Source organism: Ventosimonas gracilis, from assembly GCF_001580025.1.
Taxonomy (GTDB): domain Bacteria; phylum Pseudomonadota; class Gammaproteobacteria; order Pseudomonadales; family Pseudomonadaceae; genus Ventosimonas; species Ventosimonas gracilis.
Genome location: NZ_LSZO01000034.1, coordinates 1 through 41,920, shown reverse-complemented (window position 1 = coordinate 41,920; position 41,920 = coordinate 1). Strand labels below are relative to the sequence as shown.

General features: G+C 53.4%; 41 protein-coding genes. 24 read left to right on the top strand and 17 right to left on the bottom strand.

The annotated features are described in order from the left end of the window. Positions 1-114 precede the first annotated feature (114 nt). The 4 genes from aceK to pyrF all read left to right on the top strand — a co-directional run bounded on the left by aceK (position 115) and on the right by pyrF (position 5,730). Entirely contained in the window at positions 115-1,824 is a 1,710-nt protein-coding gene (gene aceK / locus AXE65_RS01835; RefSeq protein WP_068387212.1) for a bifunctional isocitrate dehydrogenase kinase/phosphatase, read from the top strand. A 19-nt stretch (positions 1,825-1,843) separates the two neighbouring features. Beyond that, positions 1,844-2,800: a GlxA family transcriptional regulator gene (locus tag AXE65_RS01830; protein ID WP_068387209.1), complete on the top strand. Its 957-nt coding sequence runs from the start codon at positions 1,844-1,846 to the stop codon at positions 2,798-2,800. Positions 2,801-2,891: 91 nt separating this feature from the next. Next, complete coding sequence (locus tag AXE65_RS01825; RefSeq protein ID WP_068387206.1) at positions 2,892-4,991, top strand: carboxy terminal-processing peptidase; 2,100 nt, start codon at positions 2,892-2,894, stop codon at positions 4,989-4,991. Position 4,992: 1 nt separating this feature from the next. Then, complete coding sequence (gene pyrF, locus AXE65_RS01820; RefSeq protein ID WP_068387203.1) at positions 4,993-5,730, top strand: orotidine-5'-phosphate decarboxylase; 738 nt, start codon at positions 4,993-4,995, stop codon at positions 5,728-5,730. 353 nt (positions 5,731-6,083) lie between these two features. Here the strand turns inward: pyrF and AXE65_RS01815 are convergent, their stop codons facing one another. Next, complete coding sequence (locus AXE65_RS01815) at positions 6,084-6,971, bottom strand: sugar nucleotide-binding protein (RefSeq protein ID WP_068387226.1); 888 nt, start codon at positions 6,969-6,971, stop codon at positions 6,084-6,086. 248 nt (positions 6,972-7,219) lie between these two features. On the opposite strand from AXE65_RS01815, the gene AXE65_RS01810 reads away from it, so the two are divergent. Further along, positions 7,220-8,869 (top strand): electron transfer flavoprotein-ubiquinone oxidoreductase, encoded by a 1,650-nt coding sequence (locus AXE65_RS01810; protein WP_068387197.1) that lies wholly within the window; start codon positions 7,220-7,222, stop codon positions 8,867-8,869. Positions 8,870-8,875: 6 nt separating this feature from the next. Here AXE65_RS01810 and AXE65_RS01805 read toward each other — a convergent pair whose 3' ends face one another. Genes AXE65_RS01805 through AXE65_RS01795 form a run of 3 tightly spaced genes read right to left on the bottom strand, consistent with a single transcriptional unit; the run spans position 8,876 to position 11,089 of the window. Then, entirely contained in the window at positions 8,876-9,430 is a 555-nt protein-coding gene (locus AXE65_RS01805) for a DUF1285 domain-containing protein (RefSeq protein WP_068387191.1), read from the bottom strand. 11 nt (positions 9,431-9,441) lie between these two features. Then, the gene (locus AXE65_RS01800; protein ID WP_068387188.1) at positions 9,442-9,786 is read right to left on the bottom strand and encodes a cupin domain-containing protein; all 345 of its coding nucleotides are present in this window, start codon (positions 9,784-9,786) and stop codon (positions 9,442-9,444) included. Next, positions 9,767-11,089: a nucleotide disphospho-sugar-binding domain-containing protein gene (locus tag AXE65_RS01795; RefSeq protein WP_068387183.1), complete on the bottom strand. Its 1,323-nt coding sequence runs from the start codon at positions 11,087-11,089 to the stop codon at positions 9,767-9,769. The genes AXE65_RS01800 and AXE65_RS01795 overlap by 20 nt, the downstream gene beginning before the upstream one ends. Before the next feature lie 179 nt (positions 11,090-11,268). Here AXE65_RS01795 and acs point away from each other — a divergent pair, with 179 nt between their 5' ends. Further along, on the top strand, positions 11,269-13,206 hold the full coding sequence (acs, locus tag AXE65_RS01790) for an acetate--CoA ligase (protein ID WP_068387178.1): 1,938 nt from the start codon (positions 11,269-11,271) through the stop codon (positions 13,204-13,206). 38 nt (positions 13,207-13,244) lie between these two features. Here acs and AXE65_RS01785 read toward each other — a convergent pair whose 3' ends face one another. Further along, positions 13,245-14,075, bottom strand: a complete 831-nt coding sequence (locus AXE65_RS01785) for a MurR/RpiR family transcriptional regulator (RefSeq protein WP_153015362.1) — start codon at positions 14,073-14,075, stop codon at positions 13,245-13,247. Between the two features lie 146 nt (positions 14,076-14,221). On the opposite strand from AXE65_RS01785, the gene AXE65_RS01780 reads away from it, so the two are divergent. The 7 genes from AXE65_RS01780 to AXE65_RS01750 all read left to right on the top strand — a co-directional run bounded on the left by AXE65_RS01780 (position 14,222) and on the right by AXE65_RS01750 (position 21,783). Beyond that, positions 14,222-15,247, top strand: coding sequence for a polyamine ABC transporter substrate-binding protein (locus AXE65_RS01780; protein ID WP_068387171.1), 1,026 nt, complete (start codon positions 14,222-14,224; stop codon positions 15,245-15,247). 45 nt (positions 15,248-15,292) lie between these two features. After that, positions 15,293-16,324, top strand: coding sequence for a polyamine ABC transporter substrate-binding protein (locus AXE65_RS01775; RefSeq protein WP_068387168.1), 1,032 nt, complete (start codon positions 15,293-15,295; stop codon positions 16,322-16,324). A 9-nt stretch (positions 16,325-16,333) separates the two neighbouring features. Further along, on the top strand, positions 16,334-17,443 hold the full coding sequence (locus AXE65_RS01770) for an ABC transporter ATP-binding protein (RefSeq protein ID WP_079213997.1): 1,110 nt from the start codon (positions 16,334-16,336) through the stop codon (positions 17,441-17,443). Continuing rightward, positions 17,436-18,317 (top strand): ABC transporter permease, encoded by an 882-nt coding sequence (locus AXE65_RS01765; RefSeq protein WP_068387162.1) that lies wholly within the window; start codon positions 17,436-17,438, stop codon positions 18,315-18,317. The genes AXE65_RS01770 and AXE65_RS01765 overlap by 8 nt, the downstream gene beginning before the upstream one ends. Then, positions 18,314-19,135: an ABC transporter permease gene (locus AXE65_RS01760; RefSeq protein WP_068387159.1), complete on the top strand. Its 822-nt coding sequence runs from the start codon at positions 18,314-18,316 to the stop codon at positions 19,133-19,135. The genes AXE65_RS01765 and AXE65_RS01760 overlap by 4 nt, the downstream gene beginning before the upstream one ends. Positions 19,136-19,149: 14 nt before the next feature. Then, positions 19,150-20,247 carry a DmpA family aminopeptidase gene (locus AXE65_RS01755; protein ID WP_068387156.1) on the top strand — a complete coding sequence of 366 codons (1,098 nt, stop codon included), beginning with the start codon at positions 19,150-19,152 and terminating at the stop codon, positions 20,245-20,247. Between the two features lie 99 nt (positions 20,248-20,346). Next, positions 20,347-21,783, top strand: coding sequence for an aminotransferase-like domain-containing protein (locus AXE65_RS01750; RefSeq protein ID WP_068387153.1), 1,437 nt, complete (start codon positions 20,347-20,349; stop codon positions 21,781-21,783). A gap of 2 nt (positions 21,784-21,785) precedes the next feature. Here AXE65_RS01750 and AXE65_RS13180 read toward each other — a convergent pair whose 3' ends face one another. From AXE65_RS13180 to prfB, 9 genes are all read right to left on the bottom strand, one after another. After that, positions 21,786-21,950 (bottom strand): DUF2897 family protein, encoded by a 165-nt coding sequence (locus AXE65_RS13180; RefSeq protein WP_079213996.1) that lies wholly within the window; start codon positions 21,948-21,950, stop codon positions 21,786-21,788. Between the two features lie 31 nt (positions 21,951-21,981). Further along, a complete protein-coding gene (locus AXE65_RS01745) occupies positions 21,982-22,710 on the bottom strand; it encodes an arginyltransferase (RefSeq protein ID WP_068387150.1) in 729 nt (242 codons plus the stop codon). Positions 22,711-22,751: 41 nt separating this feature from the next. Further along, on the bottom strand, positions 22,752-23,447 hold the full coding sequence (gene tsaB, locus AXE65_RS01740; RefSeq protein ID WP_068387147.1) for a tRNA (adenosine(37)-N6)-threonylcarbamoyltransferase complex dimerization subunit type 1 TsaB: 696 nt from the start codon (positions 23,445-23,447) through the stop codon (positions 22,752-22,754). 54 nt (positions 23,448-23,501) lie between these two features. Further along, the gene (locus AXE65_RS01735) at positions 23,502-25,421 is read right to left on the bottom strand and encodes a tetratricopeptide repeat protein (RefSeq protein ID WP_160330579.1); all 1,920 of its coding nucleotides are present in this window, start codon (positions 25,419-25,421) and stop codon (positions 23,502-23,504) included. Positions 25,422-25,435: 14 nt separating this feature from the next. Beyond that, a complete protein-coding gene (locus AXE65_RS01730) occupies positions 25,436-26,419 on the bottom strand; it encodes a tetratricopeptide repeat protein (RefSeq protein WP_068387141.1) in 984 nt (327 codons plus the stop codon). A 77-nt stretch (positions 26,420-26,496) separates the two neighbouring features. Next, on the bottom strand, positions 26,497-27,144 hold the full coding sequence (gene adk, locus AXE65_RS01725; protein WP_068387138.1) for an adenylate kinase: 648 nt from the start codon (positions 27,142-27,144) through the stop codon (positions 26,497-26,499). 35 nt (positions 27,145-27,179) lie between these two features. Continuing rightward, positions 27,180-27,500 carry a PA3694 family proteiin gene (locus AXE65_RS01720; protein WP_068387135.1) on the bottom strand — a complete coding sequence of 107 codons (321 nt, stop codon included), beginning with the start codon at positions 27,498-27,500 and terminating at the stop codon, positions 27,180-27,182. Positions 27,501-27,509: 9 nt separating this feature from the next. Then, positions 27,510-28,991 carry a lysine--tRNA ligase gene (gene lysS / locus AXE65_RS01715; RefSeq protein ID WP_068387221.1) on the bottom strand — a complete coding sequence of 494 codons (1,482 nt, stop codon included), beginning with the start codon at positions 28,989-28,991 and terminating at the stop codon, positions 27,510-27,512. Between the two features lie 14 nt (positions 28,992-29,005). Then, a protein-coding gene (prfB, locus tag AXE65_RS01710; RefSeq protein ID WP_153015363.1) for a peptide chain release factor 2 occupies positions 29,006-30,101 on the bottom strand; the annotation gives its coding sequence in 2 pieces (ribosomal slippage) (positions 29,006-30,028 and positions 30,030-30,101; 1,095 coding nt in all). A gap of 443 nt (positions 30,102-30,544) precedes the next feature. On the opposite strand from prfB, the gene argF reads away from it, so the two are divergent. After that, positions 30,545-31,456 carry an ornithine carbamoyltransferase gene (gene argF, locus AXE65_RS01700; protein ID WP_068387129.1) on the top strand — a complete coding sequence of 304 codons (912 nt, stop codon included), beginning with the start codon at positions 30,545-30,547 and terminating at the stop codon, positions 31,454-31,456. Further along, positions 31,449-32,498, top strand: coding sequence for an ABC transporter ATP-binding protein (locus tag AXE65_RS01695; RefSeq protein WP_068387126.1), 1,050 nt, complete (start codon positions 31,449-31,451; stop codon positions 32,496-32,498). The genes argF and AXE65_RS01695 overlap by 8 nt, the downstream gene beginning before the upstream one ends. Here AXE65_RS01695 and AXE65_RS01690 read toward each other — a convergent pair. Next, positions 32,482-33,264 (bottom strand): sulfite exporter TauE/SafE family protein, encoded by a 783-nt coding sequence (locus AXE65_RS01690; RefSeq protein ID WP_068387123.1) that lies wholly within the window; start codon positions 33,262-33,264, stop codon positions 32,482-32,484. The genes AXE65_RS01695 and AXE65_RS01690 overlap by 17 nt on opposite strands. Before the next feature lie 66 nt (positions 33,265-33,330). Between AXE65_RS01690 and AXE65_RS01685 the strand changes: the two genes are divergently transcribed. Genes AXE65_RS01685 through lpxH form a run of 4 tightly spaced genes read left to right on the top strand, consistent with a single transcriptional unit; the run spans position 33,331 to position 36,189 of the window. Continuing rightward, positions 33,331-34,089, top strand: coding sequence for an NRDE family protein (locus AXE65_RS01685; RefSeq protein ID WP_068387218.1), 759 nt, complete (start codon positions 33,331-33,333; stop codon positions 34,087-34,089). A gap of 31 nt (positions 34,090-34,120) precedes the next feature. After that, positions 34,121-34,912 carry a 2-(1,2-epoxy-1,2-dihydrophenyl)acetyl-CoA isomerase PaaG gene (paaG, locus tag AXE65_RS01680; RefSeq protein ID WP_068387120.1) on the top strand — a complete coding sequence of 264 codons (792 nt, stop codon included), beginning with the start codon at positions 34,121-34,123 and terminating at the stop codon, positions 34,910-34,912. A gap of 57 nt (positions 34,913-34,969) precedes the next feature. Then, the gene (locus tag AXE65_RS01675) at positions 34,970-35,464 is read left to right on the top strand and encodes a peptidylprolyl isomerase (RefSeq protein WP_068387117.1); all 495 of its coding nucleotides are present in this window, start codon (positions 34,970-34,972) and stop codon (positions 35,462-35,464) included. Continuing rightward, entirely contained in the window at positions 35,461-36,189 is a 729-nt protein-coding gene (lpxH, locus tag AXE65_RS01670; protein ID WP_068387114.1) for a UDP-2,3-diacylglucosamine diphosphatase, read from the top strand. The genes AXE65_RS01675 and lpxH overlap by 4 nt, the downstream gene beginning before the upstream one ends. Here the strand turns inward: lpxH and AXE65_RS01665 are convergent. Next, positions 36,186-36,782, bottom strand: coding sequence for a MiaE family protein (locus AXE65_RS01665; RefSeq protein WP_068387111.1), 597 nt, complete (start codon positions 36,780-36,782; stop codon positions 36,186-36,188). The genes lpxH and AXE65_RS01665 overlap by 4 nt on opposite strands. 106 nt (positions 36,783-36,888) lie before the next feature. Between AXE65_RS01665 and AXE65_RS01660 the strand changes: the two genes are divergently transcribed. The 3 genes from AXE65_RS01660 (at position 36,889) to AXE65_RS01650 (ending at position 39,702) form a co-directional block, all read left to right on the top strand. After that, positions 36,889-37,113 carry a DUF2970 domain-containing protein gene (locus AXE65_RS01660; protein WP_068387215.1) on the top strand — a complete coding sequence of 75 codons (225 nt, stop codon included), beginning with the start codon at positions 36,889-36,891 and terminating at the stop codon, positions 37,111-37,113. 434 nt (positions 37,114-37,547) lie between these two features. Beyond that, positions 37,548-39,206, top strand: a complete 1,659-nt coding sequence (locus tag AXE65_RS01655; RefSeq protein ID WP_068387108.1) for a nitrite/sulfite reductase — start codon at positions 37,548-37,550, stop codon at positions 39,204-39,206. After that, positions 39,190-39,702 carry a DUF934 domain-containing protein gene (locus AXE65_RS01650; protein WP_068387105.1) on the top strand — a complete coding sequence of 171 codons (513 nt, stop codon included), beginning with the start codon at positions 39,190-39,192 and terminating at the stop codon, positions 39,700-39,702. The genes AXE65_RS01655 and AXE65_RS01650 overlap by 17 nt, the downstream gene beginning before the upstream one ends. Here the strand turns inward: AXE65_RS01650 and lnt are convergent. Then, positions 39,685-41,196 (bottom strand): apolipoprotein N-acyltransferase, encoded by a 1,512-nt coding sequence (lnt, locus tag AXE65_RS01645; protein WP_068387102.1) that lies wholly within the window; start codon positions 41,194-41,196, stop codon positions 39,685-39,687. The two genes, AXE65_RS01650 and lnt, sit on opposite strands and share 18 nt — an antisense overlap. Positions 41,197-41,328: 132 nt before the next feature. Here lnt and AXE65_RS01640 point away from each other — a divergent pair, with 132 nt between their 5' ends. Beyond that, positions 41,329-41,709, top strand: coding sequence for a RidA family protein (locus AXE65_RS01640; RefSeq protein WP_068387099.1), 381 nt, complete (start codon positions 41,329-41,331; stop codon positions 41,707-41,709). 20 nt (positions 41,710-41,729) lie between these two features. Then, the coding region (locus tag AXE65_RS14000) for a hypothetical protein (RefSeq protein WP_204376497.1) at positions 41,730-41,920 on the top strand (191 nt) is incomplete at its 3' end.

The window sequence follows — 41,920 nt, the reverse complement described above, 5'->3', positions numbered from 1 at the left end:
CTGATTTTCGAACGTTTGAAGTACCTATTTTTACCAGTCATATCAGGAAGTTATCATGCCATAAAAACATGTTTGCTTCCTAAGACCCTCGCTTTTATTGCTCAAGAGATCAACATGCCCAAACAATGGCCTGCCGATACGATTGCCCGCCTGATTCTGGCGGGCTTTGACGACTACCGCGAGCAGTTCCAAATCATCACCCGCGGTGCGCGCGAACGTTTTGAGCGTGGCCAGTGGCCTGCCACGCAGCAGGCGGCCAGCGAGCGCATTGCCCTGTACGAACTCAAAGTCAAGGCCACGCGCGATACTCTGTGCCGTGCTTATAGCGATACGTTGCTGCTCGATGTCGCCTATTGGCCGGATGTAAAAGCCGCGTATATCCAGCTGATTGACCCGCGTTTTGACGATGAGCTGGCCGAGACCTGGTACAACTCGATTTTTTGCAGCCTGTTCAGCCATGACCTTATCAGCGACCGCTGCATGTTTATCCACAGCACGCGCCCGCTGCGCCGCGAGCAAGCGCGCACTACGCAAACCCGTGATTACCCTCCGAAAGGCGATATGGCCGGTTGTTTAGCGCAGATTTTGCGCGATTACCGTTTTGATCTGCCTTTTGCCGACCTTAACGCCGACAGCCAGCGTCTCGCGCAGCAATTAGCAGACAGTTTGCCGGTGGACGCTTGGCAAATGATTGAATTGTTTTCCGGCGTGCTTTATCGCAATAAAGGCGCTTATTTAGTGGGGCGCATTTATGGGCAGAACAGGCAATGGCCGTTAATGATTGCGTTAATCCACGATGAAGAGCGCGGCATTGTCGCCGATGCGTTGATTACCGATGAAGACGAAGTATCGATTATTTTTTCTTTTACCCGTTCGTATTTTATGGTCGATGTGCCGGTTCCGGCGGATTTTGTCGGTTTTCTTAAAAGTATATTGCCGGGTAAACATATTGCCGAGCTTTATACCTCGATTGGTTTTTACAAGCAGGGCAAAAGCGAGTTTTATCGGGCACTGATTGCCCATTTGGCGAGCAGTGATGAGCAGTTTGTCATGGCGCCCGGCGTGCGTGGCATGGTTATGAGTGTATTTACCTTGCCGGGCTTTAATACGGTTTTTAAAGTCATTAAAGACCGTTTTTCGCCGACTAAAACCATTGAACGGCATACCGTTATTGAAAAATACCGGTTGGTTAAAAATATCGATAGGGTAGGGCGCATGGCCGATACCCAGGAGTTTTCTGATTTTCGCTTTCCTAAAGAACGCTTTGCTCCCGAATGTTTGGCTGAATTATTGGAGGTAGCTCCTTCCACCGTGGTTTTGGAAGCAAGCGGGCAAGTGTTGATTCGCCATTGCTGGACGGAGCGACGAATGATTCCGCTTAATCTCTATCTGGAACAGGCAAGCGCTTTGCAACAAAAAGAGGTATTGGACGATTATGGCCTTGCCATTAAACAACTGGCGGCGGCCAATATTTTCCCCGGCGATATGCTGTTAAAAAACTTTGGTGTCACCCGGCATGGGCGTGTGGTGTTTTACGATTACGATGAAATTTGTTTCTTGCATGAAGTGAACTTTCGCCGTATTCCGCCGCCGCGTTATCCAGAAGACGAAATGGCTGCCGAACCTTGGTATTCCATTGCCCCCCAAGATGTGTTTCCAGAAGAGTTCCCGACTTTTTTATTTGCCGATAGCGCAAAGCGGCGCTTGTTCAATCAACTGCACGGGGAATTGTTTGACGCAGACTTTTGGCAAAGTCTGCAACAGGCGATAGCCGCAGGGAAAATTATCGATGTATTCCCTTACCGCAGGCCGCGCGATGCGTGAAAGCAGGTAAACTCGTCGCATGTTTTTTCGCCCAATAACCCTGTTGCTGTTTCCCTGTGCCGACGCCCTTTCTGTGGCGCTGACCCAGCAGTTGCTCAGCCGTGCGCGAGCGCTTGAGCCTGCTGTAGGTTCGCTGCAGATTCTGCACAGCGAGCCTCCGAAGAAAAACGCGGCGGGCTGGCAGTTGCCAGGCGAGCCGTGGAGCGAGTCACATTTGGCGCAGACGCAGTGTCTGTTGCTGCTTGCAGGCGAACCTTCAGTCGCGCTTGCACCTGAATTAAGCGCCGCGCTCAAGCAAGCGGCGCAGCGCGGCTGTGTGCTGGGTGGTTTAGGCGCGGGGATTTATCCACTGGCGCAGGCCGGGCTGCTCGATGGCTATCGCACTGCAGTGCACTGGCTTTTTCGCGAAGACTTTGCCGAACGCTTTGCGGCCGTTTTGGCCAGCAATCACCTGTTTGATATTGACCAAGGCCGCATCAGTGCTTGTGGAGGCTTTGCCATTGTCGATTTGCTGCTGGCGCTGCTGGTTCGTGATTTTGGCGCGGAACTGGCCGGACGTTTGGCCGAAGAGTGGGTGATTGAGCGGCGGCGCGGCGGCGATGAACTTCAGCGCATTCCACTGCAAAATCGCTTAGGCACCGGCCATCCCAAATTGACCCAAGCGGTTATTTTGATGGAGGCCAATATCGAAGAGCCGCTTTCCACCGATGATATTGCCCGTTTGGTCTGCGTATCACGCCGTCAGTTGGAGCGCATCTTTAAACAATATTTAGGCAAAGTGCCGAGCCAATATTATCTGGAGCTGCGTCTTGCCAAAGCGCGGCAACTACTATTGCAAACCAGTAAATCCATTATCCAAATTGGCCTATCGTGCGGTTTTTCCTCCGGGCCGCATTTTTCCAGCAGCTACCGCAACTTCTTTAAAACCACCCCGCGCGAGGACAGAAGCAAGCGGACGGGCGCCGCTTGCACTTAAAACGTGATAAAAAGCACGATAAAGGTACAACGCTAAGCGAGCCGACTTTTGAGCTACCATCTGCCGCTACCCGAGATTATGTGAACCGCCTATGAAAACGCCCCTTGCCCGAGCCACTTTGCTCGTTGTCTTTTTATCAGCGTTGCTTGCTTCGTTTGCGCACAGTGCAGGCAATCCTTGGGACGAACTCGAACCCAGCCGCAAGCAAGTGATTGCCAGCTTAAATACCGTTGAGCTGCTGCGCCGTTATCACTACAGCAAGTTGCTGCTGGATGATGCCCGCTCGCGGCTGATTTATCAGGGCTATCTGAAGATGCTCGACCCGTCGCGCAGCTACTTTATCGAGAGCGACATCAAAGAGTTTGACCGCTGGCAGACGCGTTTCGACGACCTGCTGAAAAAAGGCGATTTAGAACCGGCCTTTACTCTCTACAAGCGTTATCTCGACCGCGCCAGCGAGCAGCTTGATTTTATCTTGGCCGAGCTTGGCAAAGGCATCGGGGCGATGGATTTTTCCCGTGATGAAACACTGCAAACCGAACGCAAAGATGCGCCTTGGCTTAAAACCCGTGCTGAACGGGATGATCTCTGGCGCAGACGGCTGAAAGACGAAGTGCTGCGCCTGCGCATTACCGGTAAAGATGATCAGGCGATTGAGGAACAACTGACCAAGCGCTATCGCAATCAACTCACCCGCCTTGCACAAACGCGCGCCGAGGATATTTTCCAGACTTACATAAACGCCTTTACCGGCTCTTACGACCCGCATACCAACTACCTGTCGCCGGATAACGCCGAAACCTTTGACATCAATATGAGCCTGTCGCTGGAAGGCATCGGCGCGGTGCTGCAAAGCGATAATGACTTCGTCAAAATCGTTCGTCTGGTACCGGCAGGTCCCGCCGACAAGAGCAAGCAACTGGCGCCGGCCGACCGCATTATTGGCGTGGCGCAAGGTAATGGCGAAATGGTCGATGTGGTCGGCTGGCGACTGGATGAAGTGGTCAAGCTGATACGTGGTCGCAAAGGCTCCAAAGTGCGCCTTGAGGTCATCCCGGCCAGCAATGCACCGAATGACAAAACCAGCAAAGTGGTGGTGATTATCCGCGAGGCGGTCAAGCTCGAAGAACAAGCGGCGAAAAAATCCCTGTTGCACTTAACCCGCCAAGGTCGCCCCTATACCTTGGGGGTTATTGATATTCCGGCCTTTTATCTCGACTTTAAAGCGCTGCGCGCGGGACGCGAGGATTACCGCAGCACCACGCGCGATGTCAAACGCCTGCTTGATGAGCTTAAGCAGGACAAGATAGACGGCGTGGTGATTGACCTTCGCAACAACGGCGGTGGCTCGCTGCAAGAAGCGACCGAGCTTTCCGGCCTTTTTATCCGCCAGGGCGCGGTGGTATTAGTCAGTAACAGTAATGGGCAAATTGACCCGCTGTTTGCCGAAAGCGACGGCGAACAAGCCTATTACAGCGGCCCGCTTACGGTACTGGTCAACCGTCTTTCCGCCTCAGCCTCGGAAATTTTTGCCGCCGCCATGCAAGATTATCACCGCGCTTTGGTGCTCGGCGGGCAGACCTTCGGCAAAGGCACGGTACAAAGCATTCAGCCGCTTAATCACGGCGAACTCAAATTAACCCTCGCCAAGTTCTACCGCGTTTCCGGGCAAAGCACCCAACTGCGCGGTGTGATACCCGACATCAGCTACCCCACGCTGATCGATACCAAAGAAATTGGCGAAAGCAGCCTGCCGCAAGCCATGCCCTGGGACAGTCTTAACTACCCATCGAAAAACAGCTCCATTCCCGCCAATCCCTTTACGCCATACCTTTATGAGCTACAAAAGCGTCATGACCAGCGCGTGGCCGCTAATGCTGATTTTGTCTTTACCCGCGAGCGTCTGGCGCTGAACCAGCGGCTGATGCAGCAAACCGAAGTCAGTCTGAACGAAACGCGCCGCCGCGCCTTTCAGCAAAGCATCGAAGCCGAGCAACTGGCGCTGGAAAATACCCGCCGCAAGGCTAAGGGTGAGGAACCCTTGCAAAGTCTGTCTGAGGAAGAAGGCGATAACGGCTTGCAGGTCGAGGCCGAAAAACCCAAACCCGAAAAAGACGCCTGGTTGGTCGAAAGCGGACAAATCCTGCTCGACTGGCTGGATTTAAGCCACTCGGCACTGGCGAGTCACTGATATGCCGGTCTGCCAAACCCCGTTTATCCTCGCGCTGGATTTTCCTACGGCGGATAAGGCCATTGCACTGGCCGAACAGTTGCAGCCATCGCAGTGTCGCCTGAAAGTGGGCAAGGAATTATTTACCAGGGCAGGTCCTTTCGTGGTTGAAGCCTTGCAGAACAAAGGCTTTGAAGTCTTTTTGGATCTTAAATTTCACGACATCCCCAATACCGCCGCAATGGCGGTAAAAGCCGCTGCCGAACTTGGCGTATGGATGGTCAATGTGCATTGCGGTGGAGGCCTTCGCATGCTGCAAGCCTGCCGCGAAGTGCTTGAACAATGCGCAGGGGGCAAGCCGCTGCTGATTGGCGTAACCGTATTGACCAGCATGGAACGCAGTGATTTGGCGGGGATTGGCCTTGACTGCGAACCCGAACAACAGGTACTGCGCCTCGCTGGATTGGCAAGTGAGGCTGGATTAGACGGTTTGGTCTGCTCCGCCCGCGAAGCCCGCGCCCTGAAAGCCGCGTATCCGGACTTGGCGCTGGTCACGCCCGGCATCCGCGCGGCAGCCTGCGCGGCTGATGACCAAAGGCGTACCTTAAACCCGAATGAAGCCTTGGCCGAGGGCGCGGATTATTTGGTCGTGGGCAGGCCGATTACCGCTGCTGAAAATCCGGCAAAAGCACTGGAGCAATGGATAACCCAGTTAAACTTCACCGATAAAACAAAAGCAAAGGGAGTGCTTGCACGATGAGGATAGACTGGCAATTGGGTGAATCTTTTTGGTTTTATCAAAAAGAGGCGAGATTTGAACAAACAGCCGCTTCTGCATCCGCTACGGTGATTGATTTAATAAGAAAGCGCAGCCGTAGCAAGAACAGCCAAGACACAGATGCCTTATTCAACCACTGGCAGTAACCCGCCTGCTGATCGGCGTGGCGAAATCGTTGCAGTCTTGTATAAGCCGGATAAATCTGATGATGGGCAGCGTGATATTGGCGAGATTATTTCAACTGTCTTTGGATTGATTTTTCTGTAGTCGGGTGATTGGTTTTTTATTTGCAATTCATCAGCGGCTAAAAATCCCGGGCGAGCGCATTACGAAGATTAAGCGGTTTGACCCCGCTGAAAATACCGCTTGAGTACATCGGCCAAACCCACCCGCCAGGCACGCGGTTTAATGCCAAAAGTTTCGAGGATTTTTTTACAGGAAAGCACCGCGTGCTGCGGCTCGGTTTGGTGGTCTTTGCATAGTTCGTGTGGCGTTGGCAAAAGTCTTGCGGCAAGGGCAGGGTGAAACTGCGCCGCTTCATCCAAAATCGCTTGATACAGCGCCAGCGCCGTGCTCGCTTCATGTCCGCCATAATGGTAGGTGCCCCAAAGCGCTGCCCCGCAATCAAGTTGTTTCAGCACGGCCAGCAGCACCCGCGCGGCATCGTCTACGGTGCAGGGGCTGCCACGGCGGTCATCGGCGGCGGGTACTTCGCCAGCTTGGCTCGCTTGCTGTAAAAAACGCTCTAAATGCCCGCCGCGGCTTTCATCCAATAACCAGCCAAAGCGCAGCAATACATGCTTTTGGCAGCGCGAACGCAGGTGCTCTTCCATACGCTGCAAGGCTGTGCCGATGGCACCTAGCGGGGCCAGCGGTTCTTGTTCGTCATAAGCCATCGCGCGTGTGCCGTCGAATACCAGGTAACTGGATGGTTGCAGCAAAATAATGCCGCGCTTTGCGCAATAATTGGCCAGATAACGACTTAAGCGCTCCCCGGCAGACAGTGACTGTAGGTTTGTTGACTGAAATCCATTCCAATCATGCGCAAGATTAAGTAAAGCGTCCGGGCGCTCTTTATCCAGATGCGTCTTGGCGGCTTGCCAGGTGAAACCTTCGGCGGGCGTAGGCAGACAGACAAAATCAATACCCAGGCCGCCTGCTTGACGCAGCAACGCTTGCCCCAAGGTGGTATCACTGCCCAGCACTAACAGACGCATTTGTATCAACGGCAAAGGGATGCTCTCAAAAGCGGGTAAAAATCAAGGGAAATAGCGTAAAAACCTTGGCATTGTGCGGATTTTTAGTGCGCAGGTCACGTTTTTATGATAGTGGACGGCGCTGGCAGGCATTCTGCAAACTGTCCGCGCAGATACAGTCAGTCGGAAGTCCAGCTCGCTATAATGCCGCCGCGCCCGGTACGCGCGGCCTTTGGTAAAACAACCAGCCTGAATAAACAAATGGGAGATTGTCCGTGGAACGCGAGTTTATGGAATTTGATGTGGTCATCGTCGGCGGGGGACCTGCGGGGCTTGCAGCGGCTTGCCGGTTAAAGCAAAAGGCCGCTGAAACGGGGCAGGAAATCAGTGTTTGTTTGGTGGAAAAAGGCTCGGAAGTCGGTGCTCATATTCTCTCCGGAGCCGTGTTTGAACCGCGTGCGTTAAATGAGTTATTCCCCGATTGGCAAGAAAAAGGCGCGCCACTTAACACCAAGGTTTTGCGTGATGATATTTATTTACTGAGAAGCGCTGAAAAAGCCAGCAAACTGCCTAACCTCTTTGTGCCAAAAACCATGCACAACGAGGGCAATTACATTATCTCGCTCGGCAACCTGTGCCGCTGGCTGGCTGAACAGGCCGAAGCATTGGGCGTAGAAATCTACCCCGGCTTTGCCGCACAAGAAGCTTTGCTCGATGAGAACGGTATTGTGCGCGGCATTATCACGGGCGACCTTGGCGTAGGCCGAGATGGACAGCCGAAAGACGGCTATACCCCGGGTATGGAACTTCGTGGTAAGTACACGCTATTTGCCGAAGGTTGCCGTGGTCATATCGGCAAGCAGCTTATTAAAAAATATCAACTAGACAGCGAAGCCGACGCCCAGCATTACGGTATCGGTATTAAAGAGCTTTGGGATATTGACCCGGCTAAACATGAAGCGGGATTAGTGGTGCATACCGCGGGTTGGCCGCTCAATAATGAAAACCCCGGTGGCTCTTTTCTTTATCACTTGGAAAATAACCAGGTAGTGGTTGGCTTGATTGTCGATTTATCCTATTCCAATCCGTTTTTATCGCCCTTTGACGAGTTTCAGCGCTATAAACATCATCCGCGGATTGCGCAGTATCTCGAAGGCGGCAGGCGGGTAGCCTATGGCGCACGGGCGATTTGTAAAGGCGGTTTTAATTCATTACCGAAGATGGTTTTCCCGGGCGGTGCATTAATTGGCTGCGATTTAGGCACACTTAACTTTGCCAAAATCAAAGGCAGTCATACGGCGATGAAATCCGGCATGCTCGCCGCTGAAGCCATTGCAAAAGCGCTTTTGACGCAGCGTGAAGGCGACGAACTGACGGATTATGTTGAAGCCTTTAAAGCCAGTTGGCTGTATGACGAGTTGTTCCGTAGCCGCAACTTCGGCGCGGCGCTGCACAAGTTTGGAACCTTGCTTGGCGGTGCCTTTAACTTTATCGACCAAAACCTGTTTGGCGGTAAAATCCCGCTAACGCTGCACGATAACAAGCCCGATTACGCCTGCTTAAAAGAAGCGAGCCAGTCGGCAGCTATTGAGTATCCCAAGCCGGATGGCAAACTGAGTTTTGACAAGTTGTCTTCGGTATTTTTATCCAATACCAATCATGAAGAAGACCAGCCCATTCATTTACGACTAACCGACCCTTTAATTCCGATTGGGCAGAACTTGCCAAAATATGATGAGCCGGCGCAGCGTTATTGTCCGGCCGGGGTTTATGAAGTGGTTAAAGATGACAGCGGGCAGAGCCAGTTTCAAATCAATGCGCAAAACTGTGTGCACTGCAAAACCTGTGATATTAAAGACCCGGCGCAAAACATCACTTGGGTTACGCCGGAAGGCAGCGGCGGGCCGAATTACCCGAATATGTAATGCGCTTTAGCTTGGCAGCGGACCGATAGGGAAACATTGTCCGCTGCTAAAAACGACCAACCATTGTTCGCCGTTAATGGATTGCTCTTCGGCCATTGCTACCAAGCGGTAAAACAAATTGCGGTGAATTAACGCCTCTAAATTATCGCGCACGAGAATATAAGGTGCAGGTTCGCCGCTTTTTTGATCAATTACCACGCGAATGGGGTGTTCGGCGTTTGCCGTGACCTCGTCGCCCACATGGGTTACAAAACGCAGCACTTGCGTTTTTCCTTCGCCCTCAGCTTGCATATCCACTGCAACAAAGGGTGCGTCATCGACGCGGATACCGACTTTTTCCACCGGCGTGACCAGAAAATACTGCTCGCCGTCACGGCGGATAATCCGCGAAAAAAGTTGCACCATCGAATGACGGCCAATAGGCGTACCCAAGTAATACCAAGTACCGTCACGGGCAATACGCATATCCATATCGCCACAAAAAGGCGGGTTCCACAAATGTACCGGTGCAGGACCTCGTTGATTCGCCCTGGCCGCTTGCAGCAGATTATCCACACTCATCGTTTTACCTTTTAAGCAATCATATAAACCTTACAAATTTCTTGAGTAACGTGACAAACGCCTTTCCAGCCTTTGCGGAAAAAGACAATACAGTCGCCGTCTATCTCAATCACTTCACCGTTTTCGTGAATGTAAGTGCAGCGGCCTTCAAGGAAGTGGCAGAACTCGTCGCGCTCAACCTCGCAGCGCCATTTGCCTGGGGTGCAGCGCCAAATGCCGCATTCGGATTGACCGTTTGCGCCTTTATGCAGCAACCGGCCGCTGGTTTGCGAGCGGCCTTGCAGGCCATTGTCGATAGCACCCCAATCGGTAAGTGCGGTGACGGCAGCGGGTTTTTTAATAACGGGCGTTTTCATGGTTTTCCTTTTCAGTGTTTTGCAGGATTTTATCGAGAATGTGCGCCGCTTCGAGCGGGCCGGGGCGTGCTTGCATGTGGTGGCTGGTCTGTTGCAGGCGTTGCCTTATTTTTGCATCGGTGCAGCAGTGAGCGATATTCGCGGCAAGCTGGCTTGCTGTCCAGTCATAACGATCAAGACGCAGGCCGTGGCCGGTTTCCTGCACGCGCATGGCATTATCGTGGCCGTCCCAAGCGTAGGGCATGATAATGGCCGGTTTGCCGAAATAAAGGCATTCGGTAAAACTGTTATTGCCGCCGTGATGAATCACCAAATCCGCTTGCGCAATCACCGAAGGCTGCGGAAACCATTGGTCAATCAATACATTATTGGGTAGCTGTGAATAAGCATCGAGATAATCGCCGACATTGACCAATACGCGATAGGGCAGAGAGCTAAGTACTTGGATAAGCCGCTTAATTAAATCGGTATCGCCGCAGCCCAAGCTGCCGAAGCTCACATAAATTAATGGCTTGTCGTGATTAACTGGAAACTTTGGTATGGCGTAAGGCGCTTCTTTACGTACGCAGCCTTGCAAATAATGAAAACGCCCGCTATCGAGGGGATGACGGCGGTTAAAGCGCACCGGATCGGGATAGAGCAATAAATTCATCCAGGGTGAGTCTTCAAAAAAAGTACCCAGCGGATAAGGTCGTTCGCCGCAACGGATAAGAAAATCATTAAAGCCCGCGTGGACTTCTTTGATCGCCTGATGAAACGCGGCGCGAAACCGTGCGTGGCCGTCTTTGTCATCTTGCGCCATGCCGGATAGGTGCGGCGGAATATCGGGGTCTTCGATTTCGTTTTCCGAACAGGAAATAATCCTTACCCAAGGTTTACCCTGTGCTTTGCTGTATTGCTTAATGGCCGGAAATAAAATGACGTTATCCACGCAAATTAAATCCGGCTTGAGTTGTTTGAGTAATGCAGGCAGCTCTTTTTGCGCCCATTGGCTGGTTTCGACTATGGCTGCCCAGCATTCCTTAATATAATTATCCAGTTGCTCGATGGGCGATTTACGAAAGTTAGGCAAATGACTATTGATAAAATCTGACCAATAACGCGCCATTTCATCGGCAGGCATAGGCGCGGACATATTGACTGGATATTCTTCAAAACCGTAACCGCTATACAGACCGCTCATGCCCGGGTCGGTTAAAAAGACGCACCGGTATCCCAATGTCTGGCAGGCTTGGGCGATACCCACGGAATTAAGCGCAGGGCCATAGGCGGCTTCCGGGAAAAAGGCAATGGTTTTAGACATAACAACGCTCCGATTTATTCTTGTGTCTTTTGTGGGTATAGCGGCAAAGCCAAGGTTTTACCACAGAATGCCCTCTGGCAATTCTTTGGTTGTAGTGTTTTGCGACTTTGGCTTGCTTGAAAGCCACAGCACTGTGCGCCAGACTTGCGATCTTTAAAAAGCACAACAAGGAACTTGTCATGTATGAGATTACCCGTCATCCCGTCTCCGAAGCCGTGCGCCAGCGTGCCCATCTCACCGATGAGGACTATCTGCGCCTGTACCGCCAGTCGATTGAACAGCCACAGCAGTTTTGGGGCGAGCAGGCGAGCGCCTTTCTCGACTGGTTCAAACCTTGGGATAGCGTCTGCCAAGGTGTGATGCAGCAAGGCACGGCGACTTGGTTTGCCGGTGGCAAGCTTAATGTTGCGTATAACTGCATCGACCGTCATCTGAGCGCACGTGCCGAACAAGTGGCCTTTATTTGGGAAGGCGACGAGCCGAATGAGTCGAAAAAAATTACCTACCGCGAATTGCACGATAAGGTCTGCCGTCTTGCCAATCTGCTGAAAAGCCGGGGCATTAACAAGGGCGACCGGGTCTGCATCTATATGCCGATGATTCCTGAAGCGGCCTTTGCCATGCTGGCTTGCGCCCGTATTGGCGCGGTGCATTCGGTCGTCTTCGGCGGTTTTTCGCCGGATTCGCTGCGCGACCGTATTTTGGATTCGGACTGCCGCGCGGTGATTACCGCTGATGAAGGCGTGCGCGGCGGCAAACGTATCCCGTTAAAAAACAATGTGGATAAAGCGCTCAGCGAATGCCCGAAGGTCACGACCGTAGTGATGGTTGAACGCACCGGCGCGGCGGTAGGGTTTTGTGAAGGACGCGATTTGCGTTATGCCTCTGCGCTGCAAACGGTACCCGCCGATTGCCCGCCAGAGTGGATGGATGCCGAAGACCCGCTGTTTATCCTCTATACCTCAGGCTCGACCGGCAAGCCCAAAGGCGTACTGCACACTACCGGCGGCTACCTGCTGCAAGTGGCGATGACCCACAAATACATCTTCGACTACCACGAAGGCGATATTTTTTGGTGCACCGCCGATGTCGGATGGGTCACCGGGCATAGTTACATCGTCTACGGACCGCTGGCCAACGGTGCCATCAGCCTGATATTTGAAGGCGTACCCAACTACCCCGACTGCTCGCGTTTTTGGCAGGTGGTCGATAAACATCAGGTCAATATCTTTTACACCGCGCCCACCGCATTGCGAGCATTGATGCGCGAAGGCGATCAGCCGGTGAAAAAAACCTCACGGCAAAGCTTGCGTCTGCTCGGCACCGTGGGCGAACCCATCAATCCAGAGGCTTGGGAATGGTATTTTAATGTCGTCGGGCAAAGGCGCTGCCCGATTGTCGATACCTGGTGGCAGACCGAAACCGGCGCCATCATGATTGCCCCGCTACCCGGTGCAACTGAACTTAAACCCGGTTCAGCGACGCGCCCATTCTTTGGCGTGCAACCGCTGCTACTCGACGAACAAGGCAAGGAAATTGAAGGAGAAGGCAGCGGCGTGCTCGCCATCAGAGCCAGTTGGCCAAGCCAAATCCGCAGCGTGTTTGGCAGCCCGCAGCGCATGCTGGAAACCTATTTCAGCGCCTACCCCGGCTACTACTTCACCGGCGACGGCGCACGCCGTGACGAAGACGGCTACTGGTGGATTACCGGCCGCATCGACGATGTGATTAACGTCTCCGGTCACCGCATTGGTACCGCCGAAGTAGAAAGCGCGCTGGTGCTGCACGAAGCCGTGGCCGAAGCAGGCGTAGTCGGCTACCCACATGACATCAAAGGCCAGGGCATCTATGCCTTTGTCACGCTAATGGCCACAGTGCAGCCGAGCGATGCGCTGAAAAAAGAGCTGACCGCGCTGGTCGGTAAAGAAATCGGCAACTTCTCCAAACCCGATTTAATCCAGTGGGCATCGGCTTTACCGAAAACCCGCTCGGGCAAAATCATGCGCCGCATCCTGCGCAAAATCGCCTGCAACGAGCTGGAAACCTTAGGCGATACCTCAACACTGGCCGACCCCAGTGTGGTGGATGGCTTAATTGAAAAGCGGCTAAACCGTTAGCGTTTACTCCTCCCTCTCCCGCATGCAGGGGAGGGAGGCTATGTACGATATAACCGCAACCGCTGCACCCGTTCCCGATAAGCCGCGAGGCGGTTTTTTAGATGACTTTTATGGGCGCTGGCAACGCAATGCAGCAGCACATTGAGCGCACAGGTCAGCCCGCCGGTGGATTCGAGAATGAGGCCCGTTTTGGTCTTCATACAGAGGATATGCGGCGTGTGAATATGGCGGGCAATGCCGTATTCGTCGGTAAAAACCACTAAATCGGTATCCTGTTGCAGGCAATGATTGGCAAAAGCGATACCGGCATCGGCGTAGGGCGCAATATCAATCAAAATCACACAGCAGCGCTGTTTGTGGCTGTCCAGCCACTGCCCCAGCACACCGCTGTAAAGGTCAAGAAACTCCACACCTTCGCGTACCAAGGCAAGGCGATTGGCAAAGTCTTCGGCGAGGCCTCGTATGGTCTGGAAACCGCAGACAAATACCCGTTCAGCACGGCTGACGCGGCTTACGATGTCCTGCCAATGGGCGCTGCCAAGACACTCGGCAAATTCGCGCAGCGCCTCGATTTCTTCATTGAGGTGGGCAATTAAGTCATCCGGTTGCTCAAGGCGCTCAATCAGTGTGCCATTGAGCAAAGACTGCACGCGCACGGCATCACGCAGTTCTTCTTTCAGGCTTTTCAAACCCTTGTAGCCGAGCCTGCGCAGGAAACGGCTGACGGTATTCGGGCTAACTCCGCTTTTTTGCGCGAGTGTTGCGCCGTTCTCAAAGGCCAGCGTTTCCAGATTGGCTTGCAGATAAACCCAGAGTTTACGTTCGGATGGGGTCAGCTTGCCGAGCTGTTCCAGATGGGTGCTGAGCATGGGGAGCATCCTGCGCAGTGGAGGAATGACATTTTTATATCACAGAGTTGGATTTTGGAATAAATATAGTCTACCCTTGTCGCAAAGTCCGCGAATCGATGCAAGAGTATCTTTCGCGCTTCACAACAAAAAACGTGGAGAACCCCATGACAAGGTATCCGCTTATCGCAGTACTGGCTGCTTGGCTCGTCAGCAACGCCGCCGCCGAAGAGTTGCACCTGTACAACTGGGGCGACTACATCAATCCGCAAATTCTTGGTCGTTTTACTGAGGAAAGCGGCATTAAAGTGTCCCTGGATGTTTACGGCAGCAATGAAGAAATGCTCGCCAAGTTACAAGCCGGTGCAACGGGTTACGATTTGGTATTTCCTTCAGTGCATATGCACGACAGCATGGCGGCGCTGGGGCTTTTGGAAAAAACCCATATTAACCAGAGTGAGGGTTTTAAGAATATTGATACGGCTTTCTTGCGCGCTAAATCCGACCCAAAAGGCGAATATTGTTTGCCCTATGCTTGGGGCACGGTGGGAATTTTTTACAATAAATCGCAAGTCTCCAAACCGATAGAAAGTTGGGCAGATTTTTTTGCTGAGGCCCAATTGGGCAAAAAAGTCACCATGCTTGATGATGTACGGGAAACCTTGGGCGTGGGTTTGATTGTTAATGGCAAGTCGGTCAATAGCCATAATGCGGAAGATTTAAAACAGGCGACCGATTGGTTGTTGCAACGCAAACCGTTAATCAGTGCCTTTACTTACGATGTGCAGGCGTTAGTGGCTTCCGGCGATGTGGCGGCGGCGCATTTTTTTGTCGGTACTTCACTCATCTATGCCAAGAGCGACCCGGATAATTTGTTTGTGGTCATTCCGGAAGAAGGCGCAACGCTCTATCAAGAAGATATGTGCATGCTAAAAAGTGCGCCAAATAAAGAAAATGCCAAGCGCTTTATGGAATTCTTTTTAAGGCCGGAAATTGCTGCGATGAACGCCGCGCAACAAATGAACGGCACCATCAACCGTGCTGCTATCGCTTTATTGCCGGCTGAACTGCGCGATAATCCACAAATCAACCCGCCAGAAAAAGTGCGAGCCAAGTTGCAAATCTTTGAAGATTTAGGCCGCGATTTACGTCAGTATGACCGCGCTTGGACGCGTGTACGTACGGCGGACTGAGCCAAACCACCATAGCACAATAAATCACAATAAGGGAGAGAACCCATGTTACTGAATAATCTTCGTGCGGTCTTTGTTGCCGTATGGTTTGTCGCCAGCGCTGCGCAGGCGAACGGGGAATTGCATTTGTACAACTGGGGCAACTATATCAATCCGCAAATTCTTGGTCGTTTTACTGAGGAAAGCGGCATTAAAGTGTCCTTGGATGTGTACGGCAGCAATGAAGAAATGCTCGCGAAGTTACAAGCCGGTGCAACGGGTTACGATTTGGTATTTCCTTCAGTGCATATGCACGACAGCATGGCGGCGCTGGGGCTTTTGGAAAAAACCCATATTAACCAGAGTGAGGGTTTTAAGAATATTGATACGGCTTTCTTGCGAGCTAAATCTGACCCAAAAGGCGAATATTGTTTGCCCTATGCTTGGGGTACGGTGGGAATTTTTTACAATAAATCGCAAGTCTCCAAGCCGATAGAAAGTTGGGCAGATTTTTTTGCCGAAGCCAGGTCTGGTAAAAAAGTCATTCTGCTGGATGATATGCGCGAGACTTTAGGACTTGCTCTAATCGTTAATGGTAAATCGGTCAACAGTGAAAACCCCGATGATTTAAAACAGGCGACCGATTGGTTACTGGCGCGTAAATCCTTGGTGTCGGCATTCAGTTATGACAGTCAAACGCTGGTGATGTCCGGCGATGTAGCGGCGGCACATTTTTTTGTTGGCGCGTTAATGTACGCCAAGAGCGACCCTGATAATCTGTTTTATGTGATTCCCAAAGAAGGTGCCACGCTTTATCAGGAAGATATGTGCATGCTGAAAAGTGCGCCAAATAAAGAAAATGCCAAACGCTTTATGGAGTTCTTTTTAAGGCCGGAAATTGCCGCCATGAATGTCGTACAGCAAATGAACGGTACGCCCAATCGTGAAGCGGTAAAACTATTGCCGCCAGAGCTGCGTGATAACCCGCAAATCAATCCGCCGCCCGAAGTCATGGCACGTTTGCAGATTTTTGAGGATTTAGGCCGCGCGTTACGCCAGTACGACCGTGCCTGGACGCGCTTTCGCAGCGCAGATTGAGCCGCAGGTATGAGTGGCGTAATGGCGGATGTCGTTGAAGTCTGTGATGCGGTCAAGTGCTTTCGCACGCCGGAAGGCGGCTTGGTGCAAGCGTTGGACGGGGTAAACCTGATCGTTGCTGAGGGTGAGTTTGTCACCCTGCTGGGGCCTTCCGGTTGCGGCAAGACCACATTGCTGCGAGCCATCAGCGGATTTGAGCCGCTCGATAGCGGTGAACTGCGTATTCAGGGACGCTCCATGCAAGGCGTACCGCCGCACTTGCGGCCGGTACACACGGTATTTCAGAGCTACGCACTGTTTCCGCACATGAACCTTGAGGCCAATGTTGGCTATGCGCTGGATGTGCGCGGCGTAGCCAAGGCGCAGCGCAACCGACGGGTGGGCGAGGTTCTGGAATTGGTCGGGCTTGCCGGTATGCAAAGGCGTAAACCGGCGCAGCTTTCTGGTGGCCAGCAGCAGCGTGTAGCACTGGCGCGGGCGCTGGTAGACCGCCCGGCGCTGCTTTTGCTGGATGAGCCGCTGTCCGCGCTCGACCGCAAACTGCGCCAAACCATGCAGCGCGAGTTAAAGCATTTGCAGCATGAGCTCGGGATTGCCTTTGTCTTCGTCACCCACGACCAAGAAGAAGCGTTGACCATGAGCGACCGTATCGTTGTGTTAAACGGCGGGCGCATCCAGCAAAGTGGCGCGCCCGCGCAGATTTACGACCGTCCGGCCAATGCCTTTGTCGCCGGATTTATCGGCGACAGTAACCTGTATCCGCTACAGGTGCAGAACATCACCGCACAGGGTGCTGAGCTTGTGCATCAAAGCGGCGAGCGTTTTTGGCTGGGCAAGCAGAGCGGTTTAACGATTGGGCGGCAAGGGCAACTATTGTTGCGACCGGAACAGTTTTATTTGACCTGCCCGGGAGAAGGCTACGCCCAGTTGCGTGGGCAGGTGGAGCAATGGATGTTTCTTGGCAAGGATTTTGAATTGCTGGTACGCAGCGAACATGGCCTTGCGGTTAAGGCCACCGTCAGTGATACGGCGCGGCAAATCGCCCTGCAAGTTGGGCAAGCGATCAGACTGTGGTACGCGCCGCAGTCGGCGCATTGGTTGGAGGCATCCAGTGCATAAGCGAGCGGCGTTGGCGCTGCGGCTGCTGCCGGTCAGCTTGGTCGTTGGCCTGTTCTTCCTGCTGCCGCTTGGCATTATGGCGCTATACAGTTTTTTGGAGCCGGGCGTTTATGGCGGTGTGGAGTGGCAGTTCTATCCCGATAACTTTGGTCGCGTGCTGGGCTTTGCCGATGGCACTTATGAGGATTTTGACCCGGTTTACCTCGCCATTATTGTGCGCTCGCTCAAACTTGCGCTGATGACTGTGGTTTGTTGTTTGCTGCTGTGCTATCCGATGGCTTTTTGGGTGGCTCGCCAGCCGCAACGCATGCGCAACTTCTGTTTGTTTTTAATTACTTTGCCGTTTTTTACCAGTTTGATTGTACGCCTTTACGCTTGGCTTTTAATTTTGCGCCCGAGCGGTTTTATCAACAGCCTTTGGCTTGCCACAGGTGGCACAGAGCCGTTTGACTTAATGTACCGTGAAGGTTCGGTACTGATTGGCCTGTGTTACATCCTCGTGCCTTTTATGTTTATGCCACTGTATGCCAGCGTCGAAAAACTCAACCCGAGCCTGCTGGAAGCCTCATCCGATTTGGGCGCAAGCCGCCTGCAGAGCTTTTGGCGGATAACCTTGCCGTTAACTTTACCGGGTATTGCCGCAGGCTCTTTGTTGGTCTTTATCCCCAGCCTTGGCAACTTTATCGTGCCTTCATTATTAGGCGGCGCACGGGTTTTAATGATTGGTTCATTGGTCGAGCAGCAGTTTCTTTCCGCTCGTAATTGGCCGTTTGGCGCAGCACTCGCCATGCTGCTGATGGCGGCGGTATTGCTCTGTTTAACACTTTACGTATTGCTGCAAAGCCGTCATGAACAAGGCGAGGTTAGCAGATGAATGGGTTGCGGCGGATACTCGGCAGCTTTGCTCTACTGTTTTTTATCTTTTTGTATTTGCCGATTGCGCTGATTGTATTTTATTCATTTAACGCCAATCCCATCAATATGATGGTGTGGAGCGGCGCTAGCCTGGACTGGTATCGCTCCATCTTTGGTCTATCCAATAACCTAAGTGAAAATGCGCTGTATCTGGAATCAACAAGCCAATTGCTCGCGTCACTGCGCAGCAGTTTAACCGTGGCGTTTTTTACTACGCTGATTTCAACGGCTGTCGGCACATTAACCGCATTAACCCTGGCGCGTTTTCGTTTTCGCCTTAAATCGCTGTACCGCCTATTGTTGTTTATGCCAATGTTGATGCCGGATATTGTGCTGGGTATTGCCTTGCTGATTTTCTTTATCAGTGTGGGGCTGCCGCTGGGCAAAGTCTCCATTATTATTGGCCACTGCACATTTTTAATCAGTTATGTCTTTATTGTCGTCAGCGCCCGTTTGGCGGGGATGAATACGCAGCTTGAAGAGGCCTCTGCTGATTTGGGTGCATCCCCCTGGATAACCTTTCGGCGCATTACCTTGCCGCAAATTTTGCCCGGGGTAATTGGCGGGGCGTTACTGGCATTTATTATTTCAATGGATGATTTGGTCATTACCTATTTTATTGCCGGTGTGGATTCAACTACTTTGCCGGTTTTTATTTACGGCATGATTAGGCGCGGTATAAAGCCGGAAATCAACGCCATTGCGACGTTATTGTTGCTTGCTTCATTATTGATTGCAGCGCTTGGCTTGTATTTTCGCAGCAGGCAAAGTCGTTAAAAGGAAATAACTATATGATTATCAACAAAAAACCGCGCGCCCGTGAACTGGGTTTGCCATTGCTTGGTACGCCCGCACCACTTAATGCCATTACCGATGTGGCGGGCGTTTTGGTGGGTTATCGCACACTGGACGATATCGCTGAAAGCGGCAAGCGGATAAAAACCGGTGTAACCGCTATTTTGCCACGCGGTTATCAGCGCTCGCCGCAGCCGGTTTTTGCCGGAATTCATGTCCTTAACGGTAATGGCGAGATGACCGGCAGCCACTGGATAAAACACGGCGGCTATTTTCTAGGACCGGTCTGTATCAGCAATACCCATGCGGTCGGTACGCTGCATCAGGCGGCGGTGCGCTGGATGCTGCGGCAGTACCAAGATGAATTTATCGAACATCATCTGTGGGCGATGCCGGTGGTGGCAGAAACCTACGACGGTGTGATTAACGACATCAACGGCCTATACGTTACTGAAAACGACGCACTGTCCGCGCTCGACAGTGCACAGGGCGGCGCTGTCGCCGAGGGTAATGTCGGCGGTGGTAACGGCATGATTTGCTACGGTTTTAAGGGAGGTACCGGTACCTCCTCACGGCTTATCGAGATTGATCGGCAGCGATACTGTTTAGGCGCACTGGTGCAGGCCAATCATGGGCGACGTGAATGGTTTCGTGTGCTTGGCGTGCCGGTTGGCGAGCGTTGGAGCGAACCGCCGCCGAGCGGGTTGGAAGATGAACGTGGCTCCATCATCGTTATTCTGGCAACCGATGCGCCGCTGTTGCCGCATCAACTGGAACGGCTGGCACAGCGTGCCGGACTTGGGCTTGCATTGGGCGGAACGCCCGGCGGCAATAATTCCGGTGACATCTTTTTGGCCTTCAGTACCGCCAATGCTCGCCGGCTACCGCCGCTTTCACCGGCGCGGGTTAGTTTCGATTGTTTGAACGATGAGTATATCGACCCGCTCTATCTCGCCGCCGTGCAGGCGACCGAAGAGGCCATCCTCAATGCCATGCTGGCCGCTATCGACACGCCCATGCAAAAGCCCATCGGGCTGTGCCGCGCCCTGTGCGGGCAGCGACTTAAGCAATTGATTGGGCAGTCATTTAGCTGACTTCCCGCTGCTGCTTGTGAGAAACAGAGCAGCAAACTGTACCGGTACAGTTTGTGGCAGAATGCGGGCTTGCCCGTTGCAGCGTTTGATAGATAGCCCATGACTGCCCTGCTGTACCAGAAAATCGCCCGACAATTGGAAGCTGACATTCAGCGTGGCGTGTATCGGCCGGGGGAAAAAGTGCCTTCGGTGCGCAAGTTAAGCCAGCAGCTTAATGTCAGTCACGCCACGGTATTACAGGCTTATGCACGGCTCGAAGACCAAGGACTGATTCGCGCCCGTCCGCAGTCGGGCTATTACGTGCGCGAGCAGGTGGGCGAAAGCCAAGCCTTGACCGCACCCGCGCCGAACATGGCTAAAGTTGAGCCGCCTTCGCTGGTCACTCGCGCCAGCATTATTGCCAAGGTGCTCGCCGAATCACGTCGCGCCGGTGCTTTCCCGCTCGGCACGGCGGTGCCGCACGGCGACTATCTGCCGCTTAGGGCGCTGCATCAGCAGCTTTACAAGGTCACGCGCTTTCATGGCGGGCAGGCTTTTGGCTATATGTTCAGCCCCGGCTTTGAGCCGCTGCGTCGGCAAATCGTCATCCGCATGCGTGATGCGGGCGTTGTGGTAGACCCGGGCGAGGTTATCGTCACTCACGGCTGTGTAGAGGCGCTGCAAATGTCGCTGCGCGTGTTGACCAGCCCCGGCGATTTAATTGCAACCGAGTCGCCCGCCTATTACGGCCTGTTGCAACTGGCTGATTTGCTTGGGCTTAAGGTGATTGAAATCCCCTGTGACCCGCAAAGCGGATTAAGTCTGGAGGCGCTGCGCCTGGCCGCGACGCAGTGGCCGATCAAAGCGCTGGTGCTGGCCTCAAGGCTGTCCAACCCGTTGGGTGCGAGCATGCCGCCCGAACGCCAGCAGCAGCTTTTGCGTCTGTGCCAAGAGTTTGATTTGCCGCTGGTCGAGGACGATATTTTCGGCGAGCTCATGTTTGAGCCAGGCAAAAGCCGCGTCCTTAAAGCGCAAGATAGCGATAGTCGCGTGCTGTATTGCTCATCCTTTACCAAGACACTGGCACCGGGGCTGCGCATCGGCTGGTTGATTGCGGGCAAATGGCAGGGACAAATCCAGCGGCTGCAAACCTTCAGTACCCATTCGGCATGCAGCGTCACGCAAATGGGCGTGGCGGCTTATCTGGAAAACGGCGGCTTTGAGCGCCATTTGCGGCAAATCCGGCAGGAATACCGCAAAAACCTGACGCAATTCCAACTGGCAGTGCAGGAGTATTTTCCAGACGGCACACAAATCAGCCGCCCCGAAGGCGGCTTTATTCTTTGGGTGAGCCTGCCGCGCGGTATCGAAACCAAAGCGCTGCATCTGCGTGCGCTTGACCAAGGTATCAGCATTGCGCCAGGGATGATTTTCAGCAATACCGAACAGTTCAACCATTGCCTTAGGATTAACTGCGCCGTGCCCTGGGAGCGCGAGGCGCAGTGGGCGCTGATGACGCTAGGCCGATTGGCCGCGCAGCTTGGACAGGGAGGTTAGGGCTAGCGCTCTTTATCCAAAGCGTCCTGTTCTCGATTACGTTGTTTAATACGCTCTAATTGTTCTTTAGATAAGGGTAATTTCTTTGCGCTATCGCGCAATAACAATAGGGAAGACAGCGGCAAACCCAGTGCCAAAATTATGATTAACCAAGCGTACCAAGGCATGTTGTTTCCCTTGTTTGTATTTAATTTGCATTTAATCGGCGAGTGCTTTTTCGCTATAGCGATACCAATGATGGCTGTGCATCATCATTTGGATGGGGCGGTATTCGGTTTTGTAATTCATTTTGCGGCATTGGCGGATGAAATAACCCAAATACAGCGCATGCAATCCTAAGCGTTTGCATTGATTGATTTGGCTCAAAATCGCAAAGCGACCCAGACTGCGCTGTTCTTCATTCGGCTCGTAAAAGGTATAAACGGCGGTTAATCCGCGCGGCAGCTCATCGGTCACCGCGACCGCCAATAAGCGCTCTTCTTTACGAAACTCATAAAAGCGGGAAAACGGCAATGGGTTTAATAAAAATCTGGAAAACTGCTCAGGGCTTGCCGGGTACATATCGCCATCGGCGTGTTTACCCTCGATATAACGCGCGTAGAGATCGTAATATTCATCCGTAAAACGTGGTTTTGTAATATGCAGGGTTAAATCGGCATTACGCTTTAGATTGCGTTTTTGCTGTCGATTAGGCACAAACTCATTGGCCACTACCCGCAGCGGCATGCAGGCATTGCAACTTTGGCAACGCGGGCGATAAAACTGTTCACCGCTGCGGCGAAAGCCACATTCACAAAGCTGCATAAACCGTTCAGCATCCACCGTCTCGCGCGGGTCAAACAATAAATTGCTGGCCTGTTGCCCCGGCAAATAACCGCAAGGCGAAGGCTTGCTAATAAAAAAACGGCATTGAGTTAAATCGGTCATGGCAAACCTTGGCAGGGTATGCGTCTTATTGTAAGTCTATTTTAAGGCGCAGGTTTGCTGGTGACTTTATCGCGCAGATAAACCGGCTGCGCCTGTTCAGCGGGGATTTGTTCGCCTCTAGCCAAGGCGCGTTGCGCCAGATGCAAAATATCTTCGGCATGTGGCAACAGTGATGCGTCTTTATGCGTGATTAACGCCAGTTGTTGATGGCCGCCTGCTACCGACCAGCCACTGCCCGCACCGAACCAGTCACCGTTTGCCGTGCGCGGCAGCCTGGCCTGCGCCGGTGGCAGTACCGCTTCCATACCTTGCAGGCGCATTTCGCCCTGCTCAAAGCGATAGCAGCCAAAGTAAAGCTCGCCGATGCGCGCATCAATGGCGGCGGCGACTTGTTCTGCACCGTGCTCGCGCAGGGCGCGCTGGGCGAGGGCGGCGAGGTTGGAGATAGGCAGCAGCGGGCAGTTCAAGGCAAACGCCAGGCCCTGCGCGACTGAGGCGGCAATGCGCACACCGGTAAACGCACCAGGGCCGCGGCCAAAGGCGATGCTGTCCACGGCATTTAAGGCAATACCGGCTTCACTTAACAGGGTTTGCAGCATTGGCAGCAGGCGCCCCGCGTGCAGACGCGGAATCACTTCATAGTGGGTAAGGATTTGCCCTTGGTGAAGTAAAGCGACCGAACAGGCTTCGGTGGCGGTATCAAGGGCGAGCAGGGTGGGGAGAGGGTGTCGTTTCATAAGGGATGATAGGGCTTGCTGGAAAATGGCGTTTTTGCAATATCCATCCATCTGTCAGTGCCCCAGAAAGGTTTTTGAAAACCATTTTCTAAGGGGGCCTTGGTGGATTCGCTTCAGTGCGCGGCTTGCTTCCGGATGCCCGCGTTTAGCGGCTAATTGATACCAGCGAATGGCCTCGCCCAGGTTTTTGTCTGTGCCAAGACCTTTTTCATACAGGGTGCCAATAAGGTACTGCGCATCCAGCGAACGAGAATCGCCTGGCTCTTGCACTACAGCCCGTTGAAAAAAGTAGAGTGCTTTTTGGTAATTCTGTTCTACGTGCTTGCCCTGCAGATAAAACTGGGCAAGATGGAGTTGTGAGAGCCAGTGGCCTTGTTCTGCCGCTGAGGTCAGCCAGTTTATCGCCTCACTACATTCTTTGTGGATGATTTTATTACGGTAGATGTGAAGGCATGCCGAACTATGGTGCCACTGCACCATTTTATCCCCCTGTCTTGCCAGCGGCAGGTTTTTTTCAAAGTGGCGGTATCTTCGCCGGATGTCATACAGTGCGTTTTTTGCGAAGGCATAGTTTTGCGCGACGGATAATTGATATAAGTGAATGGCTTTGTCATGGTCAGGGTTTACCCCCCAACCGTAGTCATACATGTGTCCCAGATAATATTGGGCATCCCTATAATGTTGTGCGCTGGCGAGTTGAAACCAGTGTAGGGCTTGGGCGTAATCTTGTTTTACCATGTAGCCCTTGAGATACATATAACCCAAAAAGTTTTGCGCTTGCGGTAATTCTTGATCGGCTGCTTTTTTGCACCAGAGTAAGGCACTCTCAGCGTTTTTTCGGACATGTTTGCCGAAACGATAGGCGAGGCAAAGGGTATATTGCGCCAGAGCATCGCCTTTTTTTGCCAAGGCTTGTGATTCTTTAAAGGCTTCGTATAAGTACGGCGCTTGATCGGAGTAACGGTAGTAATCCCCGCGTTCGCTGGCTAATTGATACCAGCGTTCGGCCTCGTTCTGGTTTTTGTCTACGCCAAGGCCTTTTTCATACAGGGTGCCAATAAAGCGCTGCGCATCAGAATTGCCTTGTTCTGCAGCCCGTTGAAAAAGGTAGAGTGCTTTTTGGTAATTCTGTTCTACGTGTTTGCCCTGCAGATAAAACTCGGCAAGATAGCGTTGTGAGAAGCTGTCGCCTTGTTCTGCCGCTGAGGTCAGCCAGTCTATCGCCTCACTACATTCTTCGCGGATGACTAGTTCACGGTAACGGTAGGCGAGGCCAAAGCATGCCGCGCTATTGTGCCACTGAGCGTCTCTATCCCCCTGTCTTGCCCACGGCAGGTTTTTTTCAAAGTTGCGGTATCTTTGCCGGATCTCATCCAGTGCCTTTTTTGCGTAGTGATCGTTTTGCGCGGCGGATAATTGATATAAATAAATGGCTTTGTCATGGTCAGGGTTTACGCCTAAGGCGTAGTCGTACATTTGTCCCAGATAATATTGGGCATCCTTATAATTTTGCGCGTTGGCGATTTGAAACCAGTGTAGGGCTTGGGCGTAATCTTTTTTTACCATGTTGCCATTGAGATACATATAACCCAAGTAGTTTTGCGCTTGCGCTAATCCTTGATCGGCTGCTTTTTTGCACCAGAATAAGGTGCTCTCAGTGTTTTCTTGGACATATTTGCCGAAACGATAGGCGAGGCAAAGGGAATATTGCGCCAGAGCATCGCCTTTTTTTGCCAGGGCTTGTGATGTTTTAAAGGCATCTAATGATTGCGGCGCTTCATAGTAGTAACGCGGTGGTGTCCAGTCCCCGGCAAAGGCTGGGATCAATGGGCTCAGTAACAGGATGGAAAGCAGCTGCAGTATATTTTTTGCATTCATAGCTTTAACCTCAATGCTCGCCGTTGTTACCCTCTCGCAGCGGGCAAGGGGAGGTGGTGAGATGATCGGGCTTGCTGGAAAATGGCGTTTTTGCAATATCAATCCATCCGTCAGAGACCCGGAAAGGTTTCTGAAAACCATGTTCCAAGGAAGCCATAGCGGATTCGTCTCAGTGCTTTCTTTGCTCCCCAATGCCCCTGTGCGGCGGATAATTGATACCAGCGTATGGCCTCGCTCTGGTTTTTGTCTACGCCAAGACCTTCTTCATACATGGTGCCAATAAGGTACTGCGCATGATAATCGCCTTGCTCGGCAACCCGTTGAAAAAAGTAGAGTGCTTTTGGGTAATTTTGTTCTACGTGCTTGCCCTTAAGATAAAACTCGGCAAGATATTTTTGTGAGAATTTGTAGCCTTGTTCTGCCGATGAGATCAGCCAGTCTATCGCCTCACTACATTCTTTGCGGATGACTTGTTCACGCCAGATGCCAAGGCATAGACTGGCGCAGTCCCACTGCGCACTTTTATCTCCCTGTCTTGCCCGCGGCAGTTTTTTTTCAAAGTCGCGGTATCTTTCCAGGATTTTATCCAGCGCCTTTTTTGCGTCGTAATTGTTTTGCGCGGCGGATAATTGATAGAAATAAATGGCTTTGTCATGGTCCGGGTTTACCCCCCAGCCGTAGTCATACATTTGTCCCAGATAATATTGGGCATCCTTATTATTTTGTGCGCTGGCGATTTGAAACCAGTGTAGAGCCTGGGCGTAATCTTTTTCTACTGGGTTGCCATCGAGATACATATAACCCAAGTACTCTTGCGCTTGCGCTAATCCTTGATTGGCCGCTGTTTTGCACCAGAATAAGGTCTTTTCAGCGTTTTTTCGGACATATTTGCCGAAACGATAGGCGAGGCAAAGGGTAAATTGCGCCAGAGCATCGCCTTTTTTTGCCAAGGCTTGTGATGTTTTAAAGGCTAGGTAGGATTGCGGCGCTTGATAGTAGTAACGCGGCCTGTGATCCAGTCCGGCAAAGGCCGGGATCAATGGGTTCAGTAACAGGATGAGAAGCAGGTGCAGTATATTATTTTTTGCATTCATCGCTTTAACCTCAACGCCCGCCGTTGTCACCCTCTCCCCCAGCCCTCTCCCGCGCTAGCGGGCAAGGGGATGCTGGCTTAGTTCAACACATTTAACAACCGTTCGGTAATTTGCGCCAGGCTACCGCTGCCGTTAATGCGGCTGTATTTGGGCTGGCCGTTTTTGGCGGATAGATTTTGGTAGAAGTGAATTAAAGGTTTGGTTTGTTGGTGGTAGACGGCAAGGCGGTTACGCACGGTTTGTTCTTTATCGTCGTCGCGCTGGATGAGGGCTTCGCCGCTTTCATCGTCAATACCTTCGGCTTTCGGCGGATTGTGGGTGATGTGATAAATGCGCCCGCTAGCGGGGTGTACGCGCCGCCCGGCAATACGCTTGACGATTTCTTCGTCGGCGACGTCGATTTCTATCACTTGGTCGATGGTGATATTGGCTTCAATCAGCGCCTCGGCTTGCACCAAGGTGCGCGGGAAGCCGTCGAATAAAAAGCCGTTTGCGCAGTCGGCCTGGGTAATGCGTTCTTTGACCAGATTGATAATCAGTGCGTCGGAAACAAGACCTCCGCTATCCATTGCGCTTTTGGCTTGTTTGCCCAGTTCGGTGCCGGCTTTAACGGCGGCGCGCAGCATATCGCCGGTGGAGATTTGCGGGATATTCAACTGCTTGCAGATAAATCCGGCTTGCGTGCCTTTTCCGGCACCGGGTGCTCCCAATAAAATCACACGCATTTTGCTCTCCTTTATCGTTGCTTTATCGTTGATGATTACTGCGTTACTTCTTGCGGCACGGTATCGCCTGCGCAGCGTACGGCGCGTTTTTTGCTGTCTACCAGCACGCCGGATAAGCCTTTTTGGCGGCTGTCGAACAGTACCAGCACGCCGTCAATACAAAGTGCGCTTTGCTCGGCCGGAGCCAGTTTAAGTTTAACCTGTTCACCCGGGATACTTTTAAGCATGGTGAACTCGGCCAAAAGCCTTGCATCTTCTGGCTTGGCAAAGTGCAGATAGCCGTAATACCAAAGGGATGCCACCGTAAGCAGGACGCTGCCGACGGCGGTCAAAATCAGGCGCTGCGTACTGTCCATAACCTTTGTTTAGCCTTCGGGGCGCATATGCGGAAATAAAATCACATCGCGGATGGAGGGCGAGTTGGTCAGCAGCATCACCAGCCGGTCAATGCCGATACCTTCGCCCGCCGTCGGCGGCATGCCGTATTCGAGTGCGCGAATATAGTCGCTGTCGAAGTGCATGGCTTCATCGTCGCCTGCGTCTTTTTCGCGCACTTGCGCGGCAAAACGTTCGGCCTGGTCTTCGGCATCGTTCAGTTCGGAATAGGCATTGGCAATCTCGCGCCCGCCGATAAAGAGTTCAAAGCGGTCGGTGACATTCGGGTCATCGGCACTGCGCTGCGCCAGTGGGGAAACTTCAAACGGATAGCGGGTAATAAAAGTCGGCTGTTCCAGCTTCGGTTCAACCAGCTCTTCAAATAATATCGTTTGTAATTTGCCCAAACCTTCGTGGCCTTTAATTTGCCCGCCGGCTTTTTTGGCAAGTGCGCGGACAGTATCAATATCGCGTAAATCCGCTTCGCGGATGCCCGCGAATTGCACGATGGAATCAAACATGGATAAGCGCGCAAACGGCTCGGCAAAGTGGAAGACTTTATCGCCGTAAGGCACATCCGTACTACCTAATACCGATTGCGCTAATTCACGCAATAAGACTTCGGTTAAATCCATATTGTCTTGATAATCGGCAAAGGCTTGGTAAAACTCCAGCATGGTAAATTCGGGGTTATGCCGGGTGGAAACCCCTTCATTACGAAAGTTGCGGTTAATTTCAAAGACCTTTTCAAAACCGCCGACCACCAGACGCTTTAAATAAAGCTCCGGTGCAATGCGCAGATACATGGGCATATCCAGCGCATTGTGATGGGTGGCAAAAGGCTTGGCTGAAGCGCCGCCGGGAATGGCTTGCAGCATCGGTGTTTCGACTTCAAGAAAGCCATGCGCTTCCATAAAACGGCGGATATGCGCAATTACTTGTGAACGTACGCGGAAGGTTTTTTGGGTGGTTTCGTTGACGATTAAATCCAAATAACGCTGGCGATAACGTTGTTCGGTATCGGTTAAGCCGTGATGTTTATCCGGAAGCGGGCGCAGCGCTTTGGTTAAAAGTCGCAGGCTTTGCATATCGACATATAAATCACCTTTACCGGAGCGCGCCAAGGTGCCTTCGGCGGCAATGATGTCGCCCAAGTCCAAACTGCTGGCCAAGGCTAATTGCTCAGAGGATAAAGTTTTACGATTAACGTAGAGCTGCAAGCGGCTACTGCTGTCTTGAATGACTAAAAAAGCGCCGCGATTGAGCATTAAACGTCCGGCGACTTTAACCGCTATGGCGGCGGCTTCCAGTTCGGCTTTGCTGCTGTCTTTATATTGTTGTTGTAAATCGTCGCAATAATGGCTACGACGAAAATCATTGGGAAAGGCGTTGCCCTGCTCGCGCAATGCGGCGAGTTTGTCGCGCCGTGCGGCGATTAAATGGTTTTCGTCCGGCTGTGCTGATTCAGTCATATCAATAAGTTCCATTACAGCCCTTGTTTTAGGCTGGCTTGTAAAAATTCGTCGAGGTCGCCGCCCAAGACTTTATCGCAGTCGCTGCGCTCAACGCCGGTGCGCAGGTCCTTAATGCGCGATTGGTCGAGCACGTAGGAGCGGATTTGATGTCCCCAGCCAATATCGGATTTGCTGTCTTCGAGGATCTGTTGTGCGGCGTTACGTTTCATCATTTCCAGCTCATAGAGCTTGGCACGCAGCATTTTCATGGCGCGGTCGCGGTTGGCGTGCTGCGAGCGTTCGTTCTGGCAGGAAACCACGGTATTGGTGGGCGTGTGGGTGATGCGAACCGCCGAATCCGTGGTATTGACGTGCTGGCCGCCCGCACCGGAAGAACGGTAGGTATCGATGCGCAGTTCCGCCGGATTGATTTCAATCTCGATGCTGTCGTCAATTTCCGGCGAGGCGAACACCGCGCAAAACGAGGTATGGCGACGGTTGCCAGAATCAAACGGGCTTTTGCGTACCAGCCGGTGCACGCCAATTTCGGTGCGCAGCCAGCCAAAGGCGTAGTCACCGCGGATATGAATAGTGGCGCTTTTGATACCGGCGACTTCACCTTCGGATAGTTCGACGATTTCCGCTGCAAAGTCGTGTTTTTCTGCCCAGCGCAGATACATACGCAAAATCATTTGCGCCCAATCTTGCGCTTCCGTGCCGCCGGAGCCTGACTGAATATCGAGCCAGGCGTTATTGCTGTCCATCTCGCCGCTGAACATGCGGCGAAATTCCATGTCGGCGAGCAGCGTTTGCAGGCGCTCCAGTTCGGCGTTGATTTCCAAAAGCGCCGCTTGGTCTTCTTCCTCGGCGGCCATTTCCAATAGCTCGTGGGCATCAATAAGGCCTTGGCCTAATTCATCCAAAGTGCCGACTGTTTGTTCCAGCAAGGCGCGTTCGCGCCCGAGGCTCTGCGCGTAATCGGGGCGATTCCAGATGCTGGGGTCTTCCAGCTCGCGGGTCACTTCCACCAAGCGTTCGTGCTTGTGGTCGTAGTCAAAGATACCCCCGAAGTTGAGCGGTACGGCTTTGAAGTTCTTTGATTTGGCTTAGTGTGGGGTTGATTTCCATCAAGGCTAACTCAGGCAGGTACTTAGAAGAAAACGCCGGATTATAGCGCAAGCTTTAGGGTCTGTTCCCGTGTCAAACGTGGCCGCGACGGAGCCAGATTTTGCGCGCGGCAAGGCGCGAGAAGAGAAATTTGCTCATGCAAATGAACGACGAGCAACACAGCAGCGCACAAAATCTGGCCCGTCCCTTCGGGCTGCGCCCAAAATTTCGCCATACGTTGTTGCAGCATTTGCCAAGGTTGTACACATTGGCTGCATGCTGCGCCTAGTCTGGCGAAATTTTGAGCAGCAGCGCGGCTCGCGTTTGACACGGGAACAGACCCTATGGTCTGTTCCCGTCTCCTCGGTCGCGGGTGGGAGAGGGGAAAATGGCGATATTTTCTTGGTATTGGCAGCGGGTTTTATATAAACTTTTAGGTTTTTCCCGTATGGGGTTGGCTTTTGATGGGTGCCAAACATTTTCTGTCCCTGCTGGACTTTAACCCTGCTGAGCTTACCGCTTTGATTGCGCGGGCGAGCGAGCTTAAAAAGCTAAGGGCGCAGGGCGTGTTGCCGCAGCCGCTGAAAAACCGTGTGCTGGGGGTGATTTTTGAGAAGGCTTCCACGCGCACGCGGCTGTCTTTTTCCGTCGGCATGATTCAGCTTGGCGGGCAGGCGCTGTTTTTGTCCCCGGCCGATACCCAGCTTGGTCGCGGCGAACCGCTGGCCGACAGCGCCATTGTGATGTCTTCGATGCTCGATGGGCTGATGATTCGCACCTTTGCCCATGAGACGCTGCGCGCATTTGCGGCGCATTCGAGCGTTCCGGTTATTAATGGCCTGTCCGATGAACTGCATCCGTGCCAGTTGCTCGCCGATATGCAGACCTATAGCGAGCAGCGCGGCGCGATTGCCGGTAAAACCGTGGCCTGGATTGGCGACGGCAACAATATGTGCAACAGCTATCTGGAAGCCGCTGTGCAGTTTGACTTCAAGCTGCGTATTGCCTGCCCCGAAGGTTACGAGCCGGATGCGCGTTATCTTGAGCTTGCCGGTGAGCGCGTAAGGCTTGTGCGTGACCCATTTGAGGCGGCAGCAGGCGCACATTTGGTCACCACCGATGTATGGGCTTCGATGGGGCAAGAAGAAGAGGCCGCGCAGCGCCTTAAAGCCTTTCACCTGTATCAGGTGAGCCGTGATTTGCTGGATAAAGCGCACGCCGATGTGCTGTTTTTGCACTGTCTTCCCGCCCATCGCGGCGAAGAAATTAGCGAAGATTTGCTGGATGACCCGCGCGCCGAAGTTTGGCAGCAGGCCGAAAACCGCCTGCACGCGCAAAAAGCCCTGCTTGAGAAGTTAATTGCCCCTAATGTCTGAACCTCATTTACTCAAACTGCACGACGTCGCTTGCGCCTACGGCGACAAAGCGGTGGTAAAAAACATCAGCTTTAACCTTAATACCGGTGAAATCGGCTGCCTGCTGGGGCCTTCCGGCTGCGGAAAAACCACCGTGCTGCGGGCGATAGCCGGATTTGAAACGCTGCAACAGGGCAGTATCCATTTAGAAGGCGCGTTATTGTCCCGTCCGGGATTTTGTCTTGCGCCGGAAAAACGCCGTATCGGTATGGTGTTTCAGGATTACGCGCTGTTTCCGCATCTAACCGTGGCAGGCAATATCGGCTTTGGTATCCGCAAACACCCCAAAAGGGCGCAGATTGTTGGTGAGCTTTTGGAACTGGTCGGGCTTGCTCGCGAGGCCAGGCGCCATCCGCAGGAGCTGTCCGGTGGCCAGCAGCAGCGCGTGGCGCTGGCACGGGCGCTGGCACCTAATCCGCAGCTTTTGCTGCTGGATGAGCCGTTTTCCAACCTTGATACCGAGCTGCGCCGCCGTCTGGCGGGCGAGGTGCGCGATATTCTTAAAGCGCGGAAGACGGCGGCTTTGCTGGTCACTCATGACCAGGACGAAGCCTTTGCCGTCAGCGACCAAATTGGCCTGATTTATCAAGGTCATCTGGAGCAATGGAGCACGCCGCAAAAACTCTGGCAGCAGCCCAAAACGCCGTTTGCCGCGCGATTTATCGGCCAAGGCTATTTTATTGTCGCAACGGCGACAGGCACCAAGCAGGCACAGAGCGAACTGGGTACGGTTTTTACTGCGCAGGATTGGCAGACCGACACCAAGCTCAACCTGCTACTGCGTCCGGACAGCTTGCAGTACGCGCCAGACAGCTCGCTGCATGGCGAGCTTTTGAGCAAGACCTTTCAAGGTGCGGGTACGCTGTGCCGTTTTCGTCTGGCCGGTGGCAGCCTGGCCTTGGCGTTGCTGCCGGGCTGCTTTGAAGCGGCCATCGGCAGTACGGTAGGGCTTTCGTTAAATAGTCAAAGCCTGCTGGCGTTTCCCGCTACAGCAGAAACTTAAGGCCTACGCTCAGCAGCAGCAAGGCAAACAGGCGCTTAAGCAATAGTTGTGGCAGTCGGTGCGCAAGATTCGCACCGAGCTTGGCAAAAGGTACGCTAAGCAGCGCAATGCCAAGCAATGCGGGCAGGTAGATATAACCTAAGCTCCAGTTTGGCAAAGCACCGGCTTGGCTGCCGAGCACAGCAAAGCTCAGCGCCCCCGAGAGTGCAATCGGCAGTCCGCAAGCGGCAGAAACGGCGACCGCCTGCTGCATGCTCTGCCCGCGCCAGAGCAAAAACGGCACCGAGAGCGAGCCGCCGCCAATGCCAAAAATCGCCGCTGCCCAGCCAATCACCCCACCGGCTGCACTAAGCCCTGCCGTACCAGGCAAGCCGCCGCTCGCTTTCGGGCGTAAATCCAGGGCAATTTGCAGCGCCATCAGCAGGGCAAAAATACCGATGATTTTTTGCAAGGCAGGTCCGCTAATCGCCCCGGCCGTCCATGCCCCCAGCGCACTGCCCACAATGGTGCCAAAAGCCATCGGCAGCACCACCGCCATATTCAGCGCGCCTTTTTTATGATGGGCATAAGCCGAAGACAACGAGGTAAAAATAATGCTGGCAAGCGAGGTGCCAACCGCCATATGCGTGAGCAGTTCTGCCTCAAAGCCTTGCGCGGTAAAGGCAAAGACCAACACCGGCACAATAATTAAGCCGCCGCCCACGCCAAACAATCCGGCCAACAACCCGGCGGCAGCGCCGAGCAACAGAAACAGCATAAATTCCATAAACACCTCAAGGCTTGCTGGCGCATAGATAGTGCGCACTGATTAATGACGGTTATTATGCCCGCCATGTGCCTGATAGTCTTTGCTTGGCGACCTGCGAATAAGCTCCCGTTAGTGGTCGCCGCCAATCGTGATGAGTTTTATACCAGGGCGACACTTTCGCTTGCAGCTTGGGCGGATGCGCCGTGGATTGTGGCCGGGCGCGATTTGCAAGCAGGCGGCAGTTGGCTGGGCGTGACACAAAGCGGTCGCTTTGCCGCGCTGACCAATATCCGCGAGAAAAACCGTGGCCAATTAGGCAAACGCTCGCGCGGCGAATTGGTCGCGGGCTTTTTGCGCGGGCAGCACTCGCCCGCCGATTATCTGGCCGAAGTCGCCCGCCATCTGGATGACTACGAAGGTTTTAATCTGCTGGTAGGTGATTTGCACGAGCTTCACTACCTCAATGCGCGCGATGGTCAGCCGCAAAAACTTAAAGCGGGGATTTATGGCCTGTCCAACGCGGCGCTAAATACCCCCTGGCCGAAACTTGAGCGCTGCCGCGCCGCCTTGGGCAAAGCGCTTGAGCAAGACGAAGCACAAACCGAAGCCTTGTTCTCATTACTGGCAGACCGCCAGCAAGCGGCGGATATGGAGCTGCCGGATACGGGATTAACACTCGATTTTGAGCGACTGCTGTCTTCGCCCTTTATCGCAAGCAGAAGCTACGGCACCCGCGCCAGCACCGTACTGCTGCGCCGTATTGATGGCTCGATGTGGCTTGGCGAAAGGCGTTTCGGTGAGGGGGGCGGTTATCTGGGCGAAAACAGTTTTACGTTATCCTGAGCGCTTTTCATTATTTAAAACGAGTATGGGTATGAATTTTCAGCATATTTTATTTTCCATCTGCGACAGTGGGGTGGCTTTGCTCTGCCTTAATCGACCGGCACAGCTCAATAGCCTCAATGAAGCCATGCACTTGGAATTACAACAGGCGCTGGCCGAAGTTATTGCTAATCCGGCCATTCGTGCTTTGCTGCTGACCGGTGAAGGGCGCGGCTTTTGCGCCGGGCAAGACTTATTCGATGGCAGCGTTATCGGCAGTGGCGAGCCGCTGGATTTAGGGCAGACTATCGAGCGCTTCTACAACCCGCTGGTCAGTGCGCTGCGCGATTTGCCCAAACCCGTGGTCTGCGCGGTCAATGGCGTGGCGGCGGGCGCTGGAGCCAATATCGCGCTCGCCTGTGATCTGGTGGTCGCCGCGCGTTCAGCCTACTTTGTGCAGGCCTTCTGCAAAATCGGACTGGTGCCGGATGCCGGTGGCACGTTTTTTCTGCCACGCTTAATTGGCACGGCTCGTGCCAAGGCGCTGATGCTGCTGGGCGACAAATTGCCCGCTGAGCAAGCCGAACAATGGGGGCTGATTTGGCGCGTGGTTGATGATGAACTGCTGCGTGAAGAAGCGCTTATGCTCGCGCGCAAACTCGCTAAAGCACCTTACAGCCTTGCACTAACCAAACAGGCGCTTAACCAAAGCGCCACCAATAGTTTTAATGAACAAGTGGCTTTAGAGCGCGATTTACAGCGTAAAGCCGGACAAAGCGAAGACTTTAAAGAAGGCATCCGCGCTTTTATGCAAAAGCGCGAGCCAAAATTTAACGGGCGCTAATCACGGCAAATCCGTATCATACTGCCCCCCCTTACTTCCCTGTTGTGAGTCACTCTTATGGTTAAGCTGCATACCAATTACGGCGTTATCGGCCTCAAACTTTTTGCGGATAAAGCGCCAGAAACCGTCGCCAACTTTGAACAATATGTCCGAGAAGGCCATTATGACGGCACCATTTTCCACCGCGTGATTAACAACTTTATGATTCAAGGCGGCGGTTTTACCGTCGATATGCAACAAAAAAGCACCCGTGCACCGATTAAAAACGAAGCGGCCAACGGCCTTTCCAACAAAACCGGCAGCATTGCCATGGCGCGCACTTCCGAGCCGCATTCGGCCAGCGCACAGTTTTTTATCAATGTCGCCGATAACGCCTTTCTCGACCACAGCGCACCGACGGCTCAAGGCTTTGGCTATGCCGTATTTGGCGAAGTCTGCGAAGGCATGGAGGTCGTCGAGCGCATCAAAAAAATCGCCACCGGCTCACGCAGCGGCCATCAGGATGTCCCCAAAGAAGAAGTGATTATCGAGAAGGCTGAGATAGTTGATTGATTTTACTGATTTCTGACCTGCACCTTGAAGCCGGTCGGCACGATATTACGCGCGGCTTTTTGGACTTTTTAGAGCAGCAAGCGGTTAAAGCGAAAGCGCTTTATATCTTGGGCGATTTTTTTGAAGTCTGGCTGGGCGACGATGACATGTCGCCCTTTGCCAAACAAATCGCCGAAGCGCTGCACGCTTTAAGCCAAAGCGGTACGCGCATTTTTATCATGCACGGCAACCGCGATTTTTTAATAGGCGAGCACTTTTGCCGCGAAGCAGGCTGCACCTTATTAGCAGACCCCAGCCTGATTGAGCTAAGCGGTGAAAAAGTCCTGCTGATGCACGGCGACAGCCTCTGCACAGAGGACACCGGCTACCAAAGGCTGCGCTTTTGCCTGCGTAACCCCTTAAGCCTTTGGCTGCTTAAGCACTTGCCGCTTTGCCTGCGCCGTTCGCTGGCACGCAGACTGCGTAAAACAAGCCGCCATCAGACGCAGGTGAAAGCCGGTAACATTACCGATGTAACGCCCGATGAAGTACGGCGTGTGATGCAGGCAAACGGTGTGCAAACCCTGATCCACGGTCACACCCACCGACCGGCAACGCATGTATTGCAGATTAACCATCAACCGGCCCAGCGCATTGTACTCGGCGACTGGGATAAACAAGGCTGGTTTTTACAGCTGGATCAAAACGGGTTTGTGCAACATGCGTTTGATTTGCCGGTAAATTAAAATGGCACGCCGCTGTGAAAACGAAACTCACGGTCTTTGCTTAAAATCGCTTCTTGTTCAACTTGCGCAAATAATTGAACGCGCTCATCAATAGGCTCTGTTGAGTGCTGAGAAGCCAGTTTTAAATAATCCTGATAATGCCTTGCTTCGGATTTTAATAACGAGCGGTAAAAGTCAGTTAATTCTTGATCCAAAAAGGGAGCCAAACGAAAAAAACGTTCGCAAGAACGCGCTTCAATAAAGGCGGCGACAATCAAGGTGTCGGTTAAGCGCTGTGGCTCGGTGCGGCGGATAGGGCGGTGCAAACGCTCGGCATAGTGCGAGGCAGAGAGCGGACGGTAAGCAATGCCGCGCTTTTGCATCAGTGCCAGCACCTGTTCAAAATGGCGCAGTTCCTCGCGCGCGAGGCGCGACAGTTTGTACTGTAAATCCGTCTTTTCCACATGACGAAACAGCAGCGAAAGCGCGGTGGAGGCGGCTTTTTTCTCGCAGTTGGCGTGGTCAATCAGCAAAATGTCTTGGCTTTCTAGTGCCCAGTCAAGCCAGGCATCCGGCGTTGGGCAAAGCAAAAAGGCTTCAATCTCTGACAGCATGGAGCGTTCCTTCAAAGCGAGCGCCGCATTATACAGGCGCTACCGCCGCGAGGCGTTTGCTGGCAAAATCATCTGCGCTGTTTGCCCTTATCCAAGGAAGCTCATCATGCAAGTTAATAATGAACAACAAGAGCCGCCACTGCGTTTTATCGAGCTATTACAAAGCGTACTGGCCGCCGCCTTCGGCGTGCAAAGCGGCAAAAACCGCAGCCGCGATTTTTCGCGCGGCAAACCCTGGCAGTTTATTGTTATTGGCTTGTCGTTTACCGGCGTTTTTGTATTGCTTTTGTTTGTGATTGTTAAACTGGTGCTCTATTTTTCTGGAATTTAATCAACTGCTATTAAATACACTATCGGCGAAGGGTATTTAAAACTCGCCCGGGCAGAGCCGAGCGAGATTTTAAGGCAATAGCGCAGCAGTGGTTTGGCGAGCGGCGTGATTATTGATGGCTAACCCAATAAAGCGCGGTAGCTACGCAAATTAAAATCAGGACAAAAATGGCGCGGGCATCGACGATGCTGTCGCGTTCGTGCGGGTCGGTCGGTTGAGTCATGATGATTTCCTGTTGTTGTGGTAAGTGCCTATTAAAGGCGGTCTTTTTCTGCCGTCAAGCGCTTTTTAATCCCGCAAAATTCTAACCATATGCTAACGCTGTGCTTTTTTGCATATCGCAAGACTGGTATCTTGCGCAGCCTTGCGGGTTTTGCGTAGCCGTGCGCTAAAGCCTCGCCAGCCGCCGCCTGAGAGCGAGAGACCGAAAGACCATGTATCAGTATGACCAATACGACCAGCAGATTGTCAACGAGCGGGTCGAACAGTTTAGAGACCAAACGCGCCGCTATCTGCAAGGCGATCTGTCCGAGGAAGAGTTTCGCCCGCTGCGCCTGCAAAACGGCCTGTATATCCAGCGTTATGCGCCGATGCTGCGCGTGGCAGTGCCTTACGGGCTGATGAACAGTCGGCAGGTGCGCAAGCTCGCGCAAATTGCCCGCGACTACGACAAAGGTTATGCGCATATCAGCACGCGGCAAAATGTGCAGTTCAACTGGCCCGCGCTGGAAGACGTGCCAGAAATTCTCGCAGAACTCGCCAGCGTGCAGATGCACGCCATTCAGACCAGCGGCAATTGCATCCGCAATACCACCACCGACCAATTTGCCGGGGTGGCGCAAGATGAAGTGGTTGACCCGCGCCCTTGGTGCGAGCTGATTCGCCAGTGGTCTACCTTTCACCCGGAGTTTGCCCATCTGCCGCGCAAGTTCAAGATTGCCGTGCACGGCTGCGCCCACGACCGCGCGGCGACTTTGGTGCATGACATTGGCCTTGAAGCGCTGCGAGGTAAGGGCGGCGAACTGGGCTTTCGCGTGGCCGTTGGCGGCGGGCTGGGGCGCACGCCGATGGTCGGCAGCGTCATCAACGAATTTCTGCCTTGGCCGCACCTTTTAAGCTATCTGGACGCGGTGCTGCGCGTCTACAACCGTTACGGCAGGCGGGACAACAAATACAAGGCGCGTATCAAGATTTTGGTCAAGGCGCTCACCCCGGAAGTATTTGCAAGGCGTGTGGCCGATGAATGGGCGCTGCACAAAGATGGCCCGAACACGCTAACCGAGGCAGAAGTTGCCCGTGTTGCGCAGCATTTTGTTGACCCCGCTTACCGCGATCTGGAAAACCAGCCCGCGCTACTCGAACAGTGGGATAAACAGCACCCCGGCTTTGCCCGCTGGCGCGTGCGCAATACGCATCCACACAAAAAGCCCGGCTATGTCGCCGTCACCTTAACCCTTAAAGCGACCGGCGAAGCGACTGGTGATCTGAGTGATAAACAACTGGATGCCATTGCCGACTTGGCCGAGCGCTACAGTTTTGCCGAGGTGCGCAACAGTCATCAGCAAAACATCATCCTCGCCGATGTTGAGCAGGGCAAGCTGCTGGAACTCTGGCAAGTGCTGCGCGAACAAGGCTTTGCCACGCCGAACCAAGGGCTGTTGAGCGATATGATTTGCTGCCCTGGCGGTGATTTCTGCTCGCTCGCCAATGCCAAATCCATCCCCATTGCCGAAGCCATCCAGCGGCGTTTTGACGATTTGGATTACCTGTTTGACATTGGCGAGCTGGAGTTAAACATCTCCGGCTGCATGAACGCCTGCGGCCATCACCACGTCGGCCATATCGGCATTTTGGGCGTGGATAAAAAAGGCCAAGAGTTTTATCAGGTTTCCTTGGGCGGCAGCGGCGGACGTGATGCCACGCTTGCGCAAATTTTGGGACCGTCTTTTGCGCAGGACGATATGGCCGATGTGATCGAGCGCATTATCAAGGTCTACCTTGAGCAGCGCAGCGAGGACGAGCGCTTTTTGGATACCTACCGGCGTATTGGCATGACCCCGTTTAAGGAGCGCGTCTATGCAGTCAGTCATTAAAAACGGCCAGGTTTTAGCGGACGACTGGCTTCTTTTGGCCAAAGAAGCACAGCTTGCCGATTTGCCGGAAAACACCGATTGCATCGTGCCGCTCGCCCTTTGGCAAGCCGAACGCGAGGCGCTCAAAAGGCGGCCTGGTGCCTTGGCCATTTGGCTGGATGCCGATGAAGAAGTCGAAGCGATTGCCGCCGATTTGCCGAATTTCGCGCTGATTGCGCTTAACTTTCCGGCTTTTACCGATGGCCGTGCGTATTCATCGGCGGCGCTACTGCGCCAGCGCTACGGCTTTAAAGGCGAAATCCGCGCCATTGGCGATGTGCTGCGCGACCAACTGTTTGCCATGCGCCGCTGCGGCTTTGACGCTTTCGCCATCCGCGCGGATAAAGACCCGCATGACGCGCTTAAAGGCTTGGCCGATTTCTCGGAAAGCTACCAAAGCGCGGCGGAGCAACCCCTGCCGTTATTTCGCCGCCGCGCTTTAAGCGGGCGAGGGTAGCTTAAAGTGCCGAGTGATAGCGGCAACCGTCACCATCAGGGCGCAAAGTACTAACAGCGGCCAATGACCCCAGCTTAGCCAAGGCGTGAGTCCCTGCATCGGCTGTACCTGCCCATAAAGTAGCGCCTGCTCAAACTGCGGGATTTGCGCCGTTATTTCGCCGAATGGGTCAATCAGTGCGGTGACGCCGTTATTGGTTGCGCGAATCATCGCCCGCCCGCTTTCCAGTGCTCTGGCGCGAGCCATTTGCAGATGCTGCCAGGGGCCGATGGAGCGGCCAAACCAGGTGTCGTTGCTCAGTGTCAGCAAAAGATGGCTGCGCGCCGCTCCCCCTGCGGCCAGCAGCGGATAGACCACTTCGTAGCAAATCAGAGGCGCAATCAGCGTTCCTTTGGCGTTAAGTGGCGGTTGATTGGGCGCACCTGCACTAAAGCTCGACATCGGCAAATCAAAAAAAGTAATCAGTCCGCGCAGTAACTGTTCCAGCGGTACGTATTCGCCAAAAGGCACCAGTTTTTGTTTCAGATAAGTGCCTTGGCCTTCACCCAAGGTCATCACGGCGTTGTAGTAACGCCCGTCTTCACGCAGCGGCACGCCGGTCATCAGCGCGGCACGGCGTCGGTGAGAAAAAGCCGCCATCTGCGCCAAATACGGCTCGATATATTCCTTAAGCACCGGCACGGCGGTCTCTGGCCAGACCACCAGATCGGTCTGCCGCGCGTGGCGGGTCAAGTCTGCGTACAAATCCAGTTGCGCCTGCAATTGCTCGCGTTCCCACTTAAGCTGCTGCGGCACATTGCCTTGCACGGCGGCGACCGATAGCGGCGAGCCTGTCGGCTGCGTCCACTGATGGCCTTTAAGCCACCATCCGCCCAGCCAAGGCGTAACCAACAAGCAAAGAGCAGCGATCAGTAGCAACGGCCTGCGGCGCAGGCAGGGAAGGCAGGTGAAAAGCGCCGCCGATAAGGCCAGCACAAAGGAAGCCAGCCACACTCCGCCCAGCGGGAATAATCCAGCAAGCGGTGCGCCAAGCTGGCTGTAGCCCAGATACAGCCAAGGAAAACCGCCCAAAAGCCCACTGCGCAGCATCTCTTGCAGCGTCCACAGCGCGGCAAAGGCCAGTGCATCGATAACAGGTGAGCGATTAAGGCGCAACCAGCGCACCCAGATAAACGCGGTCAATGCCAGCAAAAAGGCCAGTCCCGCGCAAAAAGCCAAGGTTAAAAATCCGGCCAAGAGCGGCGAGGCCGCGCCGTAATCGTGAATGCTGACATAAACCCAATGCACGCCGGCCAAAAATAGCCCGAAGCCATAAAACCAACCGCAGAAAAAGGCCTGTTTTGGCGAGAGCGGGCGCAATCCTAAGTAAAACAAGGCAAGGGAAAGCAGCGCCAGCGGCCACAGGTCAAACGGTGATAGCGAAAGTACCGCCAGCGCCCCGGAGGCAAAGGCGATTAAATGTCCAAACAGTCTGTGGCGAGCCAGCCATTGCATCGGCATGATTTCCAAAGCCTAAAGCTGCGTATTCTCGCACGCTTGGCGCGGCTTCTGGCGCATGCTGTGGTACTCTGGCGAGTCCCCATTGGGGCAAAACATAACAACGGCTCTCAAGCAAAGGAGTTTTCCATGAGCAAAAGCGTTATCCAGGCTGATAAAGCACCCAAAGCCATTGCGCCTTATTCGCATGCTATTAAGGCCGGTAATACGGTTTATCTGTCCGGCCAGGTGCCGCTTGACCCGGCAACCATGAAGTTGGTTGAAGGCGGTTTTGAGGCGCAGTGTGTGCAGGTATTTGAAAATCTAAAAGCCGTGATTGAAGCGGCGGGCGGCAGTTTTAAGGATGTGGTCAAACTCAATGCATTTTTGACCGACCTTGCCAATACGCCGGTGCTTAATCAGGTGATGGAACGCTATTTCGACAAGCCCTATCCGGCACGTGCCGCCATTGGCATTGCCGCGCTGCCGCTGGGCTCGTTGGTGGAAATTGACGGGATTGTGGTGCTTTAGGGTCTGTTCCCGCTTCAAACGTGGCCACGACGGAGGCAGATTTTTCGCGCGGCAAGGCGCGAGAAGCGAAATTTGCTCATGCAAATGAGCGACGAGTAACACAGCAGCGCGAAAAATCTGCCCCGTCCCTTCGGGCTGCGCCCAAAATTTCGCCATACGTTGTTGCAGCATTTGCCAAGGTTGTACACATTGGCTGCATGCTGCGCCTAGT

What these genes read in the sequence shown, in the direction of transcription:
- AXE65_RS01650 (WP_068387105.1), top strand. Translation starts at nt 39,190, where the DNA reads ATGCAGTCAGTCATTAAAAACGGCCAGGTTTTAGCGGACGACTGGCTT.
- aceK (WP_068387212.1), top strand. Translation starts at nt 115, where the DNA reads ATGCCCAAACAATGGCCTGCCGATACGATTGCCCGCCTGATTCTGGCG.
- acs (WP_068387178.1), top strand. Translation starts at nt 11,269, where the DNA reads ATGTATGAGATTACCCGTCATCCCGTCTCCGAAGCCGTGCGCCAGCGT.
- AXE65_RS01665 (WP_068387111.1), bottom strand. Translation starts at nt 36,782, where the DNA reads ATGCTGTCAGAGATTGAAGCCTTTTTGCTTTGCCCAACGCCGGATGCC.
- AXE65_RS01685 (WP_068387218.1), top strand. Translation starts at nt 33,331, where the DNA reads ATGTGCCTGATAGTCTTTGCTTGGCGACCTGCGAATAAGCTCCCGTTA.
- AXE65_RS01750 (WP_068387153.1), top strand. Translation starts at nt 20,347, where the DNA reads ATGACTGCCCTGCTGTACCAGAAAATCGCCCGACAATTGGAAGCTGAC.
- AXE65_RS01825 (WP_068387206.1), top strand. Translation starts at nt 2,892, where the DNA reads ATGAAAACGCCCCTTGCCCGAGCCACTTTGCTCGTTGTCTTTTTATCA.
- AXE65_RS01690 (WP_068387123.1), bottom strand. Translation starts at nt 33,264, where the DNA reads ATGGAATTTATGCTGTTTCTGTTGCTCGGCGCTGCCGCCGGGTTGTTG.
- AXE65_RS01780 (WP_068387171.1), top strand. Translation starts at nt 14,222, where the DNA reads ATGACAAGGTATCCGCTTATCGCAGTACTGGCTGCTTGGCTCGTCAGC.
- adk (WP_068387138.1), bottom strand. Translation starts at nt 27,144, where the DNA reads ATGCGTGTGATTTTATTGGGAGCACCCGGTGCCGGAAAAGGCACGCAA.
- AXE65_RS01830 (WP_068387209.1), top strand. Translation starts at nt 1,844, where the DNA reads ATGTTTTTTCGCCCAATAACCCTGTTGCTGTTTCCCTGTGCCGACGCC.
- AXE65_RS01755 (WP_068387156.1), top strand. Translation starts at nt 19,150, where the DNA reads ATGATTATCAACAAAAAACCGCGCGCCCGTGAACTGGGTTTGCCATTG.
- AXE65_RS01760 (WP_068387159.1), top strand. Translation starts at nt 18,314, where the DNA reads ATGAATGGGTTGCGGCGGATACTCGGCAGCTTTGCTCTACTGTTTTTT.
- AXE65_RS01720 (WP_068387135.1), bottom strand. Translation starts at nt 27,500, where the DNA reads ATGGACAGTACGCAGCGCCTGATTTTGACCGCCGTCGGCAGCGTCCTG.
- AXE65_RS01800 (WP_068387188.1), bottom strand. Translation starts at nt 9,786, where the DNA reads ATGAAAACGCCCGTTATTAAAAAACCCGCTGCCGTCACCGCACTTACC.
- AXE65_RS13180 (WP_079213996.1), bottom strand. Translation starts at nt 21,950, where the DNA reads ATGCCTTGGTACGCTTGGTTAATCATAATTTTGGCACTGGGTTTGCCG.
- AXE65_RS01675 (WP_068387117.1), top strand. Translation starts at nt 34,970, where the DNA reads ATGGTTAAGCTGCATACCAATTACGGCGTTATCGGCCTCAAACTTTTT.
- AXE65_RS01640 (WP_068387099.1), top strand. Translation starts at nt 41,329, where the DNA reads ATGAGCAAAAGCGTTATCCAGGCTGATAAAGCACCCAAAGCCATTGCG.
- AXE65_RS01795 (WP_068387183.1), bottom strand. Translation starts at nt 11,089, where the DNA reads ATGTCTAAAACCATTGCCTTTTTCCCGGAAGCCGCCTATGGCCCTGCG.
- paaG (WP_068387120.1), top strand. Translation starts at nt 34,121, where the DNA reads ATGAATTTTCAGCATATTTTATTTTCCATCTGCGACAGTGGGGTGGCT.
- AXE65_RS01770 (WP_079213997.1), top strand. Translation starts at nt 16,334, where the DNA reads ATGAGTGGCGTAATGGCGGATGTCGTTGAAGTCTGTGATGCGGTCAAG.
- AXE65_RS01805 (WP_068387191.1), bottom strand. Translation starts at nt 9,430, where the DNA reads ATGAGTGTGGATAATCTGCTGCAAGCGGCCAGGGCGAATCAACGAGGT.
- lysS (WP_068387221.1), bottom strand. Translation starts at nt 28,991, where the DNA reads ATGACTGAATCAGCACAGCCGGACGAAAACCATTTAATCGCCGCACGG.
- lnt (WP_068387102.1), bottom strand. Translation starts at nt 41,196, where the DNA reads ATGCAATGGCTGGCTCGCCACAGACTGTTTGGACATTTAATCGCCTTT.
- tsaB (WP_068387147.1), bottom strand. Translation starts at nt 23,447, where the DNA reads ATGAAACGACACCCTCTCCCCACCCTGCTCGCCCTTGATACCGCCACC.
- AXE65_RS01660 (WP_068387215.1), top strand. Translation starts at nt 36,889, where the DNA reads ATGCAAGTTAATAATGAACAACAAGAGCCGCCACTGCGTTTTATCGAG.
- AXE65_RS01775 (WP_068387168.1), top strand. Translation starts at nt 15,293, where the DNA reads ATGTTACTGAATAATCTTCGTGCGGTCTTTGTTGCCGTATGGTTTGTC.
- AXE65_RS01695 (WP_068387126.1), top strand. Translation starts at nt 31,449, where the DNA reads ATGTCTGAACCTCATTTACTCAAACTGCACGACGTCGCTTGCGCCTAC.
- AXE65_RS01745 (WP_068387150.1), bottom strand. Translation starts at nt 22,710, where the DNA reads ATGACCGATTTAACTCAATGCCGTTTTTTTATTAGCAAGCCTTCGCCT.
- AXE65_RS01730 (WP_068387141.1), bottom strand. Translation starts at nt 26,419, where the DNA reads ATGAATGCAAAAAATAATATACTGCACCTGCTTCTCATCCTGTTACTG.
- AXE65_RS01655 (WP_068387108.1), top strand. Translation starts at nt 37,548, where the DNA reads ATGTATCAGTATGACCAATACGACCAGCAGATTGTCAACGAGCGGGTC.
- pyrF (WP_068387203.1), top strand. Translation starts at nt 4,993, where the DNA reads ATGCCGGTCTGCCAAACCCCGTTTATCCTCGCGCTGGATTTTCCTACG.
- AXE65_RS01785 (WP_153015362.1), bottom strand. Translation starts at nt 14,075, where the DNA reads ATGCTCAGCACCCATCTGGAACAGCTCGGCAAGCTGACCCCATCCGAA.
- argF (WP_068387129.1), top strand. Translation starts at nt 30,545, where the DNA reads ATGGGTGCCAAACATTTTCTGTCCCTGCTGGACTTTAACCCTGCTGAG.